Source organism: Polaribacter sp. Hel_I_88 (assembly GCF_000687935.1).
Lineage (GTDB): Bacteria > Bacteroidota > Bacteroidia > Flavobacteriales > Flavobacteriaceae > Polaribacter.
Map to the genome: position 1 here is coordinate 2,649,044 of NZ_JHZZ01000001.1, position 57,671 is coordinate 2,706,714.

Here is a 57,671-nt window from a genome sequence, read left to right on the forward strand (position 1 = left end):
GCTTTCGGAATTTCATACATGAATTTATTGTCTGTGTTGTGTACTTTAAATAAACCATCATCTGTAGATGTTTTCTTGGTTACAAAATCAGCATATTTTGGTGTTTTGCTTTTTTGAGGTTTTGCTGCAGTTTCTTCTGAATTGTTTTTCTTTGATTTTTTTCTTTGTGCATTCATTTCTGTAGGAAATGTAAACGCTAAAATCAATGAGAAAAGTAGTAATTTTTTCATATTGTGTTTAAGTTCTGAATTAAACAACTAAAGTAATAAATTTTGAAATAGATTGGTTTGTAGAATGTGTTAAAAAAGTAAATGATATCTTTATGAGATAAATTTCTATATTAGTGTCAATTTTAAAATCAGTAGCTTAAAACATCGGTTTTTGCAATTATTTTTATGAATATAAAAACAAAATTATATAAAGAGCAATTAAAAGAATGGCCAGAAATGGGGCATCATATAATGGCTCAGTTTGATGATGAAAAAGTAATTGTATATCAATCTTACAGACCAGAGATAGGAAATTTTGCTTTTCAGAATCAGTATTTTGGGGGTGCTTTTAGTGTACATAGAATGACTTGGATAAAACCAAATTTTCTTTGGATGATGTACAGAAATGGCTGGGGAACAAAAGTTGGACAAGAAATTGTTTTGGCAATTCATTTAAAGCGAGAAGCTTTTGAACGTTATTTAAATCAAGCTGTTTATTCTAGTTTTCAAAATGATATTTATGGAAGTAAAGAAGAATGGCAAGCTGCTGTAAAAAACTCAAATATCAGATTGCAATGGGATCCAGATCACGATCCTTATGGAAATAAATTAGTTAGAAGAGCTATACAAATAGGAATAAGAAATCTAGAAATAGTAAAATATGCCAAAGAAGATATTTTAGAAATTGAAGACATCTCTGAGTTTGTAAAAGAACAACATCAATTTGTTTTAAATAACGAGTTGGATGCGTTATTAACCCCAATTGAAAAGCCTTTTATTCCAAGTAATAAGCAAACATTTAAATTGTTGAAATTAAGTGGTGAATAATGTCTGTTATCCAAATTTCTTACCTCAGTTAGCGCGAGCATCTTGCTCGTGAACGAAAACAATTTCTTTATTTTGCAAATCAACAAAGTGTTATCATTTTTGAAAAAAGAAATCATTTTTTAATTAATTTTGGTTTTAATATTTTCAAGAATAAACAAACTACTATCAGTCGCGTCTTTGAATAACAAGAGGAAATAGGTTATTTTGGCTCATGAAATTGAAGGTTAATTCCTTATTTTTACTCAAAAAAAATGAGTAGAAAATATAAATTTAGAGAAAAGTCAGGTGCTTATTTTATAAGTTTTGCCACTGTAAATTGGGTAGACGTATTTACAAGAGATTTATATTATACTTGTATTACTGAGTCTTTAGATTTCTGCAGAAAAAACAAAGGAATGGAAATTTATGGATATTGTATTATGACAAATCATATTCACTTAATTTTCCGTTCTTCTTTGAATGATCCCTCAGGTTTGATAAGAGATTTTAAAGGTTTAACATCTAGAAAACTTTTGAAAATGATAGAAGAAAACGCTCAAGAAAGTAGAAGAGAATGGATGTTATGGATGTTTGAAAGAGCAGGAAAAAAGAATAGTAATGTAACTAATAGGCAGTTTTGGCAACAGCATAATCATCCCATAGAAATATGGTCTTTAAAAGTTTTTGAACAAAAATTGAATTATATACATCAAAACCCTGTAAAAGCAGGTTTTGTTACAGATCCAATAGATTGGAAATATAGTAGCGCCAGAAATTATGGAAATGATGACGCTACTATTTTGGAAATAGATTTAAATTAGATTAAAGCACGAGCAAGATGCTTGCGCTAACTTGATTTGAATTATATTAAAGCATGAGTAAGATCTTTATGCTAAGTTGATTTTACTGTTATTTAATATTCGTTAGCGCGAGTTTCAAACTCGTGCCAATAAAGTTTGGAAAGTATTTTTTAGCACAAATTTTTAAGTTAATTTTAGGCACGAGCAAGATGCTCGCGCTAACTTTGGAATGAATTAACTGTTCAATAACTTTTATAAAAATGTATAAAAAAATCCCAATCAAATTTGATTGGGATTTCAGTTTTATATCAAAAGTATTAATACAAACTCTTAAATTTCTGTGGATTGAATTCATGCATAATTCCATAAACTTTTTCAAAAATGTCTTCTGCAGAAGGTTTTGAGAAATAATCACCATCAGTTCCGTAAGCAGTTCTGTGAGATTTTGCTGTTAGAGTAGAGGGTTTACTGTCTAAATATTCATAGCCATTTTGATTTTCCAAAATCTCTTGTAAAAGATACGCAGAAGCGCCTCCAGGAACATCTTCATCAACCACTAATAATTTATTTGTTTTCATGACACTTTTTACACAATCGTGATTTGAATCAAATGGTAATAAACTTTGTGCATCAATAATTTCTACATCAATACCAACTTGCAATAAATCCTTTGCTGCTTCTTCTACAATTCTTAAGGTAGAACCGTAAGAAACAATAGTAATGTCAGTTCCTTCTTTGATGGTTTCAACAACACCAATTGGCGTTTTATATTCGCCTAAATTGGTTGGTAATTCTTCCTTTAATCTATAACCATTTAAACATTCTATCACTAAACCAGGATCGTCACCTTCTAAAAGTGTGTTGTAAAAACCTGCAGCTTTGGTCATATTTCTTGGCACTAAAACATGGATTCCTCGCAAGTTATTGATAATGCCACCCATAGGTGAACCTGCATGCCAAATACCTTCTAATCTATGTCCACGAGTTCTGATAATTAACGGCGCTTTCTGTTTTCCAAAAGTTCGGTAACGTAAAGTAGCTAAATCATCACTCATAATTTGAAGCGCGTACAACAAATAATCTAAATATTGTATTTCTGCAATGGGTCTTAAACCTCTCATTGCCATTCCAATTCCTTGCCCTAAAATGGTTGCTTCTCTAATTCCAGTGTCAAAGATTCTAATATCTCCAAATTTTTCTTGCAATCCTTCCAAACCTTGGTTTACATCCCCAATAAAACCAGCATCTTCACCAAAAATTAATACATCTTTATGTTTGTTTAAAATGGCATCAAAATTATCTCTCATGATGATTCTTGCATCTACCATGTTTTTTTCTTGAGCGTATGTTGGTTTTTTCTCTAAAACTTTTGATGTACTTAAAGCAGTTTCACTTAATAAATGTGTAGAATACCTATTTTGCGCATTCTTTTGTGTAGATTTTATAAAATTTTGAAGTTCAATTTTTTCGCTAAATTCTTCGTCCTTTAAATACCATAAACATTTTTTTACAGTTGATAAAACGTCTTTTCTTGTAGGTTCTGAAATAGTGCTTAAATCGTTGGTGTATTTATTGATAAAATTCTCATTTTTACTTTTTACAGCAACTCTTTTTAATAAATCAGTAGCTTTAATAAGTTCTGATTTTATTTCATTTAAAAAAGCATTCCAAGCATTTCTTTTTGCGTTGGTAACTTCTTTTTTAGCTTCTCTATCAATGGCTATTAAATCTTCTTCACCATCAACAAAACGTAAAATATCTCCATTTTCTGTTTCTAGTTCAAATTCTAAAATCCATTCTCTAAATTTAGTAATACAATCGTGGTCTTTTTCCCACTGTAAACGCTCTTTATCTTTATAACGTTCATGAGAACCAGAAGTTGAATGTCCTTGTGGTTGTGTTAATTCTTTAACGTGAATTAAAACTGGTACATGTTCTTCTCTTGCAATTTTAGCTGCTTTTTGATAAACGTCCATTAACTGCACGTAATCCCAACCGTTAATTACAAAAATTTCGTACCCTTTATTTTTTTCATCTCTTTGAAAACCTTTTAAAATTTCGGAAATACTTTCTTTTGTAGTTTGATGTTTTGCGTGTACAGAAATTCCATATTCATCATCCCAAACACTCATTACCATGGGTACTTGTAAAACACCAGCTGCATTTATGGTTTCAAAAAACAGACCTTCACTTGTACTTGCGTTTCCAATGGTTCCCCAAGCAACTTCGTTTCCTTTGTTAGAAAATTTGTTTTTACCTTGAACACTTTTTTCGTTTCTGTAAACTTTAGATGCTTGTGCCAAACCTAATAAACGTGGCATTTGACCAGCAGTTGGTGAAATATCTGAACTAGAATTGTATTGCTTTGTTAAATCTTTCCAGCTTCCATCATCATGTAAACTGTGTGTTGCAAAATGCCCACCCATTTGCCTACCTGCAGACATTGGGTCTGCATCAATATCTGTATGTGCATATAAACCTGCAAAAAATTGCTGTGCAGTAAGCTCGCCAATCGCCATCATAAAAGTTTGATCTCTGTAATAACCAGATCTAAAATCACCTTTATTAAAAGCTTTTGCCCAAGCTAATTGAGGAACTTCTTTTCCATCACCAAAAATACCAAACTTAGCTTTTCCAGTAAGTACTTCTCGTCTTCCAAGTAAACTACATTCTCTACTAATTCTAGCAATTCTATAATCACTTAAAACTTCTTTTTTAAAATCGTTAAAAGTAATTTCTTGCTTATTTAAAGGAATTGTTTTTTGCAACATAATTTTTTTGGTTTAATAATTACAAAGATAGTTTTTTTAGTTGATATTTAAAAATAACGTGCTTTCTTAAGAATATGTTAATAAAAGTATGTAAATAACTATTATTGTTAGGAATTACACAATCTGCTAACTTTTTGTTTTAATTTACAAAAGCCCTCTTCTAAAGAAATTATAAATGGCTCCTAAATTTCCATTAACGGTAAATCTAATTTTTTCAGCATACGCACTTTGAGATACTTCCCAGCCATTGTTGGAATATAAAGGAAAGTAAATTTCAAAAATATTGTGAATAAAATTGAGTCGAATTCCATTATTATAAGCAAAATACAAAGGTTCTTGTTTGTTTTTTAAGAAAGCAACATCATTATAAAATTCTACCCATCTCCATAAACCAATACTGGAGTTTAAAGAAACCATATATTGATTTGCAAATCTTGTAGGTAAAACAGATTTAAAACCACCTTCTGCTATAATAAATTGCTGACTAAAAATACCAGTTTCTTCAGAGCGTCCAAAATAATTGAGTTGAAATAAATAATCATTTGCTCTATCCAAACCGAAACTAAAATAATCTCCAGTAGATCTATTGCTTAAAAAAGAACCTACATAAAATCTAAAATCTAACTGTGTATCTGAAGAGGATAAAGATCTATAACGAATGTCTGCAGCAACTTTAGAAAAATTATCGGCAATTTCTAAACTATAATTTTGCCTAAATTCTTTGATGATATCTGGATTCACATAATTATAGCTTAGGCTAAATACGCTGTAATTATCTTGGGCTGTTTTTATTTGACCAAAAGGGATTTCTTTATCAATGTGTAATAATTTTGCTCTAATAGCTTCTTGAGTAGCATCTCTTAAATCTTTTCTTTTAAAAATCATATTTACAAAAGGCGAAAAAGATTTGTAAGATAAATTCGGAGCATAATCTGATGTTGCTCCAGAAACTCCATACATCATTTTATAAATGCTAGTTTTTTCGAAATATTGATTGAATAAAATAGAAAAAGATCCAACAACCGAACCACTTTTAGTGGCGTAAGAAGGTGCTACAGAAAACTCTAAGTTTCTTTTAATTAATGGTTTGTTGTGTAGGCTTACACCTAAAATTAAACCATTGTAAAAATTATAAGCAAAATTTGGTTGATAAAATATTTGATTATAGTAAGGGTCTTGAATATCTTTTATTAAACTAAATTTTAGAGGTTTGTTAAAGATTTTATCTTGTAATCTTTTCCAATTATCTAACGTGTTTAACTCTGGATATAGGTTTTCGTAGTTTAAAGTAACTTTATTAACACCCTGTTTTGGAATGCTAACAGTTGTTGTATCTGAAATACCAGTAAACCATTTTTTGTATATAATTTCTCGATTATTTAAACCATATAAAAGTACAGGTGTTGTTATATTTCTTTTATTTCTGATAGTTACTTGTAAGCTGTCTTCCTTTTCTACAAGTTCATCTATAGTGTAATCTATTTTTTTATTGGTTTTAATAAAATCGCCAAAAAACCACTTCAATTCTTTGTTGGTTTTAGATTCTAAAAGGTTTCTAAAATCGTTACTGTTTACAATTTTTGTTTGGTTTTTTTGATAAAATTCCTGAATAGTATTGTTTAAAACGCTATCTCCTATAAAACCTTTTAAATATCTAAAAGCCAAACCTGCTTTGTATTTATTGGCTATTTTTCTATTAAAGTTTGATAAAGAATCTGCAGAAGTTGCTAATGATTGATCTAAAAAACTACGTGATACAAATTGATATACTAAAGGATATTTATCGTTAAAATCGGCTTTAGATATTTCAAATGTTCTAACGAACCAAGTATCAGAAAATTTACCAATTAATTTAGCATCAGGATAAAATTGCTCTATATATTCAATCATTAAATAATTTTGCAAACCATCTAACAACCAGTAATCTTGTCTTTTATTTAAGAGCAACGTGTTTTCTATAAATCTGCTACTTAAAGCTTTAAACATGGTTAAATCATATCTAAATTCGTCTTCAAAAGGTCTTAAAAAGCTAGGCAGTTGTGTTAAGCCATATACAGGATCTTTGCTTTGTGTAGCTTTATCTACATAGATTTCTTTATGAGGATATTTGCCTAGAAACTTCTCTAAAAAGGTAAATTCTCTTGTTAAAAAAGCAATGGTTGTGCTATCGTTTAAATCTTCATCAAAAACATCTGTATAAACAGTAACCTTTTTAGTTTTAAAAGTTTTTAGTTGCTCTTTTTTGTTGATGCCTAAAATAACATCGGTTTTATTTTTGCCTACTAAATAATAGTTTGTTATGGTTTCTTTTTTTGTTTGATATTGATATAAGTTACTTTCTAAAACATAGTCTTTTGGAATGTCTATATCAATTGTAAAATCGGTTGCTTTTTCATATAAATCATCGATGTTTAAATTGCTCATTAGTTGCCAACCTTGATCGTAAACTGCTGGAGTTATATACCAAAATCGTAAATGATAACCGTCTTTAGTTTTGCCATAACCCGTAAATTTAGCATTGGGTATTTTTACTGTATAGGTTACAGATATTTTAACGCTATCATTTTTTAATAAAGGCTTTATAAGATCAATTTTAAGAATATCAGCTTGATCATCTAGCTCGCTAAACGCGTTATTTTCAAAATCTACGATTAGGTTTTTTATGGTAGTTTTTCCTAAATTCTCTGGTTTAGCAAAATATAAATCTTTTCTAAAATCTTTAATAAACCTTTTTGATAAAGGTGTTTTTCGATCTCTAAAACTGTTCGCCCAATTATGAAGGTATATTTCTGACAAAATAGAGTCTGTAGAATTTACAAAAACAATTTCTTGTTTTATAAATAACTCATTTTTCTCTACATTTAAGTTTGCTTTAATAGCAATAGAGTTCTGCTGAGCAATAGAATAACTGCTGCTAAAAAAACAGAAAAAAACAACAATGTTTATAAGCCTCTTCAAATTAGTTTTTTATCAATTTTAAAGGTTTATAAACATTGGTGCGTAAAAAGTGTAATTGTATACTAATAGTATTCAAATTCATTCTCAACTAATTTTTTTAAATAGAGTGCTTAATTTTTATCTTTTAAAAATAAAAAAAGTTTTACAATATTAGTATTTAAAAATGAATAAATGGTAATTTAAAATTTTGGTATTTTTTAAAAAAAAATAGATAAATAATTTTTAAAAGTTAGGTTTTAATTGATATTTAGCATAAAATTTATTCAAGTGTTCTACAGCTTCATCAGCAGTATCTACAATTCTAAACAAGCTTAAATCTTCTAAACCTATATTTTTTTCTGTAATTAAAACATCTTTTATCCAATCTATTAAACCTCCCCAAAATTTTGTACCTACTAATACAATAGGAAAACGTCCAATTTTTTTAGTCTGTATTAAGGTAATCGCTTCAAAAAGCTCGTCCATAGTTCCAAAACCTCCAGGCATTACAATAAAACCTTGTGAGTATTTTACAAACATAACTTTACGCACAAAAAAGTAGTCGAATTCTAAATTTTTGTCTTTGTCAATCCAAGGATTGTCATGTTGTTCAAAAGGCAATTCTATATTCAAACCAACTGAAGATCCTTTTCCTCTTCTTGCACCTTTGTTACCAGCTTCCATAATTCCTGGTCCACCACCAGTTATTACACCATACCCATTTTGAGTTAATTTATAAGCAATTTCTTCTGCCAATATATAATAAGGATGATCTGGTTTTGTTCTTGCAGATCCAAAAATAGATACAGAAGGACCAATTTTACTTAACTTTTCATATCCATCAACAAATTCGGCCATTATTTTAAAAATAGCCCAAGAGTCATTTGTTTTAATTTCGTTCCAAGTTTTTTGTCCTAATTTCTCTTTTATTTTTCTATCGTCGTTTGTCATTATATATTTTTTTGATTTTTAAACAGCTTACTAAATTAGTGCTTTTTTAAATATTGAGACTATTTTGTAATCTATTTTTAATTTAATTCTTTTTTCAAAAACTTGGCTGTATAACTTGTTTTATGTTTTGCAACTTCTTCTGGAGTGCCAGTAACTAGAATTTTTCCTCCTTTTTTGCCACCTTCCATACCAACATCAATTACATAATCTGCGAGTTTTACAACATCTAAATTATGTTCTATAATTAAAACAGTATTTCCTTTATTGGCTAACTTATTTAAAACTTCCATCAACACTCTTATATCTTCAAAATGAAGTCCTGTTGTAGGTTCGTCTAAAATGTAAAACGTATTTCCTGTATCTCTTTTAGATAATTCTGATGCCAATTTTATACGCTGAGCTTCACCACCAGAAAGTGTTGTAGATTGCTGACCAAGTGTTATATAACCCAAACCAACATCTTTAATTGTTTTTAGTTTTCTGTGGATTTTAGGAATCATTTCAAAGAAATCGGTTGCATCTTCGATTGTCATATTTAAAACATCTGAAATCGATTTTCCTTTGTAACGAATTTCCAATGTTTCTCTGTTAAAACGTTTTCCTTGGCAGGTTTCACATTCCACTTGCACATCAGGTAAAAAGTTCATTTCGATAACTCTAACGCCTCCACCTTGACAGGTTTCACAACGTCCACCTTTTACATTAAAAGAAAAACGCCCAGCTTTGTAACCACGAATGGCAGCTTCAGGAGTTTTTGCAAATAAACTTCTAATTTCATCAAACGTTTTTGTGTAAGTTGCTGGGTTAGATCTTGGTGTTCTTCCTATAGGAGATTGGTCAATATCAATTACCTTATCTAAATGTTCTAAACCTTCAATTTTTTTATATGGCATAGGAATTTTTACACCTCTATAGATATGAGCGTTTAAAATAGGATATAGAGTTTCATTAATTAAGGTAGATTTTCCACTTCCAGAAACTCCAGTAACACAAATCATTTTACCTAAAGGAAACTCAACAGAAACATTTTTTAAATTATTTCCTGAAGCGCCTTTTAGTTTGATGGTTTTTCCATTGCCTTCTCTTCGTGTTTTAGGAACTTCAATCTTTTTTCTACCCGTTAAATAATCTGTAGTTAATGTTTTTGTTTTGATGATTTCATCATACGTACCAATACTTACAATTTCTCCTCCATGTTTTCCTGCTCCTGGACCAATATCTAAAACATAGTCGGCCTTTTTCATCATGTCTTCATCATGTTCAACTACTAGAACAGAATTCCCAACATCTCGTAATTTTATCAAAGAATCTATTAATTTTTGATTATCTCTTTGATGCAAACCAATACTTGGTTCATCTAAAATATATAAAACACCTACTAATTGAGAACCAATTTGAGTTGCCAAACGAATTCGTTGAGCTTCTCCACCAGAAAGCGATTTTGAGGTTCTGTCTAACGTTAAATAATCCAAACCAACATCCAGTAGAAACTGAATTCGAGTTCGTATTTCTTTTAATATTTCTGATGCAATTGTGTTTTGTTTTTCTGATAAATCTTTTTCAATATCTGAAAATAATTTAGCCAATTCTGTCACATCCATTTGAGCTAAATCACTAATGTTTTTATCAGTAATTTTAAAATGAAGTGCTTCTTTTTTTAAACGTTTACCATCGCAAGTTTTGCAGGTAACTTCATCCATAAAACCTTTTGCCCAACGTTTTATAGAAGTACTTTCAGCATTATCAAATTGTCCTGTTATAAAAGCAACAATTCCTTCAAAATCTATTTTATAGTTTCTTGTAACACCAACTGTTTTAGATTCTATTTTAAAAGCTTCATTTCCACCATTTAAAATAATATCCAACGCTTCTTTTGGAATGTCTTTAATGGCGTCTGTTAATTTAAATTGATAACGTTCTGCTATGTTTTGAATCTGTTTAAAAATCCAACTATTTTTTTGTTCTCCTAAAGGGATAATTCCACCTTTTTTTATAGAAATAGTATTATCTGGAATTACTTTATTTAAGTTGATTTCTTGGGTAACTCCTAAGCCATTACACGTATCACAAGCACCTTTTGGCGAGTTAAAAGAAAAATTATTAGGTTCAGGATTTGGGTAGGCAATTCCTGTTGTTGGGCACATTAATTCACGGCTAAAATATCGAGGTTTTTCATCATCAATATCAATTACCATCATAATATTATTCCCAGAATATAAAGCTGTTTTTATGGTTTCTTCTAATCTTTTTTCTGATGATTCGTTTACTAAAAGTCGATCAATTACAACTTCAATATCATGCGTTTTATATCTATCTAAACGCATTCCTTTTTCTATTTCTTTGATTTCGCCATCAACTCGAACTCTTACAAAACCTTGTTTAGAAATTTGCTCAAAAAGTTCTCGATAATGTCCTTTTCTTGATTTGATTAATGGCGCTAAAACTGCAATTTTTTTATCAGCAAAATCTGTAGAAATTAATTCTTTTATTTGTTCATCAGAATAGCTGACCATTTTTTCGCCAGTATTATAAGAATACGCATCAGAAGCTCTTGCAAACAATAATCGTAAAAAATCGTAGATTTCTGTAATGGTACCAACTGTAGAACGTGGACTTTTATTCGTAGTTTTCTGTTCGATAGAAATTACTGGCGAAAGTCCGTCAATCTTATCAACATCGGGTCTTTCTAATCCTCCTAAAAACTGGCGAGCATAGGCAGAAAACGTTTCTATATAACGTCTTTGTCCTTCAGCATAAATGGTATCAAAAGCTAAAGAAGATTTTCCACTTCCACTTAAACCGGTTATAACCACTAGTTTTTCGCGAGGAATTTTTACATCAATATTTTTTAAATTGTGTGCTCTAGCTCCGTAAACTTCTATATATTCTTGATCTTTCAAATAAGGTGTTTTTTTCAAAAGTGCAAAGTTAAGGATTCCTAATCATTTTAGGTAAAAAAGTATGGAACAAATAAAGAGATTGTATTATATTGCGTTGAAAGAATTATATGGGTTTTTTAGATTTTATTTTTGGTAAAAATGAATATTTGCAAGACGCCTTTTTTGGTAAAATGCTTTTTTTAAAGGATCATAAAATACCAGATAATAGTTATTTTGAATGCAGACGTTATTTTACTCCTATTAAAAAAGACATAGAAATAGCTGTTACATCAAATAATTTATCAGTCTCAGAAGAACAAAAGGTTTTTTTTAAAAAAATAGAAAAAGATTTTGATCAATTTGTTTTAAAAATAAAACCTGTAATTGAAGATGAATTTAGGAATTGGAAAGAGGACTTTAAAATTATTGATTTCAAAAAAGAGTTTGCTGCAGATTATGTAACAATTCCTAATTTAAAAAATAAACCTATACATTGGGAAATTAGTTTTAACAGTATTCACGATTTAAATCATACTTTTACAATTATGATGATCGATTTTGAGGTTGAAGGTATTCAGATTGATGGTTAATTTATAGTACTATGAAATATATTCATTCTTTACGACATTTTTTTGAAAGGCATGGTTTTGGTTTTTTCCAAAGACTTGCAGACAGACTTGGAATGCACGCAAAAAATGTACGAATCTATTTTATTTATGTAACTTTTTTTACGGTAGGTTTGTCTTTTGGTTTTTACCTAACATTTGTATTTGCCATGAAATTAAAAGATTTAATTTACACAAAAAGAAGTTCGGTTTTCGATTTGTAGTTTATGAAAAAATTTGATTCTAAAATATATACAACCTTAATTTTAGTTGCATCAACAATTGCAGTGGGTACAATTGGGTATATGGGGTTGTCTCATTATACTTTTATAGATGCTGTTTACATGACTGTAATTACAGTTACTACAGTCGGTTTTGGAGAATTAAGACCTTTTTCGCCCGAAGAAAAAGTATTTACAATTTTTTTAATTTTAACAAGTATTACTATTTTTGGATATGCAATTTCTGCCTTTTCAGAATATTTAGTAAGCGGAAAACTCTTTGATCATTTTAAACATAGAAACGTGGAGAAACAAATTAATAGATTAACAGGACATACTATTGTTTGTGGTTATGGTAGAAATGGAAAACAAGCGATTTTAAAATTAACAAACTACAATAAAAAAATTGTGGTGATAGAAAATGATAAAGAAATTATAGATGTATTAGATGCAGAAGAAATTTTAAATGTACAAGGAGATGCTACTACAGATGAAGCTTTGTTAAGAGCAGGAATTACAAAAGCAGAAAATTTAATAACAGCTTTACCATCTGATGCAGATAATTTATTTGTGGTTTTAAGTGCAAGACAATTAAATAAAGATTTTAAAATTATAAGCAGAGCTAGTAATGAAAGTTCATATAGCAAATTAAAAATTGCGGGTGCAGATAATGTTATTATGCCAGATAAATTAGGTGGAAACCATATGGCTTCTTTGGTGACAACTCCAGATGTTATTGAGTTTGTAGATCGATTAACAATTGAAGGAGAAACAACAGCAAATTTAGAGGAAATTTCTGTGAATGATTTGCCAAGTAAATATCTAAATAAAACGATTTTAGATTTAGATTTGAGGCGTCAAACTGGTTGTACAGTTATTGGTTTTAGAAATGAATATAAAGATTATATTATAAATCCGGAAGCCAGTATTAAGCTTGTTGAAAACTCACAATTAATTGTTTTAGGAAGACCAGAACAAATTATGAAGTTAAGAGAATTGTTTTAGAAAATGACAGGAATTGTACAAGTTTGTCTAAATTTTTATGTTTAGTGAAATTTGCGGAATTAGTGAACAACAATAACTTTCATATTTTTCACAGACATCATTGAAAATTCGTGAAATCCGTGTCAAAGAGTAACATCATATATGTGCAATTCGAGAAATTAGTGTCTAACTATTTAATCTTATATTTTGCATAAACATCAGTGGAAATCCGTGAAATCCGTGTCTAAAAAATCCAAAAAATCCAAATAATATAAATGAATAAAGTAATTATAACAGGAAGTAATGGTTTGTTAGGGCAATCTTTATTAAACCTTTTATTAGAAGAAAAAGATATCTACCAGATTTATGGTTTTTCAAGAGGCGAAAATAGGAGTGGAAGAGAAGATTTTAATTATGTTTCTATTGATATTACAGAGGAAGAAAATTTAAAGAAGTGTGTTCAGGAAATTCAGCCAGATTTTATAATTAATACAGCTGCAATGACACAGGTAGATGATTGTGAAAACAACAAACAAGCTTGCAATCTTTTAAATGTTGATGTTGTAAAATGGTTATCGGAAATTGCTGATGAAGTAAATGCGCACGTAATTCATATTTCTACAGATTTCATTTTTGATGGTAAAAAAGGGAATTACAAAGAAACAGATACTCCAAATCCAATCAGTTATTATGGACTATCAAAATTAAAATCAGAAGAAGTTTTAACGAGTTCAAACATCAACTTTACAATTTTAAGAACCATTTTAGTGTATGGAAAAGTGTTTGATATGAGTAGAAGCAATATTGTACTTTGGGTAAAAGAGATGTTGGAGAAAGGTAAACAAATTACGATTGTAAACGATCAATTTAGAACACCAACCTATGTTACAGATTTAGCTTTGGCGTGTAAAATTTCTATGGATAAAAAAGCAACAGGAATCTTTAATATTTCGTCCAGCAAATTAATGAGTGTGTTTGAAATTTCTCAAGAAATTGCAGACACATTTAATTTAGATAAAAGTCTAATAAAACCAATATCTACTTCAACTTTGAACCAAACAGCGCCAAGACCTGCAAAAACTGGTTTCGATTTAAGTAAAACCAATAAAGAGTTAGGCTTTTATCCAAAAACGTTCAAAGAAGATTTACAAAAATTCAAAGAAACGTTATCATAAAATTATTTTTAACTGTTAAAAGTTGTTAAAAGCACATTTTTTTAAGATATTGCGCTACACAAAAATAAAATTAACTTAACATAATTATGAATAAAAAACTCTTATCACTGCTTTTTTTAGCGGTACCAATAGTAACATTTGCTCAAAACACAACTGATAAAATTGATGAGGTATTTAAAGATTACACAGGTTGGTTTGTAGACGCTATTTTTTACGAAATTCCATTTTCGGATACTTTTCAAATTCCTTGGGTACTTATTGTTTTAGTGGGAGGAGCACTTTTTTTTACATTTTATTTTAAATTTATAAATTTCACTGGTTTTACCACAGCTATTCAAGTTGTAAGAGGTAAATATGAAGACATTGAAAAACATGGAGTGGATAAGTTGTATGGAAATCAAACAACAAAAGGAGATGTATTAAAAACTATAAGAGATGAAAGTGTAGATGGTGAGGTTTCTCACTTTCAAGCATTAACAGCAGCTTTATCTGCAACTGTAGGTTTAGGAAATATTGCAGGAGTTGCAGTTGCATTATCAATTGGTGGGCCAGGAGCTACCTTTTGGATGATTGTTGCAGGGCTTTTAGGGATGGCATCTAAATTTGCAGAATGTACTTTAGGAGTAAAATATAGAGATGTTGGAGAAGATGGTACTGTATATGGAGGACCAATGTATTACCTATCAAAAGGACTTAAAGAAAAAGGTGCTGGAGGTTTAGGTAAAGTATTAGCAGTTTTATTTGCAATATTTGTAATCGGTGGTTCTTTTGGAGGTGGAAACATGTTTCAAGCCAATCAAGCAGCTGCTCAGTTTACAAAATTATTTGAATTAACAGGTCCAAATGCAGGATTGTACTTTGGTATAGTAATGGCTATTTTAGTAGCTGTAGTAATTATTGGAGGAATTAAAAGAATTGCTTCTGTAACAGAAAAAGTTGTGCCTTTTATGGCAGGAATTTATGTGTTAGCAGCCTTAGTAATTTTATTTGCAAACTTTAGCTTAATTGATGATGCTTTTGCTTTGATTTATGAAGGTGCATTTTCAGGATTGGGTATTGCTGGTGGTTTAATTGGTGTTATGATTCAAGGTATTCGTAGAGGAGCATTCTCTAATGAAGCTGGTGTTGGGTCTGCAGCAATTGCACACTCTGCAGTAAGAACTAAATATCCAGCAAGTGAGGGTATTGTTGCGCTTTTAGAGCCTTTTGTAGATACTGTTGTAATTTGTACAATGACAGCTTTGGTAATTATTATTACAAACTTCGATGGTCAGTTTATGGAATATGGAGTTGAAATTAAAGAAGGAGTAGAGCTAACAGCGGTTGCTTTTGATACTGTGATTCCTCATTTCTCAGTTGTGCTTACAATTGCTGTAATTTTATTCGCTTTCTCTACAATGATTTCTTGGTCTTATTATGGAATGCAAGGATGGAAATATTTATTTGGTAAAGGAAAAATTACAGATTTAGTATATAAAATTTTATTTTTAATGTTTGTAATTGTTGGAGCATCAATAAGCTTAGGTGCTGTAATCGATTTCTCTGATGCTATGATTTTTGCAATGGTTGTTCCAAATATTATTGGTGTAATTATGTTATCGCCAATCATTAAAAAAGAATTAACAAAATATACCAACGCAATTAATAAAAAAGAAGAAGCTATAGAAGATGGTGCTGTAGATATAAACGAGCACATGTAAAATCTTTAGAATGAAATTATTTAAATCCCATTTCTGGTATAACAAAAGCCAAAGAAATGGGATTTTTTTATTGGCAATACTTATCATAATTCTTCAAATATTTATTTTTGTTGATGTTTTTGCTGATGATGAAAAAATTGATACAAATAAACCAGAATTAATCGCTTTTCAAAAACAGATAGATAGCTTAAAAGCGATTGAGGTTGAAAATAGTAAATCCAAAGTATATCCTTTCAACCCAAATTATATTACAGATTATAGAGGAGCGCAGTTAGGCTTGTCTTTAGAGGAAATAGATAGGTTATTAACCTATAGAAAAACGAATAAGTTTGTTAATTCAAAAGAAGAATTTCAAAAGGTCACCAAAATTTCTGACTCTTTATTAAACAAAATTTCTCCATATTTTAAATTTCCAGATTGGGTTGTAAAACAAAATCAAAAAAGTTCTAAATATAATGTCTCTTCGAGCGCAGTCGAGAAGTCGTATAAAAAGAAGGCAGTAAAAATTTCATCAACGGATATTAATAAAGCAACTGCAGAAGATTTTCAGTCAATAAATGGAGTTGGCCCCTCATTTTCTAAAAGAATTATTAAGTATCGTTCTAAATTACAAGGTTTTTCTTTTGAAGATCAATTGTATGAAGTTTGGGGTTTAGAAAAAGAAGTTGCAGATAAGGTGTTGGCAATTTTTAAAATTGATGAAAAACCAATTATAGAAAAGGTAAATATAAACACAATAGAATTCAAGCAATTACTTAAAAATCCCTACATAGATTATGAGTTGTGTAAGAAAATTTTTGATTACAGAGATGAAGTTGCAGAACTCCAAAATTTATCACAATTAACAAATATCGAAGGTTTTCCTTTAGAATTGTATGATAGAATAGTCTTATATTTGGAGGCTAAATAAATAATTAAAATTCACTCTAAATGAATAGTATGTATTTTACGGAAGAACATGAAGCATTTCGTGCAAGTTTCAAAGATTTTTTACAAAAAGAAGTAGTTCCTCATATTGAAAAATGGGAAAAAACTGGAACTATAGAACGTTTCATCTGGAAAAAGTTTGGAGAAATGGGCTACTTTGGCTTATCAACTCCAGAAGAATTTGGAGGCATGGATTTAGATTTATTCTACACAGTGATCTTTTTAGAGGAAATGCAAAAAATAAATTCAGGAGGATTTGCAGCTGCAATGTGGGCTCATGAATATTTAGCAATGACGCATTTAAATAAAGAAGGAAATCAACAACAAAAAGAAAAATATTTAGTTCCAAGTGTAGAAGGAGATATGATTGGTTGTATGTGTATTACAGAACCTTTTGGCGGAAGTGATGTTGCAGGAATGCGTTCTACAGCCATCAAACAAGGAGATAAATACATTTTAAACGGATCTAAAACATTTATAACAAATGGAGTGTATTCAGACTATTTAATAGTTGCTGCTAAAACAGATCCAGCAGATAAATATAAAGGGATTAGCATTTTTGTAGTAGATAGAAGTGCAAAAGGAATTACAGCAACAAAATTAGATAAGCTAGGTTGGAAAGCATCTGACACAGGAGAAATCGCTTTTGATAATGTAGAAATTCCAGCAGAAAATTTATTAGGAGAAGAAGGAAAAGGTTTTCCTTATATAATGCAACATTTTGCTTTAGAGCGTTTAATTATGGGCGTTAATGCCCATGCAAGAGCAGAGTTTGCTGTAGACTATGCTATCCAATATATGAAAGAGAGAATTGCTTTTGGCAAATCTTTAGACAAATTTCAAGCATTAAGACACAAAATTGCAGAAATGGCAAGTAAGGTTGATATGTGTAGAGAATACAACTACTCAATTACTAAAAGATTAGATAAAGGTGATTATGTGGTAAAAGAAGCAAGTATGTCTAAATTATTATCTACAAAAATGGCAGACGAAGTAATTTACGACGCACTACAATTATTAGGAGGTTATGGGTATATGGAAGAATATCCAATGGCTCGTTTATTAAGAGATAGTAGATTAGGCCCAATTGGTGGAGGAACCTCAGAAATCTTGAAAGAAATCATCGCAAAAATGATTATTGACGGAAAAGAATACAAACCAGCAACATAGATATTATTTGTTGAATCTATTTTATAATATCCTGTAAGATTTTTTTAAACCTTGCAGGATTTTTCACTTTTAACCACTAACCACTAACCACTAACCACTAACCACTAACCACTAACCACTAACCACTAACCACTAACCACTAATTTTCTGGGCGTTCCCTAAAAAGGTCGGGCTTTCACTACTCGCTTTTTTTGAGAAAAACAAAAAAGAGCTCAAACAAACCGTTCAATCCCTAACGCAAATCGCTAGTTTAAAAATAAAGTTAAAAATTTAATTTGTAGTTAATATTTAATAAGTACATTTGCAAACTCAAAAAATGATAACTAGCAGTAGAGCTGCATAAAAATATAAAAGATACGATGAAGGGAGGTGCCAACATATGTTAATTATACCTATTAAAGAAGGAGAAAATATAGATAGAGCTTTAAAACGTTACAAACGAAAGTTTGACAGAACTAAAACAATGAAGAACTTACGTAACAGAAAGAACTTTACAAAGCCATCTGTAGCGAAAAGAGCTCAAAGAATTAAAGCCTCTTACGTTCAAAGATTAAGAACACAAGAAGAAGTAGGATAGTACTATCTTATTTTTGAAAACTAAACTCGCATCAATTTATTTGATGCGAGTTTTTTTATGAGCAAATTTTTGTAAATTTACTACCATCAAAAACTATCAAATTGATAAACTCATTTTTAGATTACATTTCACTTGAAAAAAAATATTCTGCAAATACTGTTACAGCATATAAAAATGATTTAATATCTTTTCGTGATTTTTTAATTGAAGAATACAATCAAGAAAATTTATTAGAGGTTCATTATCCACAAATAAGAAATTGGATAGTATCTTTAGTTGATACCAATATTTCTAACAGAACAATAAATAGAAAAGTAAGTTCTTTAAAGTCGTTTTATAAATACTTACAAAAAAGCAATCAGATTATTGTAAGTCCACTTAGTAAACATAAAGCTTTAAAAACTGCTAAAAAAGTACAAATACCTTTCACAACAAAAGAAATTAACGCAGTTATCGAAAATATAAGTAAAGAAAATGATTTTATATCTACAAGAAATAAACTAATTGTAGAGCTATTTTACTCTACAGGAATTAGAAGAACAGAGCTGATCAACATCAAGGAAAAAGATATTAGCCTTTCTAACGGAACAATTAAAGTGTTAGGAAAAAGAAATAAAGAACGCTTTGTGCCTCTTTTAAAATCAGTGGCAATATCTTTAAAAAGATATTTAGAAATAAAAAAAGAGTACTCTAAAAATTTAGAAGAACTTTTCATTACTGAAAATGGAAATAAAATTTATGAAACACTTGTCTACAGAGTTATAAATTCATATTTTAGTCAAGTCTCTTCAAAGGTAAAAAAGAGCCCTCATATTTTGAGGCATTCTTTTGCAACACACCTTTTAAATGAAGGGGCAAATTTAAACTCGGTTAAAGAATTGCTAGGGCATTCTAGTTTAGCCTCAACACAAATCTATTCTCATAATAGTCTAGATGCTATAAAAAAAGTATATAACCAAGCTCACCCTAGGAGCATTAAAAAAGATTAATTTATGAAAGTATTCACACAATCAGTTAATTTCAACGCAGACAAAGAATTAATTAACTTTGTAGAAAAGAAAGTTGGTACATTAGTAAAATTTCATGATAAAATTGTAGATGCAGAGGTTTTTTTAAAAGTTCAAAATACTAGTGATAAAGAAAACAAAATTACAGAAATTAAAATAAATATTCCAGGTAGCGAGTTGATTGTAAAAAGAGAAACAAAAACCTTCGAAGAAGGTGTTAATGCTGCTGTAGACAATTTAAAAAGACAATTAAAAAGGTCAAAAGAAAAACTTCGTGATTCTATGATTTCATAAAATCAAAAAAAAATCAAAAAAATACTACAAATAGTTTTTATATATAAAAAAACTTTATACATTTGCAATCCGTTAGAAATAGCGGATTGTTTTTTTGAAAAAAAGCCGATGTAGCTCAGCTGGCTAGAGCAGCTGATTTGTAATCAGCAGGTCGTGGGTTCGAGTCCCTCCATCGGCTCAATAAAAAAAATAAAATAGTTCATTGAAATAGTAAATTTATAGGGGAGATACTCAAGCGGCCAACGAGGACGGACTGTAACTCCGTTGACTACGTCTTCGCAGGTTCGAATCCTGCTCTCCCCACAAATTTACATTTTGCGAAAGTAGCTCAGTTGGTAGAGCGTCAGCCTTCCAAGCTGAATGTCGCCGGTTCGAACCCGGTCTTTCGCTCAAATTAAATCAACAAAGCCGGTGTAGCTCAGTTGGTAGAGCGCATCCTTGGTAGGGATGAGGTCGTGGGTTCAAGTCCCGTCGCTGGCTCATTTAATAAGTATTATTAGACACTATATATTTAAAAATAAAAATTAAAATCAATAATTATGGCAAAAGGAACTTTTGACCGTTCGAAACCACACTTAAACATCGGTACAATCGGACACGTAGATCACGGTAAAACAACTTTAACTGCGGCTATTACTAAAGTATTAGCTGATGCAGGATTCTCTGAAGCTAGGTCTTTTGATCAGATTGATAATGCACCAGAAGAAAAAGAAAGAGGTATTACAATTAATACTTCGCACGTTGAATACCAAACTGCAAACCGCCACTATGCACACGTAGATTGTCCAGGTCACGCGGATTACGTTAAGAACATGGTAACTGGTGCTGCTCAAATGGATGGTGCTATCTTGGTGGTTGCTGCTACAGATGGTCCAATGCCACAAACTAGAGAGCATATTTTATTAGGTCGTCAAGTAGGTATTCCACGTATGGTTGTTTTCTTGAACAAGGTAGATATGGTTGATGATGAAGAGCTTTTAGAGTTAGTTGACATGGAGGTTAGAGAATTATTATCTTTCTATGAATATGATGGTGATAATGGGCCTGTTGTTTCTGGATCTGCTTTAGGGGCATTGAACGGTGAGCAAAAATGGGTTGATACTGTTTTAGAATTAATGGAGCAAGTTGATGCTTGGATTGAAGAGCCTTTGAGAGAAATTGATAAGCCTTTCTTAATGCCTGTTGAAGATGTGTTTTCTATTACAGGTCGTGGTACAGTAGCAACTGGACGTATCGAAACTGGAATTGCAAATACTGGAGATGTTGTTGATATTATTGGTATGGGAGCTGAAAAAATGACTTCTACTATTACTGGTATTGAAATGTTTCGTCAAATCTTAAATAGAGGAGAAGCAGGAGATAACGCTGGTATCTTATTAAGAGGTATAGCAAAAGAAGATATTAAAAGAGGAATGGTAATTTGTAAGCCAGGTTCTGTAACTCCACATGCTAAATTTAAGGCAGAGGTTTATGTCTTGAAAAAAGAAGAAGGTGGACGTCATACTCCATTCCATAATAATTATCGTCCACAGTTCTATGTAAGAACTACAGATGTAACAGGTACAATTAATTTGCCTGATGGAGTTGAAATGGTTATGCCAGGAGATAACTTAACAATTACTGTAGACTTGATTCAGCCTATTGCTTTAAACGTAGGTTTAAGATTTGCTATTCGTGAAGGTGGTAGAACTGTAGGAGCAGGTCAGGTAACTGAATTATTAGATTAATATTAATTATTTAGTAATTGATAAATATAAAAGGTATTCCGTTTCTAACGGAATACCTTTATCAATGAATAAATATACGGGCGTAGTTCAGCGGTAGAGCACTGGTCTCCAAAACCAGCTGTCGGGAGTTCGAATCTCTCCGCCCGTGCAATAAAAACATAAACGTACGATGAATTTTATACAATATATCAAAGATTCTTTTGATGAGTTAAGTAATCACATGACTTGGATTTCAAAAGAAGATGCGCAAAAAACAACAGTAACTGTAGCTGTTTTTACAATATTGTTTGCATTAGCAGTAGCTGGTATAGATTATGTTTTTCAAACCGGATTGGATAATTTTTTCGAAATGTTTAAATCTAATTCATAATGGCAGCTGATTCAGTAATGAAATGGTATGTTGTTAGAGCCATTGGAGGACAAGAAAACAAAGTGAAAGCCTATATAGAAACTGAAATTTCTAGAGTAGGTTTATCTGATTATGTTAATCAGGTGATTGTACCTACAGAAAAAGTTATTCAAATACGTAATGGTAAGAAAGTAAATAGAGAGAGAGCTTTTTTTCCAGGATATATTATGGTTGAAGCAAATCTTTCGGGAGAAGTTCCTCACGTAATTAGGTCTATAACCGGAGTTATTGGTTTTTTAGGTGAAGTAAAAGGAGGAGACCCTGTCCCAATGCGTAAATCTGAGGTTAATAGAATGCTTGGTAAAGTTGATGAACTTTCTGTTCAAGATGAAAATATGGCTATTCCATTTAATATTGGTGAAACCGTAAAAGTTGTAGATGGACCATTTAATGGATTTGATGGTACTATTGAAAAAATAAATGAAGAAAAACGCAAGCTTGAAGTAATGGTAAAGATTTTTGGAAGAAAAACTCCATTAGAATTAAGTTACATGCAAGTAGAAAAGGTATAATTGTTACACAAATATATAGATCGATTTATTTTGATGCTTCCAAAGTTAAGATAAATCATTAAACATTTTTAAAATGGCAAAAGAAGTTAGTAAAGTAGTTAAGTTACAAGTAAGGGGAGGCGCAGCGAATCCATCGCCGCCGGTTGGACCCGCTTTAGGTGCTGCTGGTGTTAACATTATGGAGTTCTGTAAACAGTTTAATGCAAGAACGCAAGACAAACAAGGTAAAGTTTTACCTGTTGTTATTACTGTTTTCAAAGACAAATCGTTTGATTTTGTTGTAAAAACTCCTCCTGCAGCAGTTCAGTTACTAGAAGTGGCCAAAATTAAAAAAGGTTCAGGAGAACCAAACAGGAAAAAAGTAGCATCAGTTACTTGGGATCAAATTAAAGTGATTGCAGAAGACAAAATGGTAGATTTAAATGCCTTTGAGATTTCTTCAGCAATGCGTATGATTGCAGGTACAGCACGTTCTATGGGTTTAACAGTTAAAGGAAATGCACCAGCATAAACTTTATAAAAAGTAGTAAAATGGCAAAATTAACAAAAAAGCAAAAAGAAGCGCACGCGAAATTAGATCGTTCTCAATCGTATGATTTAGCAGCAGCTTCAGCGTTAGTCAAAGACATTACTAATGTAAAGTTTGATGCATCAGTAGATTTAGCAATACGTTTAGGAGTAGATCCACGTAAAGCTAATCAAATGGTTCGTGGTGTAGTAACATTACCTCATGGAACAGGAAAAGATGTAAAAGTTTTAGCATTAGTAACTCCAGATAAAGAAGCAGAGGCTAAAGAAGCAGGTGCAGATTACGTTGGATTAGATGAGTACCTTCAGAAGATTAAAGGAGGTTGGACAGATGTAGATGTAATTATCACGATGCCTGCAGTTATGGGTAAATTAGGTCCTTTAGGTAGAATATTAGGTCCTAGAGGTTTAATGCCTAACCCAAAAACAGGTACAGTAACTATGGATGTTGCTAAAGCTGTACAAGATGTAAAAGCTGGTAAAATCGATTTTAAAGTTGATAAAACTGGTATTGTACACGCTTCAATTGGAAAAGTATCTTTTGATGCTATAAAACTTCAAGAGAATGCAAACGAGCTAATACAAACTATTATTAAATTGAAACCAACAACTGCTAAAGGCGTTTATGTAAAAAGCGTTTTTATGTCTAGTACAATGAGTCCTAGTATCGCTGTTGAGGTAAAAACTGTTTAATACGTTAAAACTTATAATTATGACTAGAGAAGAGAAATCACAAGTAATACAAGATTTAACAGAAGTATTAGCAGATACTAATACGTTATATTTAGCAGATATTTCTGGATTAAATGCACAGACTACTTCTAATTTACGTAGAGCATGTTTTAAGGCAGGTATTCAGTTATCAGTTGTTAAAAATACATTACTTGCGAAAGCAATGGAAGCATCAGATAAAGATTTTGGTGATCTTCCAACAGTATTAAAAGGTAATACTTCTATGATGATTTCTGAAGCAGCTAATGCTCCAGCTAAATTAATCAAAGAATTTAGAAAAAAATCTAAGAAACCATTATTAAAAGGGGCTTTTGCAGAAGAGTCTGTTTATATTGGAGATGATCAATTAGATGCTTTAGTAGATATTAAGTCTAAAGAAGAATTAATTGGAGAAATCATTGGATTATTACAGTCACCAGCGAAGAATGTTATTGGAGCATTACAATCTGGAGGACAAAAACTTTCAGGTATTTTAAAGACATTATCTGAAAAATAAACAAGCGCACAAATAAACTATAATAAACAAAATTTTTAAAAACAATTAAAATGGCAGATTTAAAAGATTTCGCAGAGCAATTAGTTAACTTAACAGTAAAAGAAGTTAATGAATTAGCTACTATCTTAAAAGACGAGTATGGTATTGAGCCAGCAGCAGCAGCAGTTGCAGTTGCAGGACCAGCAGCAGGTGGAGAAGAAGAAGCAGATGAGCAAACTGAATTCGATGTAATTTTAACAGCAGCAGGTGGTTCTAAGCTTGCAGTAGTAAAATTAGTTAAAGAATTAACTGGTTTAGGATTAAAAGAAGCAAAAGGTATCGTAGATAGCGCTCCTGCAGCAGTAAAAGAAGGTGTATCTAAAGATGAGGCAGAAGGTCTTAAAAAATCTTTAGAAGAAGCTGGAGCTGAAGTAGAGCTTAAGTAAGCTTTAATCCTGATTTCATTTATTGGAATTAGGACAACAAATTTAGGTTTAGGTACTAAAAACACATGTTTTTAGTCCTAAACCATTTTGTGTATATATTCGTTCTTTATTTTAATTCAGATTTTAATCAAAAAAATATTCTCTTTTGGCAACGAAAAACACTACTGAAAGAATCAACTTCGCCACTTCTAAAATGATTAAGGAGTATCCAGATTTCTTGGATATTCAGGTAAAATCTTTTCAAGATTTTTTCCAACTTCAAACAAAAGCAGAAGAAAGAGGTGAAGAAGGTTTGTATAAAACCTTCATGGATAACTTTCCTATTACAGATACAAGAAATCAATTCGTTTTAGAATTTTTAGATTACTTTGTAGATCCACCTAGATATTCAATACAAGAGTGTATTGAAAGAGGTCTTACACACAGTGTTCCTTTAAAAGCACGTCTAAAACTTTACTGTACAGACCCAGAACACGAAGATTTCGAAACTATTGTTCAAGATGTTTATCTTGGTACAATTCCTTATATGACAAACTCTGGTACCTTTGTAATTAATGGTGCAGAGCGTGTGGTAGTTTCTCAATTACACAGATCACCAGGTGTATTTTTTGGACAGTCATTCCACGCAAATGGTACAAAATTATATTCAGCAAGAGTAATTCCTTTTAAAGGTTCTTGGATAGAATTTGCAACCGATATCAATCAAGTAATGTATGCTTATATTGATAGAAAGAAAAAATTACCAGTAACAACATTATTCAGAGCTATAGGTTTTGAAAGAGATAAAGATATTTTAGAGATTTTTGATCTTGCTGAAGAAGTAAAAGTTTCTAAAGCTGGTTTAAAGAAAGTATTAGGACGCAAATTAGCGGCTAGAGTTCTAAAAACTTGGCATGAAGATTTTGTGGATGAAGATACTGGAGAGGTTGTATCAATTGAAAGAAATGAAATAATTTTTGATCGTGATACAATTCTTGAAAAAGAACACATTGATGAAATAATGGAAGCAGGTGCTAAAACCGTTTTACTACATAAAGTAGACAACGATTTAGCAGATTATGCTATTATACATAATACATTACAGAAAGATCCTACGAATTCTGAAAAGGAAGCTGTAGAACATATTTATAGACAATTACGTAATGCAGAACCGCCAGATGAAGAGACTGCAAGAGGTATAATCGATAAGTTATTCTTTTCTGAACAAAGATATAATTTAGGTGAAGTAGGTCGTTTTAGAATGAACACCAAACTTCAATTAAATGAACCTATAGATCAAAAAGTATTAACGAAGTTAGATATTATTACGATTATAAAATATCTAATTGAATTGATAAACTCTAAAGCAGAAGTAGATGATATTGATCATTTATCAAACAGAAGAGTTAGAACTGTAGGAGAGCAATTAGCAGGTCAGTTTGGTGTTGGTTTAGCTAGAATGGCTAGAACAATTCGTGAACGTATGAATGTACGTGATAACGAAGTTTTTACACCTATTGATTTAATTAACGCAAAAACTTTATCATCTGTAATTAATTCTTTCTTTGGTACTAACCAGTTATCTCAGTTTATGGATCAAACAAATCCATTAGCAGAGATTACACATAAGCGTAGGTTATCTGCACTTGGACCTGGTGGTTTATCAAGAGAAAGAGCTGGTTTTGAGGTACGTGACGTTCACTATACTCATTATGGACGTTTATGTCCTATTGAAACACCTGAAGGACCAAACATTGGTTTAATTTCTTCACTTTCTGTTTTTGCAAAAGTGAACAATTTAGGATTCATTGAAACTCCATATAGAAAAGTAGACAATGGTGTAGTAGCTGGTGATGAACCAATCTATTTAAGTGCTGAAGAGGAAGAAGGAATGAAAATTGCTCAATCTAATTTAGAACTTAATGAAGATGGTACTATTGTTTTAGATAGAGTTATTGCAAGAGAAGAGGGCGATTTTCCTGTTGTTAACCCAGATGAGATTAACTATATGGATGTTGCACCAAACCAAATTGCATCAATATCTGCATCTTTAATTCCATTTTTGGAACATGATGATGCTAACCGTGCTTTGATGGGATCTAACATGATGCGTCAAGCAGTTCCTTTATTACGTCCTGAGTCTCCTATTGTTGGAACAGGTTTAGAACGTAGAGTTGCAAAAGATTCTAGAATCTTAATTAATGCAGAAGGAGCAGGAGTTGTTACTTATGTTGATGCAAATCAAATAACTATAAAGTACGACAGAACCGAAGAAGAAAAAATGGTAAGTTTTGATTCTGATGAAGTTACTTATAACTTAATCAAGTTTAGAAAAACAAACCAAGGTACTTCTATCAACCTAAAACCAATTGTAGAAAAAGGAGATAGAGTTGAAGAAGGGCAAGTTCTTTGTGAAGGTTATGCAACACAAAAAGGAGAATTAGCTTTAGGTAGAAACATGAAAGTAGCCTTTATGCCTTGGAAAGGGTATAACTTTGAGGATGCCATCGTAATTTCAGAGAAAGTTGTTCGTGAAGATATATTTACATCTATTCATATCGATGAGTATTCTTTAGATGTTAGAGATACAAAATTAGGAACTGAAGAGTTAACTAATGATATTCCTAACGTTTCTGAAGAAGCTACCAAAGATTTAGATGAAAATGGAATGATAAGAATTGGAGCAGAAGTAAATCCTGGTGATATCTTAATTGGTAAAATTACACCAAAAGGAGAATCTGATCCAACTCCAGAAGAAAAATTATTACGTGCTATTTTTGGTGATAAAGCAGGTGATGTAAAAGATGCATCATTAAAAGCTTCTCCATCTTTAAGAGGTGTAGTAATTGATAAAAAATTATTTAGAAGAGCTGTTAAAGATAAGAACAAGAGATTAAGAGATAAAGAAGCTGTTGCAACTTTAGAGCAATCTTTCGTTTCTAAGTTTGAAACTTTAAAAGATGAATTAATTGATAAATTATTCACTTTAATAAGCGGAAAAACATCTCAAGGAGTTTTTAACGATTTAGGAGAAGAAGTTTTACCAAAAGGTAAAAAATATACGCTTAAAATGTTAAATTCTGTTGATGATTATATTCACTTAACAGGTTCTTGGACAACTGATAAAGATTTAAATACTTTAGTTGGTGAATTAGTTCACAATTATAAAATTAAAGTAAATGATTTACAAGGTTCTTTAAGACGTCAAAAATTTACAATTTCTGTAGGTGATGAATTACCGGCTGGAATTTTAAAATTAGCTAAAATTTACATCGCTAAAAAACGTAAGTTAAAAGTAGGTGATAAAATGGCAGGACGTCATGGAAACAAAGGTATTGTAGCTAGAATTGTAAGAGCTGAAGATATGCCTTTCTTAGAAGATGGAACTCCAGTAGATATCGTTTTAAATCCTTTAGGTGTACCATCTCGTATGAACATTGGTCAGATTTATGAAACTGTTCTTGGTTGGGCAGGTCAAAAATTAGGAACTAAATATGCAACACCAATTTTTGATGGAGCATCTTTAGATCAGATTAATGGAATTACAGACGAAGCTGGTGTACCAAGATTTGGACATACTTATTTATATGATGGTGGAACAGGAAAACGTTTCGATCAACCAGCAACAGTTGGTATCATTTATATGATTAAGTTAGGACACATGATTGAAGATAAAATGCATGCTCGTTCTATTGGACCATATTCTTTAATTACTCAACAACCTTTAGGTGGTAAAGCACAATTTGGAGGTCAGCGTTTTGGAGAGATGGAAGTTTGGGCGCTTGAAGCATATGGAGCATCAAGTATCTTAAGAGAAATCTTAACCGTAAAATCTGATGATGTTATGGGTAGAGCTAAAACATACGAAAGTATTGTGAAAGGTGAAGCAATGCCAGAACCAGGTTTACCAGAATCTTTTAACGTATTAATGCATGAACTGAAAGGTTTAGGTTTAGACGTTAGATTAGAAGAATAATATTAGTAAACAGTTAATCAGTATTCAGTAAGCAGTCAGCTTCTGAATACTGAATACTGAATACTGCCAATTGAATACTGAATACTTATTTAAAGACATGGCAAGAAAACAAGAAAAGTACACTGTAAAAAAGTTTAATAAAATCTCTATTGGTTTATCATCACCAGAAGCAATTCTAGAAATTTCTAAAGGTGAAGTTTTAAAACCAGAAACTATAAATTATCGTACACACAAGCCAGAAAGAGATGGTTTATTTTGTGAGCGTATTTTTGGTCCTGTAAAGGATTACGAATGTGCTTGTGGAAAGTACAAAAGAATTCGCTACAAAGGTATCGTTTGTGATAGATGTGGTGTAGAAGTTACAGAAAAGAAAGTACGTAGAGATAGAGTAGGGCATATCAATTTGGTAGTGCCTGTTGCTCATATTTGGTACTTTAGATCATTACCTAACAAAATGGGTTACCTTTTAGGTTTGCCATCTAAAAAGTTAGATATGATTATTTACTACGAAAGATACGTAGTAATTCAGCCAGGTATTGCTAAAGGTCCTGAAGGAGAGCCATTACAAAAAATGGATTTCTTAACGGAAGAAGAGTATTTGGATATCGCTGATGAACTTCCACAAGATAATCAATATAAAGATGATGCTGATCCAGATAAGTTTATCGCTAAAATGGGTGCAGAGTGTTTAATTGATTTGTTAGCGCGTATCGATTTAGAATCTTTATCTTTCGAATTAAGACATAAAGCAAATACAGAAACGTCTAAACAACGTAAAACTGAAGCTTTAAAACGTTTAAATGTTGTTGAAGCATTTAGAGATTCTCAAAAGAACAGAGAAAACAATCCTGAATGGATGATTATGAAGGCTGTGCCTGTAATTCCACCAGAATTAAGACCTTTGGTTCCTTTAGATGGTGGTCGTTTTGCAACTTCAGATTTAAATGATTTATACAGAAGGGTTATTATTAGAAACAATCGTTTAAAAAGATTGGTTGAAATAAAAGCTCCAGAAGTTATTTTACGTAATGAAAAGCGTATGTTACAAGAATCTGTAGATTCTTTATTTGATAACACACGTAAATCATCAGCTGTAAAAACTGAATCTAACAGACCTTTAAAATCTTTATCAGATTCATTAAAAGGTAAACAAGGTCGTTTCCGTCAAAACTTATTAGGAAAACGTGTTGATTATTCTGCACGTTCTGTAATTGTTGTTGGACCAGAAATGAAATTGTCTGAATGTGGATTGCCAAAAGATATGGCAGCTGAACTTTACAAGCCTTTTGTAATTAGAAAATTAATTGAAAGAGGAATTGTAAAAACAGTAAAATCTGCAAAGAAAATTATAGATAGAAAAGAACCAGTTGTTTGGGATATTTTAGAAAATGTAATTAAAGGTCACCCAGTTTTATTAAACAGAGCTCCTACTTTACACAGACTTGGTATACAAGCATTCCAACCAAAATTAATTGAAGGTAAAGCAATTCAGTTACACCCATTAGCGTGTTCTGCATTTAATGCCGATTTTGATGGGGATCAAATGGCTGTGCATTTACCATTAGGACCAGAAGCTATTCTAGAAGCACAAATTTTAATGTTGGCTTCTCATAATATCTTAAATCCAGCAAATGGTGCTCCAGTTACTGTACCTTCTCAGGATATGGTTTTGGGTCTTTATTATATGACTAAAGAAAGAATCTCTACTCCAGAAGTTAAAATTAAAGGAGAAGGATTAACTTTTTATTCACCAGAAGAAGTTACGATTGCTTTTAATGAAGAGAAAGTAGACTTAAATGCTGGAATTAATGTAAGAACTTACGATGTTGATGAAAATGGTGAGCAAGTAAGAAAAATAATAAAAACTACAGTTGGTAGAGTTTTATTTAATGAAAAAGTTCCTGCTGCTGCTGGTTACATTAATGAAGTATTAACTAAAAAGAACTTACGTGGTATTATTGGTGGTATTTTAAAAGCTACTGATATTCCTACAACTGGAGAATTTTTAGACGAAATTAAAAATATGGGATATAAATTTGCCTTTCAAGGTGGTTTATCATTCTCATTAGGAGATATTATTATTCCTGCTGAAAAACAATCTATGATTGATGAAGCAAACAAGGAAGTTGATGCTATTGTAGGGAACTACAACATGGGTATGTTAACGCAAAAAGAGCGTTACAATCAGGTAATTGATGTTTGGGGTTCTACCAACAACAGATTAACTGAATTATCTATGAAAAACTTACGTGAAGACCAACAAGGTTTTAACTCGGTTTATATGATGCTTGATTCTGGTGCAAGGGGTTCTAAAGAACAAATTCGTCAGTTAACAGGTATGCGTGGATTAATGGCAAAACCTAAAAAATCGACTGCTGGTGGTGGAGAAATTATTGAAAACCCAATTTTATCTAACTTTAAGGAAGGTTTATCAATTTTAGAATACTTTATCTCAACTCACGGTGCTCGTAAAGGATTAGCAGATACCGCATTAAAAACGGCAGATGCTGGTTATTTAACACGTAGATTGGTAGATGTTTCTCAAGATGTTATTATTAACGAAGAAGATTGTGGAACTTTAAGAGGATTAGATGTTGAACCTTTAAAGAAAAATGATGAGATTGTAGAATCTTTATCAGATAGAATTGAAGGTCGTATTTCTTTACAAGATGTGTATCATCCTTTAACAGATGAACTTCTATTAGAAGCAAATCAACCAATTACATCTAAATTAGCGGATGCAGTGCAAGCTTCAGGAATTGATTCTGTTCAAGTAAGATCTGCTTTAACTTGTGAGTCTTTAAAAGGTATTTGTGCTAAATGTTATGGATTAAGTTTATCTACTCGTAACAAAGTTCAAATTGGTGAAGCAGTTGGTGTAATTGCAGCACAATCTATTGGAGAGCCAGGTACACAGTTAACATTACGTACTTTCCACGTTGGTGGGGTTGCAGGAAACATATCAGAAGAAAACAAATTAATTGCCAAATTTGATGGTAATGTTGTTATTGATGATTTAAAAACTGTAAAAGGTAAAGATAACGATGGTAAGCCAGTAGATATCGTAATTTCGAGAACTGCTGAAATTAAAATTATTGATAAGAAAACAGATATAACTCAAAGTACAAATATTCTTCCTTATGGGTCTATTATTTTTGATAAAGATAGAAAGACTATTAAAAAAGGAGATGCAATTGTTCAATGGGATCCATTTAATGGTGTAATTGTTTCTGAATTTGCTGGTAAGGTGAAGTTTGATAATTTACAACAAGGTATTAACTACTCTGTTGAAATCGATGAACAAACTGGTTTCCAAGAAAAAGTAATGACTGATTCTAAAAACAAGAAAATCATTGCTTCTTTAATCATTGAAGATAAAGACGGAAACGATTTACGTTCTTATAGTTTACCAGTAGGTGCACACTTAATGGTAGATAATGGAGAAATGGTAGAGGCTGGACATACAATTGTTAAAATTCCAAGAAAATCTGGTAAAGCAGGTGATATTACTGGAGGTTTACCAAGAGTAACAGAATTATTTGAAGCACGTAATCCTTCAAACCCTTCTGTAGTTTCTGAGATTGATGGTGTTGTTTCTTTCGGAAAAATTAAAAGAGGAAATAGAGAAATTATTGTTGAATCTAAAACTGGAGATATTAGTAAGTATTTAGTTAAACTTTCTAACCAAATTTTAGTTCAAGAAAATGACTTTATCAAAGCAGGGATGCCATTATCTGATGGAGCAACAACTCCTTCTGATATTTTAAGAATTAAAGGGCCATCTGCAGTTCAGCAATACTTAGTAAACGAAATTCAAGAAGTATATCGTTTACAAGGTGTAAAAATTAATGACAAGCATTTCGAGGTTGTAGTTCGTCAAATGATGCGTAAAGTTAAAATTATTGATTCTGGAGATACGTTATTTTTAGAAAATCAATTAGTTCATAAAATTGACTTTATACAAGATAATGATGCTATTTTTGGAATGAAAGTTGTTGAAAGTGCTGGAGATTCTGAAAACTTGAAAGAAGGTCAAATTATTTCTGCTCGTCAGTTAAGAGATGAAAATTCTTTATTGAGAAGAAATGATAAGAACTTAGTTGAAGCTAGAGATGCAAAACCAGCAACAGCTGAACAAGTTTTACAAGGTATTACAAGAGCTTCTTTACAAACAAAATCGTTTATTTCTGCTGCTTCTTTTCAAGAAACAACTAAAGTATTAAACGAAGCTGCTGTAAGTGGTAAAGTAGATACTTTAGAAGGCTTGAAAGAAAATGTAATTGTTGGTAAGAGAATTCCTGCAGGTACAGGTATGAGATCTTACGAAAACATTATTGTAGGCTCTAAAGATGAAATGGAGCAAAGTAATTTCTAAATAAAAACGTGTAAACGTTTTAAGTTTTAAAAAGTTGAATTGTTTACTGTAAGTTAATTATGGTATTCAATTCAACTTTTTTATTTTTACATGTATAAAATTTAATGATTATAAAATTTGATAAAAGTAATTATGGAAGAAAATAAAAATAAAGAAGGACAATTAAATATAGAGCTTGATCAAGAAATTGCTGAAGGTACCTATTCTAATTTAGCAATAATCAATCACTCTGTATCAGAATTTATTGTTGATTTTATAAATATTATGCCAGGAGTACCTAAAGCAAAAGTAAAATCTAGAATAATATTAACACCACAACATGCTAAAAGATTAGCAAAAGCTTTAGCAGATAATGTTCGAAAATTTGAACAACAAAATGGCGAAATAAAAGATTATGAGCAACCTCCAATTCCAATGAATTTTGGACCTACAGGTCAAGCCTAAAGAAGATAGGAGGCTGTTTAAAAAGTAAATTTCTTGTCAATTTGAATTTATTTTAGATTCTTATGTTGTTTGATTATCAGTATTTTAAGATGCTGAAACAAGTTCAGCAAGACAAGTCTAAATCTTTTTTAGACAACCTCTTTTTTGCTTAAAACTTTCTGAAGAAATGATACTAACTTTTTTAAGTATCAATTTTGATTGGTAAGAAAAATCCCATCAATTTAAAGATATATCGAGTCATAACTAGTTATATAGAGTACGCTTTTCTATATTGCAGTTTCCGTTTGTCGGTTGTTCTTTTTTAAAACATCATAATACAAAAAATCTACAATTTCTTTTCTACACTGGTTCATAGGTCTGCCAGACCAGCTATGATCTCCTTTTTTAATAGTATATAAATAAAAGGATTTATCAATTTCTTTAAGTTTATTAGCAATTGCTTTTGAACCGTATAATTTTAAATATCCAACACTATTTTTATCACAATAATGATGAGGAGCAACATTATAAGGTACTAATTTATCATTAGTTCCATGAAATAATTGAGTTGGAATTGCTGTTTTAGTAGTTATATTATCTAAAGTGATTATAGCACCAGCCATACTAATAACCCCAGCAAATTTAACTTCTTTTGATAATGTTTTACTAGTATACACATATGCTAAATTTAAAACAGCTTCTGCACCAGCACTAGTGCCCATTAAAATAATTTGATTGGGATTAATATTAAACCGTTCTTTATATTTTATAAGATAATTAGTTGCTTGAATAATATCATCTGATGCAGTGTTAAAAGCATTTATTTTATCGGATGATTTTGTATTACAGCCAAAACCTAGCTTTTTCATTGTTAATTGATAAGATATAGAAGCAACAGCATAACCACGCTCAGCCATATTATTTGCAAACGATTCTATGTTTATATCATCTCTTTTTCCACCAGAAAATCCACCTCCATGAACATATAAAATTAATGGAGTTGTAGATTTCATTCTTCTTGGTTTGTAAAAATCTAACTTTAATTTAATACTATCCAATTTTTTATAAGTTCGTGTTTTTTTAGAAACCTTTGTAACTTCATTTAAATATAAAGTTTGACAAAAACTTTTCTGTAGGATAAAACAGCATAAAAAAGTAATAAATATTTTCATAATATATAAGTCGTTATTAAGGCTACTTACCTTTCAAAGTATCAAAAATATTTCTGAAATATTTATATAAAAAAGCATTTGTTTTCACATAATAAAAAGAAATAAAACAAACGGACATTATAAATAGAGATGCTCCAAAAACAGCTTGCCAATCAGAAAGTGTTTTACCAATTAATTTTAAACCAATTCCAGTAAAACTTCCATAAATAATAATAAAATGAATTACATAAATGGATAAAGTTTTTTGTCCGATTTTTAATATTAAAGGAAATTTTAAATACTTTTCAAAAGCGTAAAAAAATGCAAAATAGATAAAAACATTTCCTAGTCTTGTAAAAAGGTAATTATAACTCGCTGAATCTAAAAATAGTTTGATGTTTGTAATTTTAGATATTTCAGATAAAATGTAGGAAGAGTAAAATATTAGAATTAAACCAATCACGAAAAAAGATACTATGGCTTTTAATTTAAACTTTTTTTTATGTAAGTTTTTATGAAAAAGTGTTGCTAAAAAGGCTCCAAAAGCTACATAACCAAACCATGGGATTATAGTAAAAATAGATCCATTACTTTTAGAAATATAATTGCTGAAAAATAATGGTAAATTTTCGAAAGATAATCCACGATAAAGGGGTTCCGTTAAGAAAATTAAAACACCTATTGAAACAGATACTATTGAAAACAGCATTGTTTTTTTACCCGATAAAAAATATAATATGATAATTAGAATTAAACTTAACCCAATACATTGTAGAACATCTATTACTAAAAAATAGGTATTAAAACTTCCAGAAAGCCATTGTAAGATTGGAGACCTTATAAGGTACCCTACAAAAACTAAAAAGAAACCTCTAATAATTCCTTTTCGCATTCGTTCTTTTTCATTTCCTTTTTCTTTTGCTTTTAAAAGTAAATAAGTAAAAATTAATCCAGAAATTGTAAAAAAAGTAGGTGCAGTTATACCTCTAAAATAAGACCAAATTGCGTATGGAACTAAATTTAAATCTCTATATTCAACAGCTAAAAGTGTGTCAATAAAATGACCTTGAAGCATCATAATAATGGCAAAAGCACGAATAATATCAATAAAATATAATCTTTTAGATTCCAATATTTAAAATTTACGCCTTAAATGTAAGGATATATTTATCATATCTTAAAAATAAAATGAGTTAGTTATTTTATGATAACTAAATTAAATTTTTCTCGTTTTATGAATTAACCAAAAATCAGCTAAAACTAATGCAGTCATCGCTTCAATAATTGGCACAGCTCTTGGAACAACACAAGGATCATGCCTTCCTTTACCAGTAATTTCTGTTATTTCATTTTCAGAATTTATGGTCTGTTGACTGCTCATAATGGTTGCTACAGGTTTAAAAGCAACTCTAAAGTAGATATCCATTCCATTGCTAATTCCACCTTGAACTCCACCAGATAAATTAGATTGTGTAGAGCCATCAGCATTAAAAATATCATTATGTTCAGAACCTTTCATTCTTGCACCACAAAAACCACTACCAAACTCAAAACCTTTTACAGCGTTAATTGAAAGCATTGCTTTGCCCAACTCTGCATGTAGTTTATTAAAAATTGGTTCACCTAAACCAACAGGCATGTTTTGTGCAACACATGTAATTGTTCCACCAATAGTATCACCTTGTTTTCTAATTTCTTTAATTTTAGCAATCATTTTTTCTGCTGATGTTCCATCTGGACAGCGAACAATATTATCTTCTGTTTTAGAAAAATCTAATTCTTGATAAGGTTTATCAATAAAAATATCTCCAACTGAAGATGTAAAAGCGTTAATCTTAATATTTGCAATTAATTGTTTTGCTAAGGCACCAGCAACTACCCAATTCGCAGTTTCACGAGCAGAACTTCTACCACCACCTCTATAATCTCTAATTCCATATTTTTGATCATATGTAAAATCTGCATGAGAAGGTCTGTAAATATTAGTATTATGATTATAATCTTTACTTTTCTGGTTGGTGTTTTTGATGATGAAGCCAATAGAAGTTCCTGTAGTTATCCCTTCAAAAATACCAGACAAAAACTCAACAGTATCAGGTTCTTTACGTTGTGTAACAATTTTAGATTGTCCAGGTTTACGCCTATCTAATTCTTTTTGAATGGCTTCAAAGTTTATTTTTAAACCTGCAGGAAAACCATCAATTATACCGCCAATTGCAGTTCCATGAGACTCTCCGTAAGTTGTAACTTTTAATAAATTTCCAAAAGAATTGAATGACATATAGCTTAAATTATAATAATCTTTGCAAATATAAGCATCTATATACCAAGAAAACATTATTTATTATATTGTAATGATTTCTAATAAAATAAATTTAACTTTAAATCTTGATATATAAGGGAATATAAAGTTAGTAAAATGATATTCAAAAAAGATAAAAATTTTTGAACTTTTTGTTTCACAAAATGAAAAAGGTTTATATATTTGCACTCGCAATTAGGAAATGCCTAATGATACGCACTGGAGAAATGGCAGAGCGGTCGAATGCGGCAGTCTTGAAAACTGTTGACTGTAACAGGTCCGGGGGTTCGAATCCCTCTTTCTCCGCTGATAGATTTTCAAAAATCATCAAAACCCTTTAAAACCTATGTTTTAAAGGGTTTTTTCATTTCCATAAAACCCATAAAATTCATTAAATCGTATATCAATCGAGACCAAATCGGTGTCACCTGCAAAATTGCAGAATTTAGTGACACCGAATTTTTATCTATCCCTTTGATAGCAAAGGTTTAAAAATTAAAATCAGACTAAAACTAGTTCAAAAAAAGTACATCTTGTTTTGAATTCGGTGTCAGTTTAAATTTAATATGAATTTTAAAGGTTACCAAAATGAAAACAAAAACAGCAATTTTATTTTATGCAAAGAAGTCAAAAGTAAACGCCAAAGGGCAATGTGTAATTTATACGCGCATTACAGTCAATGGAAAGCGTATGGAGTTTAGTACAGGTAGATTAGTAAATCCAGAAAAATGGTCCTCTGCAGGAGGTAAAGTAAAGGGACATTCTAATGAAGCTCGTTCAATAAATAGACATCTTGATATTCTGAAAACGAAAATCATTGATATTCAAATGGAATTTATTCATGCAAAAATTCCGATCACAGCAAAACTATTTAAAAGTAAAATTTTAGGAGAAGAAGTAAAACGTCGAATGTTAATTCCAATTTTTGAAGATCATAATAAGAGAATAGAAGAATTAGTTGGCAAAGAATATGCTCCAGGAACTTTAGAGAGATATAAAACATCATTAAAACACACCAAAGAATTTTTAGAATGGAAATTTAAAGAATCAGATATTGATATTCTAAAAATCAATCATGCCTTTATTACAGATTACGAATTCTATTTAAGAAGTGTAAGAAACTGCAGCAACAATACAGCAGTAAAATACATTAAGAATTTCGGTAAAATAGTTAAAATCTGTTTGGCTAATAACTGGATGGATAGAAATCCGTTTAGCAATTACAAATCTAAAGTAAGAACAGTAGAGCGTGTCTATTTAACAGAAGATGAAATTCAAAAACTAATGGATAAAGAATTCGCAACAGAACGTTTGTCTTTGGTAACAGATATATTCTTATTCAGTTGCTATACAGGTCTCGCGTATATAGATGTAAAAAACCTAACGAAGTCACATATCAGTATTGGTATTGATGGTGACAAATGGATTTTTACGCACCGTCAAAAAACAGAGTCTGCTTCTAAAATTCCAATTTTGCCAGTTACTCAAATGATCATTGATAAATATGCAGACCATCCAAAATGCATTGCCAATAACTCTTTACTTCCAATTTTTAGCAATCAAAAAATGAATGCGTATTTAAAAGAAATTGCTGTAGTTTGTGAAATCAATAAAGAGCTGACTTTTCATATTGCACGTCATACATTTGCAACAACTGTAACGCTTTCAAATGGTGTGCCAATAGAGAGTGTCAGCAAAATGCTCGGACATAAAAATCTAAGAACAACGCAACATTATGCTAAGGTGCTAGATAGAAAAGTAAGTCATGATATGAATATTTTAAAACAAAAGTTAGCCAATACATATACTTTAGGTAAAAGTCAAGGTATAGGTTAGTTTAGAGACTGTTAATAACTTTTTAAGTACTTAGATTCAGAAATTTTATACAAAATGATTTAAATTGTAGCTCTCAAAATAAATCATTTTAATTGCTATGAATTCATTTTGCACACCATTCTTTCAAGAATTGGAGCGGGATTTTGTATTACTCAAAAATTGCGAATCCAATACGATTGTTGGGTGTCAAAAAATTATTTATTTTTTAGAAAAGAAGCTGAAAAAACTTAACAAGTGGTTGAAAATTTATCGTTTTGAATCTGAAAAAGAGGAGGTTTATTTCTTCAAAGAATTAAAGCCTTCACTAATTTCTAAAATACTGTTTTATAAACATGTTTTAAAGATAGAATCTAGGTTACCTTCTAGCAAAAAAGGAAAACGAAAGCACTATCTCAAATCTTTAAACAAAGCTTCTCAAATTGCAAGAGAAGATTTTGATTTTTACGAGTACTTCAGATCCAGATCAACTTATAACGACCACCATTATTTTATAAGAAGGCCCTATAAAGATATCATTCGAGATCACTCAATGCAATTGTATTTCGATTCTAAAATATCCACATCTCATGAATATCAAGTCGCAAATTTGATCTGTTCAGACATGCTCACAAACTACTTAGAACGTAAAATAGATGAAATAGATCATAAAAGTGGAACTACAAATTTTAGGGAACCTGTAAATTATTCCTGGTCTGGAACCAAAATAGATTTAGTCGAATTAATTTACGCACTCAAACATGCCAGACTTATCAATAACGGAAATACAGATGTAAAAGAATTAGCAAAACACATAGGCGAAATTTTCAATATAGAATTAGAAGATAATATTTATAGAATTTACCAGGACATCAAATTACGTAAAACAGTCAGAACAAAATTTATAAATCGTTTAGCAGACAACCTCAATCAAAAATTAAACGAAGAAGATTTGTAAATCCCAACTTGGGTCAGCTGTGGTTTTTGGCTTAAAAAGCAGCTTTTTTTAAAAGCTCTTTTTGGTAAAGAAATCAACAGACTTTCATTTTAAAATATTTTATCAATAGTAAAAGTAGTTTACAAGCTTTTGGTAAAAAATAACACCCACCTTACGTATACCTTGTGAATAGGAAACACACAATTGGTCTTGTTTTGTAGTATAATAATTTAAAACAAATCAATATGTATCTACACTTAAAAAAACTATTTCCAGAAACCGAAAACCTCGACATCTTAAAACACCAACAAGTAACAAAGTTAGATTTACTAAACGCTCTAAACTTTTTAGTAGATGAGATAAAAACTAGTAAAAAAGAAGAACAACCTAAAAAGTGGCTAAAGTCTTCAGAAGTAAAAAGCTTATTAAGAATTTCTCCTGGAACATTACAAAATTTACGCATAAACGGAACCTTAACCTATACCAAAATAGGAGGAATCATTTTTTACTCTTATGAAGAAATTCTAAAAGTAATGGAACAAAACAAAGTAAAAGCAACATCAAATGAGTAACATGAATTATATAAAACACCTAACTGGTTTCTTTGATAAAGTCATCAACGATCATACGTTAAACCCAACACATATTAGTTTATACATAGCCTTGTTTCAATTTTGGAACTGCAATCGATTCAGAAATCCCATCAGTATTTCAAGAGACGAAGTAATGCGAATTAGTAAAATCAGTTCAAAAGCAACTTATCATAAATGCTTAAAGAATTTACACGCTTTAGGATATTTGAGGTACGAACCCTCATACAATCCCTATAAGGGAAGTATGGTGTATATGTTTAATTTCTCAGAAAACTTAAAGCCAAAAAAGAAATCATTTAATAAACAAGTAAAAGACAAGCAGGAGACAAGTAACTTACCAACTACTGAACAAGCAGCGGTATCTTATATAAACTATACAAACAGTATAAACAATATAAAAAGTTTAAAAGAAGGAGAGCAATCACGGAATTTAGAATTAGAAAATTTAGTAGAGATTTCAAAACAAAAAAAGTTGCGCAAAAAAAACAAAAGGAATGTGCCAATTTTAGAAGAGGTGATGAAATACTTTCAGGAACAAAACTTTCCAGAAATCGAAGCCAATAAATTTTTCAATTACTTTTCAAGCAACGGATGGTTAGTAGGAGGTAAGACCCCAATGAAAAATTGGAAAGCTGCAGCAAAAAATTGGATGCTCAATAGTGTAAAATATAGCAACAATGGTAACAGTTCAAAAGCAGTAATTCAACCACAAAACCTCAACACAGCAATTGATAAAAATTACTCAGAACCACTTTGATGCTAGCGTCATCCTGAACTTGTAAGTGCTGAACTCGTTTCAGTATTTCAGGATCTCATAATTGGGCGCAATCTCTCAAAATCAAGTCACAATCCAAAACCGCCATAGAATCTGGCAGGCGAGTGTCAATAGTCTGAAGTTGTCGTTAAAAAAGAAATGCTGTTTGAGCTTTTGCGAGTTCATTTCTTTTAGACAACAAAAACTTAATTGACCGCCGAAGATTCAGGGCTTGATCTTTTGTTTCGTTTTGCATCAAGGCAAAATGATATGAAGAAAAAAATAAAAACCATTTCATCATTCCAAAAAAGAAAAGCACTAACAACGACAAACGAACAACGAAAACCGAACATGTACAACTACCAAAAAACCACAAACTGGTTAGAATCCAAAGGAAAGCAATTATTTGGTGATCATTTCAAAATATACAAAGAAGACAAAACCATTATTTACAAATTGATAGCCTATAGCTTACAAGATCAAAAAATGGTAAAAAGATGCAATATCAATTTAGAAAAAGGAATATTACTTTCTGGTCCTATAGGTTGTGGTAAAACCACATTAATGACATTATTGAAATTCTTAGTACGAAAAGATCAGAAATACTATGTAAAATCTTGCAGAGAAGTAAGTTTCGAATTCATAAAAGAAGGCTATGAAGTAATACACAAATATAGCAAACCAAGACTCCATCAAAAAAAAGCAAGCATCATTTGTTTTGATGATTTGGGTACCGAAAGCAATCTAAAATACTTTGGGAATGAATGCAATGTAATGGGAGAAATCTTGCTAAGTCGTTATGATGCTTTTATACATCCAGAGCAAAGTCGAAGAACAAAAACACATCTCACTACCAATCTATCAGCCTCAGAAATAGAACAATTTTATGGTAATAGAATCAGGAGTAGATTAAGAGAATCTTTTAATTTAATAGCCTTTAATAATAATACAAAAGACAAACGAAGGTAAATTTTACCCCTGTTTTTTAAACGAGTGTAAAAAATTAAATTATTTACCCTTGTCAACGTCATTGCGTGGAGTGCACAGCTTGTATCGAGCGAAGTCGAAATGTGGCAATCTCATCAGTTTAAACCGATATCTTATTTGTTTATAAGGTCATATAAAAAGAATAAAATTATTATTTTGATTGTTATTTCAATCAATTAAACTATATTTGATTGAAATAACAATCATTTTGTTGCCATGAATAAAAAAACACAAATACTATTTCCTAAGCATAAGGACATTCTTAAGCAAATGGGAGAAAACATCAAATTAGCAAGAAAGCGACGTAAACTAACAACAACGCAAGTTGCTGAAAGAGCCGATATAGTAAGAAGTACATTATACCTGATTGAAACAGGGAGTCCTAGTGTAACATTGGGTGCCTATTTCAATGTATTAAGAGTATTAAGCTTACAAGACGATTTCTTAAAACTAGCAGCTGATGATGAATTCGGAAGAAAATTACAAGATTTAGATTTATTATAAAATAACTATCATTGCGAGAAGGCACGAAGAAGCAATTTCATAAATTAGAAGTGTAAAATGGCTACTAAAAAACTAGATATATACGTATACACGCATTGGAAACCAATGATAGAACCACAATTAATAGGCATTCTTTCAGCACTAAACGCAAAAGGAAAAAAGGCTTTTAGTTTCGAGTATGATAAAAACTGGATCAAATCTAAAAACCAAATGCTATTAGATCCAGATATTCAGTTTTATGGTGGTCCACAATATCCAAATAATAAAGAAAATTTTGGTGTCTTTTTAGACAGTATGCCAGATACTTGGGGACGTACATTAATGAAAAGAAGAGCGGCTCAAGAAGCAGCTGTAATTGGAGAGAAAGCAAAAACATTATATGAAATAGACTTTTTACTCGGTGTCTATGATGAAAGCCGAATGGGGGCATTAAGATTTAAAACAGATGTAGAAGGTCCATTTTTAGATAATAACAATCTGTCTCCAACACCACCTTGGTCATCAATACGTGAACTTCAAGATGCTGCTCAAAACTTTGAAAATGATACCGAAAATGATGAAGCAAGACAATGGTTAGCTATTTTAATGGCACCTGGTTCCTCTTTGGGTGGTGCCAGACCCAAAGCAAATATTTTAGATAACGATAAAAATTTGTGGATAGCAAAATTCCCTGCAAAAAATGATACCACAGACAAAGCTGCTTGGGAATATCTAGCTTATCAATTGGCACTAAACGCAGGTATAAACATGTCCGAATGTAAAATCCAAAAGGTTACCGGAAATTACAATACATTTTTTACAAAACGCTTCGATAGAGAAAATGGCGAAAGAATACATTTCGCTTCGGCGATGACCATGACTGGTAATAACGAGGTCAAAATTAGAGATCATCAAGCAAGTTATTTGGAATTAGCAGAATTTATTCAAAATCATGGTAGTAATGTAGAAAGTAATCTCGAGCAACTTTGGCGCCGTATTGTTTTTAATATTGCCATTTCCAATACTGATGATCATTTACGCAATCATGGGTTTATAATTACAAACAAGGGTTGGGAACTCTCTCCAGCTTACGACCTCAACCCGTCTATAGATAAAGAGGGGCTGGCCTTAAATATCGATATGGATGATAATGCCTTAAACTACGATTTAGCCAAAACCGTAGGCATATATTTCCGTTTAGATGAAAACCAAATGAATAGCATTTTAGATGAGGTATTCGCTGCGGTTACTTCCTGGAAACAATTGGCAATAAAAATAGGCATTTCAAATAAAGAAATTCAACTCATGCAAAAAGCATTTAAGGTGTAGTTTTTTATTACCACAAACCACAAACCACAAACCACAAACCACAAAACTAGAACAATTTTATGGTAATAGAATCAGAAGTCGTTTAAGAGAGTCTTTTAATTTAATTGCTTTTTCAAATCATACTGAGGACAAACGCAAATAATAAATTTTAATTTCTTTTAGTTCCTTTTGTATTATTTCAGTAAAATGCATACATTTATCTTTTAACCTTTTTAGGTGAAAATTGAAAAAAAAACTTTGCATCTTATTGCTGCTGTAAAGAGGGAATCTATTGAAAAAGATAAATGGCTAACAGCAAACATGCACATATTAGATATAATATTCTAGATTATTGTTTTCGTAATAAATCTTATAATTTTAATGATTTATTATCTTATGTAAATGATAAAATTGCAGAAATCTATCCAGGAGAAGGCATATCTACAAGAACACTAAGAGAAGATATAAAAGTTTTTAGAAATAAAGACAAAGGATTTGCGGCGCCACTTCCAGAAAATATTAGAATTTTAAGATATACTAATCTAGATTTTTCAATAGCTCAAAAACCGTTATTGGATTATGAACAATATTTAATTGATGCCTCTCAACAATTATTAGAAAGGTTCGAGAATCATCCAAAATACAACAAACTTTCAGAGGCTTTAATAAAGTTTCAAGATGGTGAAGAAGAAAATGACACTTCTAAAATTTTATTTTACGATAGTAATGAAGAGTATAAAGGTATTAGATTTTTAAAGCCATTATACCTTGCAATTAAGAAAAAACAAGTATTACAAATAACTTTTAAAGGTTTTCAAGATGAAATAGCTACTACTTTTGAATTCCATCCACATATCTTAAAGCAATACAATAATAGGTGGTTTGTTTTTGGTTTAAATAATACCAGTACAATTAAAGAATGGAGCATCCCTTTAGATGAAAGACTAATCAAATTTGATGTTCTTGAAGATGCTACTTATATAGAGAGTGAAGTAGATTGGGATACCTTCTTTAGAACAATGGTAGGTGTCGTAAGACCTAAAAATGCTAAAGTAGTAAAAGTAGTTTTACGTTTTTACAATGGTAGAGAAAACTATTTTAAAACAAAACCCTTTCATCCAGATTTTGAAGAGTTTTTTGAAGAGGATAAACAAGATCAGGTTTGGTTTGAAACAATTATCAATAAAGAGTTGGTGCAACAAATTTTGTCTTATGGACAAGATGTAGAGGTTTTAGCACCAAAAAGATTAAAAGAACAAATGTTGGAGCATGCTAACTCAATGAGTAAATATTACAATAAATAAAGATGTATTTAATACACTTAGATTTTATTTTACAGAGTAATATTTAATTGAAGTTTTCATATTTAGAAATTGATTTCAATTTTTGAAAGAATAAATCAAGTTTTATTAGTAAGCTATACTAAACTGTTAATTATCATTATAGATTAAATAATAAGATTATAATAAAAGCATGGACATCAAATATATTTGGGTTAAAAATTATAAAAATCTACAAGACATTGATTTTAATTTCAAACATGCTGGTTCTGAAGAATTTCAATTTAAAAATGGAAAGTTAAAGATTAAAAATATTCAATCTAAAAAACCAAAAGCATTCTTTAGTGAAAACATAAAAGGTCTTACAGCCATAGTTGGTAAAAATGGCTCAGGAAAAACAAATCTAATTGAATTTCTAAATTTTAATTTGGCACATGCAAGAAACGGCAGCTTATCTACCTATATGAAAGGTGAAGGAATAATTGTATTAGATAAAATAATCTTTGTTCAGGAAGAGTTAGAAATTAAAAATTTAGAATATTTAATCAAAAAAGGATATCAAATATCGAAATTTAAAAATGCTCCTTTAGATGAAGATCAAAGTAAAATGAGATCTCATGAAATGGAAAAGAATAAATATATTTATTATAATCCAAATTCAGATTTTAGGATTTTACCAATGCGCTCAAGATTTAACAATATAGTTAATATTTCTACTACTCATTTAATGAATAATGATGCTTATAATTCATTAAAATATAAAATTGGTATTTATTCGAGATGGGAAAATAAAGAAACAACCGATTTGCTTTATGCTTATTTTAGAAATGAAAAATTAAGAGAATCCGATATTATTTTAGATTATGAGCCGATCAATAATCTAATTAAATTTTTACCTTCAAAAATAAAAATATCAGTTGACCATCAAATCGAGAATCAGTTACTAGAACGTAAATATTCAAGTAAAGAAGAAGAAGATAAGGTCAAAATAAAAAAGGAGAAAAATTTCGAAGAATTAAATAGTTTCTATTTTGGTTTTGATAATTATGACTTAGAGAAATATAAGATTGAGAGCACTACTACAAATGCTTATAAAGAATACGCTGTCCCTATAAAAGATCGTCAGTATGGTTTCGAAAAAATATTCTTAATCAATTTTTTTAAGATTTTTATTTTCGTCACAGACAATACCTTTTCAGAAGGTTTTTTAAGACAGTTTATTTTTGAGGATAAATACGAGTTAAAAGATAAAAATCTATTAAAAAAAATAGAATCATTAAAAAAGTTACTTTTAAAAATCACCGCTTTAGTTCATTGGAAAGAAGAAAAAATGAACGTTGCTGATGAAGATTTTGCAAGATATAATGAAAGAGAATTAGGAATATTCAATTTATATAGGAATATAGAAATTGATATTAGTAAATCAAATAACAAAAAGAGGTTACAAAACCTTATTAAGGAGACTAAAAAACTCCTTAACAATCAACTTCATTTTCATTATCAAATAGCTCACGAACTAAGTTCTGGAGAACAAAATCTATTAAATTTTTTCGCAAGATTTTATTGGGCAAAAAATCAAATTCTTGAACAAGAAGAGGGTGATTATGGTATAAAAGGAGAAAGAGTTGTTATTTTTATTGATGAAGGAGAAATTGCGCTTCATCCTGAATGGCAAAGACAATTTTTTAAACTAGCTACAGAGTTTTTGACTCAACTTTTTAAAGATATAGAGATTCAATTAATACTAACTACACACAGTCCATTTGTTTTGTCTGATGTACCTAAAGAGAATGTTATTTTTATGAAAAGAAATGAAAAAACAGGAAATGCAGAAATTGCTGATTTAGGTAGAGAAAAAACATTTGGCGCTAATATTTATTCTTTACTTTCAGATTCATTCTTTATGGAAAATGGGACTATTGGTGAATTTGCCAAAGAAAAGATAGAATGGGTAATAGAAGCACTGGATAATACCGATAGTGATTTAACTGAAGATGATATTAAAAAAATAGATTACATCATTAGTGCAATTGGAGAACCTTTAATAAAAATGCAATTAGAATCCATGAGGAACCAAAGATTAAATTTTTCTGAAGTTTCGGTAATGAGAAAAAGAATAGAAGAGCTAGAAAGGGAAATAAATAAAAAATAATGATTAAAATCAAAACGAATAAAAAAGTTGTTAGCGATTATGCTGATTTGATTTTAAACTCTAAAGGGAATTACAAATCAGTTGACTCTAAACTAAATAGTTGGTTGTTGGCAAATCTTACTCATGAAGATAGAGCAACAATTATATATATAAAATCTAAATTAAAATCAATTATTTCATCTAATCCTAAAGGTTTAGAGTCTATAATAAAAGATTTTGAAACAAAAGGATTTCAATCTACTATTTATGATGTTGGTCAAGAAAAATTGACTTCCTTAGGAAAAGAAATAGAAAAGATATTTAACTATAAAGGTTTTAGAAAAAGTGCCAAAGCTGTTTGGTTAGCCAATCAGCTAAAAATTAAGTCATGCGCCTATTGTAACTCACAATACACATTAACAGTTAAGCATGATAGAAAAACCAAGTTATTATTTCATTTAGATCATTTCTTCCCCAAGAGTATCTATCCATATTTAAGTTTATCTTATCACAATTTAATTCCATGTTGTGCGAGTTGTAATATGAGCAAATCAGATAAACCATATAGTATTAAAGATAATATTCATCCGTATCTAGATAGTTTAGATAAGATTGCAAAATATGAAGCCACCAATAAAAGTTTAGCACTATTTCTAATAGATATAAATAAAAATGAGAATAAAATTGAATTACAGCTTAATGTAAGAACAAAATATTTAGGTAATTTAAAAACTGAAAATAAACTAAAGAATTACAAAAACGAGTTTAAAGTAGAAACACAATATCAACAATTCAAAGATGTAGTTGGTGAGACATATTTAAAAGGATTGTATTATAATAGTTACCGAAAAAAAGAACTTTCAGACTTCTTTAAAAACAGCAAAAACATTACTTTAACCCAAGAAATGATTCACCGATTTATTATTGGCAACTACACAGAAGATAAAGATTTGCTTAAAAGACCATTAGCAAAAATGATGAAAGATATTAGTGAAGATTTTAAATTGATTTAAAAGAATAAAACATAAATGAACAACCAACAATTAAAAGATTTAGAAGTCAAACTTTGGGATTCTGCCAATGCAATGCGTGCGCATGGAGGATTAAAAGCATCAGATTATGCAGTACCTGTTTTAGGTTTAATTTTCTTAAAGTTTGCCGAGAATAAATACAGCCAACACGAACCTGAAATTCTAAAAGAATATCAAAAAGACAAAGGCACTAGAATGGAGCGTACCATTCAAGAAATTGCATTAGCTAAATGTGGTTTTTACTTACCTGATAATGCGAGATATGATCATTTACTCAAATTAAAAGGAAACAAAAGAGCAGAGGCATTGCGTGATGCTATGAAAGGTATTGAGAAATATCAAGATGCAAAGTTTCAAGATGTATTGCCAACAGAAGCTTATTTTGATATAGAAAAGAAGAAGGATGATATTCTACCAGAACTATTAAAATCTTTTTCAGACATTCCAATGGATGCCTCTGGAGATATATTTGGTAAAATTTACGAATACTTCTTGGGTAAATTCGCAATGAGCGAAGGACAAAAAGGAGGCGAGTTCTTTACACCAACTTCTGTAGTCCGTTTTATTGTTGAGGTGATTGAGCCTTACAAAGGTAAAATTTACGATCCTGCTTGTGGTTCTGGTGGTATGTTTGTGCAATCTGCCGATTTTATTGCACACGAAGGGCATGACCTTAATGATATCTATGTTTACGGACAAGAATACATGGGAGAAACTGTGCGTTTGGCAAAAATGAATTTATTGGTACACAATTTAAGGGGTGAAATTATAGAAGCCAATTCGTATGACAGTGATCCTTATGATGGATTCGGAAAGTTCGATTTTGTTATGGCAAATCCACCATTTAATGTAAAGTCTGTAAAAGAAAGTACGGTTAAAAACGATGAACGGTTTTACAAATATGGTTTACCAAAAAACAAGGGCAAGAAAGACGATAAAATAAGTGATGCCAATTACTTATGGATATCCTTATTTGCAACCTCTTTAAACAAAAACGGACGAGCAGGTTTTGTAATGCCTAATTCAGCTTCTGATGCAAGAAACTCAGAATACGACATTCGTAAAAACATAGTAGATTCTGGTATTGTAGATTGTATGGTGAGTATGCCTACCAATATGTTTTTAACGGTAACTTTACCTGCAACTTTATGGTTTTTCGATAAGCAAAAAGTGAATACAGATCGTAAAGACAAAATCTTGTTTTTAGATGCACGTAACGTATATAACCAAATAGACAGAGCGCACAGAGAGTGGACTCAAGAAAACCAACAAAATTTAGCAGCTATTGTACGTTTATACCGTGGTGAAACTAACCGCTATTTAGAGTTAATTGACACCTATATAAAAGCAGCAGACCAAGCTGAAAATAAAATTGCACCTGCAAAGGAAACTTTAGTCTTACAAATTGAAAAGGTAGTTAAAAGCTTGAAAAAGCACATTGAAGAAACTAAAGAAAGCAAACGCACACCTGCTAAAGTAAAAGCCTTAAAAGAAGCTGATTTCTTTAATCTAGTAGAAAACTTTGTAAGAAGTGAACCTAAAGAAAATGAAAAAGTATTAAGCAATCTAGCACACCCAATAGAAAACACACCATTAGATAACGAAGCACAATTGGAAGTGGTAGAACATTTACAATGGAATGTTGCACAACATAAGCTTGAAAGTGATGCTTTAAAACAAGATGTAAACACCCTTTTAGAACTTTATAAAATAGCCGACAAAAACCTAAAGTTATCTTCAGATAAAATTTGGAGTAATTACGATTTGGTGAAAGCTGATAAAAATTTAGATGAAGCATTACAACTATATATAGAAGTTACAGAGTTAACGGCCTATTGGGTAACAAATATCAATTGGTTACAAACCCGTTTTCCAGAAGCAAAATATGAAGACATTGTTGGTTTATGTAAAATGGCTGATAAAACCGAATATGCAGACGAACAGGATTATTCTTTAAACGCTGGACGTTATGTTGGAGTGGAGATTGAAGATGATAATATTTCCAGAAAAGAATTTGTTGAAAAACTTACAATACAAAAAGAGTTATTAATAAAATTAACAAAAGCTCAAGAGAACAAAGTGAATAGTATTACAAATTCTATAAATGAATTAATTAATGAATAATTGGAAATCAATCCCTTTAGGAAAAATTGCTGAATTTCGTAATGGAGTAAATTTTGATAATTCATCTTTCGGAAAAGGATTAAAGGTTATTAATGTTGCCGACTTTAAAGATAGAATGTATCCTAATTATTCTGATTTAGGAGAGCTTAGCTCTGTTTCAAAATGGCATGAAGAGGCATACTTAAAAGAGGGAGATATTGTTTTTGTTCGTTCAAATGGAAATAAAAACTTAATAGGTCGATCGATTTATATTAAGGATTTACCAAATGATACTAAAGTAACATTTTCAGCTTTTTGTATAAGATTACGTTTTTTAAATGAGGTTGAAATTGATCCGTATTTTTACTTATATGTTTTTAAAAGCCCTTTGTTTAGAGCTTTACTATCGCAGTTTGGTAATGGAGCAAATATCAATAATCTAAATCAAGATATTTTAAAGAATATTAAAATTCCTGTACCAAAATTACCAACTCAAAAAAAAATAGCCTCAATCCTTTCTGCTTACGATGATTTAATAGAAAACAACAATCAACGCATACAGCTATTGGAAGAAATGGCAGCCGAAATCTACAAAGAGTGGTTTGTCCGGTTTCGTTTTCCTGGATATAAAGATGCTACCTTTTTAGATAAAGAAGGGAATAAAGTTGCTCACGGTACAAAAGGTGCTATTCCTGAGGGATGGGAGAAGAGACCAATTAAAGATATTGTTGATATTATTTCTGGATACGCTTTTAAAACAGAATCTTTTGAAGAAGATGGAGATTATGGTTTGGTAACAATTAAAAATGTTCAGAATGGTTATTTCGTAACTAAAACCACAGACTATATTAAAGAATTACCTAAGAATTTAAAGGATGATATTTTTTTAAAGGACAAAGATATTTTACTTTCTCTTACTGGGAATATTGGTAGAATTTGTTTGGTTTACGGAGATAATTATTTATTAAATCAGCGTGTTGCAAAGTTAAAACCTAAATCGGAAGATTTGTTCGAATATGTGTATTTATTTTTTAGAAGTGATTTCTTAAGAATGACGTTAGAAAATTACTCTAATGGAGCTGCACAACAAAACTTAAGTCCAGTTGATACTTCAGAATTAAAATTTATCACTCCACTAGATGGTTTACTAGAAAAGTTTTCAGATATAACTAAATCATTTTTTGATGAAATAATTATTCTTTTAAAGAAAAACAAAATCCTTCAAGAAACCAGAGATTTATTATTACCACGTTTAATAAGTGGTAAGTTGTCTGTGGAGGAGTTGGAGATAGAAGAAAGTTTAAATAGGGCTGCAGAGCCACAAGAAAAATATAGTAAGTAAATGCAAGACCTACTCATTACACATATAGATAATACCGCTATTAAAAATTTAATAAAATTAAGGCGTCAAGAATATTTACAAGCGCCTTTGCGTATTGTTGAAGATTATAATAATGAGAATAAAAATATAGATGAGTATAATGGTAGGCAACTACTAGAAATGATACAAAATGCCAATGACGAGAGTGATACGTTAAAGGCTAAGAAAGTATTTATTAAAGTAGACGAAAACAGTTTAATTATTGCCAACAATGGTAATGCCTTTTCTTTAGGCGGTGTAGAGTCGTTAATGTATAGCGATTTAAGCCCTAAAACAATGGAGGAAAACAAGGTTGGTAAAAAAGGGTTGGGTTTTAGATCTATACTTAACTGGTCTAAAGAAATTTATATTGCTAGCTACGATTTGCATTTAAAGTTTTCTGAACAACATGCTGCTAATTTTTTACAAAGCGTTTTAGAAGAGAAGCCTGAAATTAAAGAAACTTTAAAACGTAAAACTAAAAAACACATTCCAATTTCTGTTTTGAGGTGTCCATACATAGAAACCAATCCCACTAAAAAGAAATTTGCAAATTATGATACCGTTATAGAATTGTCTTTAAAAGATGATGAAACTATTTATGAGAGTATCATCAATCAAATAGATGCAGATATTGTACCCGAAGTTCTTATTTTTTTAAACAAGTTAGAAGAAGTTGAGGTACAAACACCTGAAGCTCATTTTAGTTTTTCAAAAGAGTTTGATGCAGAAGAAAATCAAATTACAATTATTAAAAAAGATTTTTTAGAGCCAGAAAATAATCAAGAATGGTTATGGAATATTTTAGAAGATAAAGGAGAAATTGAAGGTTTAGAAGAAGCTAAAAACTACGAATTAAAAATAGCTTACAATCCTAATGAAGAAGTTACTTTTCATAAACTTTTTTCTTATTTTAGAACAGAGATAGATTTCCCTTTTCCTGTAATTGCTCATGGCTCTTTTGAGTTAAAATCTGATAGAAACCATTTAACTAAAGATGAGAACGATTTCAACATTCAATTAATAAGAAAACTAGCAAAATTATTAGTGGATTGCGCTTTAAAATTAACTGAAAGTGCGGTTAGTAATTATGATGCTTTAAAACTTTTAATTCCTAACGAAAAGCAACAATCTTCTTTGTATGATGAATATTGGGGTTTTGATACTTTAATAAAAGAATACATTGATGAAGTAGCTATTTTTCCGACAATACATAATGGTTATATCACTTTAGAAGAAGCTCCTAAATTTTACGAAATAGAGATTGATCATTTAATACCTGATGCATGTGCTTTAGATTTTGAAACGCTTTTAAAATCAACACCAGATCAAAGTATTCATAATTATATGTATACAACTTATGAAGATCAATATTATGATGATGAAGTATTTACAGAAAAAATAAATAAAATTGTTAATGAAGGTCATTATTCTGATGATCAAAAAATAGCTTGGATAAACATTTTAATAGATGATACTAGTTATTTTTATTCAAAACCTAAACCTATTTTTCCAAACTTATTAATTAATAAAAATGGAGAAGTAATAAAAAACAGCTTAGAAGAAGTTATTTTACCTCCAAGTGGTAAAGAGTTTAATTTACCAGGAGATCTTAAATTACAATTTGTAAATAAAGATTTTACAGAAAAATTAAAGATAAGTATTGATGGAGACATAAGAGACGTGTCTAAACGCCTACAAAAATTTGATGTAAGCGAATATTCAATGACAGTTGTTGCTAAAAAAATTATTTCTAGTTCTCATTCTTTATTGTTAGAAGAGAACACCAATAAGACTTCGGTTATATCGGAAATGCATACATCCTTATATTATATTTTTGATAGTTTAAAAGAAGACTGGAATCGTGAAGTGTTCTTTCAGAATGTAACTTCTCCATATTTGTTTTCAAGAAATGGCGAATTAACTTCTGCAAATAAGCTTTATTTTGGAGAGGATTATGAAGAAGGGTATTTATGTGAAAAACTTTTAAATTCAATAGAGGAAGATATTTTTGTTGGAACTTTAGAAGAAAATGGTATTGAGGATTTACTCAACATTGAACAGTATTTAAAATGGATTGGTGTTGCCAGTTCACCAAGAAGAAAATTAGTAAAATATCAAAGTTTACCATTTAGTCCGTTATATGTGAACTATACTTTTGATCATTTAAGTTTTCCATACTCGCTACCAAATGATTCTAAAACTTTCCCTAATCGCAGGAGTATAGGATTAACTCGAAATCATCAGGTAGAGGTTTTATGGTTTGAATTCATGAAAGAAATTATAGATAGTGCTTCTTTTGAGGATATAATTGCTTGGTTAATCTCTGACGATGAATTAAGTAACTGTATTGTCTCAGATAAAGAACACAATTCCTGTGTCTTTAATTTGCAGTTTGATAGAGTTCACAATAATAGAAGGATAGAAACTAAAAGCATTAAGTCTTATATTTTGTTCTATCTTAAAAATAAAGTCTTTATTCCAATAGATAACGGAGAAAAATCTAAACCATCAGATTGCATATCAAATGCAGGTAATTTATCACCATTGGTGCATTCCCCTAAAGTAAATTTTGATGCGGATGTGTTTTATAGATATAATATTAAACCAGATCAAATTGAGGTTTTACTAAATAGATTAGGTGTTAAAGAAAACTTTAAAGATTTGTCAAAGGAAGTAATGTATCGTCTTTTAAATGAACACCATAAATATTTTGATGAAAATAAAAGCTCTTCAACCGCGCTTTATAACGCTATTGTAGAGGCTACCGTAAATTTACCAAAAGAATTTAATTGGGATTTTAAAGAGCGTAACGAATATTTAGAAAATGGTTTCATTTTAAGTACTGTTAATGGTAAAAATGAATATGTATCAGTAAAAGAAGCTACATATGTATTGAATCCTAATCATAGTCAAGATTTATTAGCGAAACTAAAAGTAGCCAAAGTGAAGCCAAGAGTTGGTAATTCTCGTATTTTAGAATTATTTGGAATACAGCCAGTAGATTATATAGAATTTGAAGTTAAGAAGCAAATTTTAGATAGCACGTTAAATACAGATTTTCAACATGAGTTTCACCAATTAAAACCATTATTATTTGTTTACAGACATCAAAAGAATATAACAGAAACTCAAAAAGATAAAGAGTTAGGTAGTTTAAAGCAATTAAAAATAAAACTTTGTAATAATTGTGAAGTTGAATATTATATTAATGATAAAAAGGAAAAATTAGAGCTAAAAACAAATGAATATGTATTTGAAAAAAGTTCAAAAACATATTATATTAAAGTAAAAAATATTTCAAAATCTTATTCAGATTTAAAACAAGATTATCGCTTTGTAGAAACAGTTTCAGATATTATTTGTGGTGCCTTAACAGTTACAGAAAACAGAAAAGATTTTATGTTAATTATAGGGCAAGAAGAATCTAAATGGAAAGAAATTTTGACAAGAGAATTCCCAGAATTCTCAATGATAGAGAAAGAAGTAATGCAAAACTTCGAAGGAGCCTTAACTTCAAATCAACAGTTTTGGAAGAGTGTTTTAAAGGCTACTAAATATGATTTTAAAAATAATATTTTAAATAGTGAGAAAGAAATATTCGAAAATTTAAATTGTAAGCTACCATATGATGATTTTTTTGAATTATACAGAGGTATAAATTATCATGAATTATCTTGTTACAATAACTATAAACTTGTAAAAAAGCTTTTTAAAAGTTTAAAAATAGATAGTAAACGTTTTAATGAATTTTCAAAAACAGATATAGATTTTAGAGAGTATTACCTAAACTTGCTAAAAGGTATTCATAATATAATGTCTAAAAAATATCAATCCTTATTGTTTTCTAAGGGATATTCTGAAGAATTTACAAGTGCTATAAATGAATTTGATTCTTATGATTTTCAAGAAATAGAGATTCCAAATTCATTATATTTAGATTTAGATAAATTATATCAAGAAGAATTTGAAGAAGCTCAATATTCACGTTTTTTCGAATTGAAAGATTCCGAAATAACAGATGTAGAAGGTATTTATAAGGGTAACTTAAAGAAATTCAAAAAACTACTTAAAGAAGAAAATATTTTTAATAATGATTTATTAAATACGATGTTATATGATAATGATTTTAAAAATAAGATCTATTTTGATAAGCTTAAAGAACTAGAAATAGAGTATAAAGAACAATATTTAAATGAAGACGTTAAAAGAAGTAAAGTTAAATTATCATCTTCAAGTCAGGAAATAGATATTACTGATTATGAAGCCCTATTAAATCAAATAGAAAAGAATGTAGAAGATAATAAATTGGAGATAGAAGTATATTCACCTGAAAAAGTAGAGAAAAAATTGGATACTTTAAGAGGTGTTGGTGTTAGACAATCTACAAATGGAGTTAAAACTTCAATTCCTAAATCTGAAATTGGTTTTATTGGTGAGAAATATGCTTTTGAAGTTTTAAAGAAAAAATTTGATGAAGTTATCTGGAAATCTGAATACGCAATTAGAGCTGGTTTACCAGAAGGGAAAGACGGTTATGGTTATGATTTTGAATGTACTATAGATGGTGTAACAAGATTTGTTGAGGTAAAAAGTACAACTACCAATAACAATGCTTTTTATATTAGTAAAAATGAAGTAAGAGTTGGTCATGAAAATAATAATAATTATGATATTCTATTAATCAGTAATTTATTTTCAGAAAACATTGATTTTAAATATTTAGAAAATATTTTTCAATATCAAGAAAAAGATACCTTTTTTGAAAACAGTAGTTTTTTAGTTGAAACAGATGGGTATAAAATTAAATTTAAATAAATGGCATTTTTAAACGAATCACACATAGAAGAAGCAGATATTCAGTTTTTCGAATTAATTCTTGGATATGCTCATAAAGATGCCTGGGAGAAAAAACTAATTGGTAGGGATAGTCTAAAAGATGTAGTTTTAAAAGAAGATTTAAGAACTGCTTTAATAAGACTAAATGATAGACTACCAAAAGAATGTATAGAATTTGCTATAGATGAACTATCTAAAAGTAGAGTTAGTTTAACGCCGGTAATTGCAAATAAAGAAGTTTATCAATTAATAAAAAATGGAGTACCAGTTTCTTATCAAAATAACGAAGGTAGAGAAGAAAATGGATATGTAAAAGTATTAGATTTTGATGATGAAACGAACAACGATTTTTTAGTAGTATCTCAACTAAGTATAGAATATTTACAAACAGCAAATATTACCAGAAGACCAGATTTAATGTTATATGTTAATGGTTTGCCTTTGGTAATGATTGAGTTAAAAAATGCTACTGAAAAGGTAAAAGGAGGTTATGACACCAACTTAAAACGTTATAAGAGAGATATACCACAGTTATTTTGGTATAATATGTTTGTATGTATTTCTAACGGTATAGAAACACGTGTGGGTTCTTTTAATGCACCTTGGGAGCATTTCTTTTCTTGGGTAAAACTAGAAGACACATCAGTTTCAAACACTCAATTAACACGTTTAGAAGTTGAAGCTGAAAGTAAAACTACTTCAAAAAGATTAAGTTTAAAATTATTTGGAGAGGGTTTATGTAATAAGAAAAACCTCCTAGATTATTTGGAGAACTTTGTTTTGTATCACAAAAATAAAGTGAAGATTATTGCTAAAAATCATCAATTTCTAGGTGTGAATAATGCAATAGAATCACTTAAAAATAAAGAAGGTAAAAAAGGAAAATTAGGTGTGTTCTGGCATACACAGGGTTCAGGAAAATCATATTCTATGATTTTCTTTTCTCAAAAAATTGAGCGTAAAGTAGAAGGGAATTGGTCATTTTTAATTGTTACAGATAGAAC

The 57,671-nt window shown here is 30.3% G+C and carries 44 protein-coding genes and 6 tRNA genes (2 of these 50 running past the window's edge); 42 read left to right on the forward strand and 8 right to left on the reverse strand.

Annotation, left to right across the window (positions count from 1 at the left end):
- Positions 1-230, reverse strand: the start of a protein-coding gene (locus P161_RS0111930) for a zinc-dependent metalloprotease (protein WP_026777211.1). It extends 2,194 nt beyond the left edge of the window; the window shows 230 of its 2,424 coding nt (coding positions 1-230); it begins with the start codon at positions 228-230; the stop codon falls past the left edge of the window.
- Between the two features lie 165 nt (positions 231-395).
- On the opposite strand from P161_RS0111930, the gene P161_RS0111935 reads away from it, so the two are divergent.
- A complete protein-coding gene (locus P161_RS0111935; RefSeq protein WP_026777212.1) occupies positions 396-1,037 on the forward strand; it encodes a DUF4291 domain-containing protein in 642 nt (213 codons plus the stop codon).
- A 251-nt stretch (positions 1,038-1,288) separates the two neighbouring features.
- Positions 1,289-1,837: a transposase gene (locus P161_RS0111940; protein WP_026777213.1), complete on the forward strand. Its 549-nt coding sequence runs from the start codon at positions 1,289-1,291 to the stop codon at positions 1,835-1,837.
- Between the two features lie 296 nt (positions 1,838-2,133).
- Here P161_RS0111940 and P161_RS0111945 read toward each other — a convergent pair whose 3' ends face one another.
- The 4 genes from P161_RS0111945 to uvrA all read right to left on the reverse strand — a co-directional run bounded on the left by P161_RS0111945 (position 2,134) and on the right by uvrA (position 11,375).
- Positions 2,134-4,587, reverse strand: a complete 2,454-nt coding sequence (locus P161_RS0111945; RefSeq protein ID WP_026777214.1) for a thiamine pyrophosphate-dependent enzyme — start codon at positions 4,585-4,587, stop codon at positions 2,134-2,136.
- Positions 4,588-4,731: 144 nt separating this feature from the next.
- Entirely contained in the window at positions 4,732-7,545 is a 2,814-nt protein-coding gene (locus P161_RS0111950; protein ID WP_197026346.1) for an aminopeptidase, read from the reverse strand.
- 222 nt (positions 7,546-7,767) lie between these two features.
- Entirely contained in the window at positions 7,768-8,475 is a 708-nt protein-coding gene (locus P161_RS0111955; RefSeq protein WP_026777216.1) for a TIGR00730 family Rossman fold protein, read from the reverse strand.
- Positions 8,476-8,552: 77 nt separating this feature from the next.
- The gene (gene uvrA, locus P161_RS0111960) at positions 8,553-11,375 is read right to left on the reverse strand and encodes an excinuclease ABC subunit UvrA (protein WP_026777217.1); all 2,823 of its coding nucleotides are present in this window, start codon (positions 11,373-11,375) and stop codon (positions 8,553-8,555) included.
- Positions 11,376-11,482: 107 nt separating this feature from the next.
- On the opposite strand from uvrA, the gene P161_RS0111965 reads away from it, so the two are divergent.
- The 25 genes from P161_RS0111965 (at position 11,483) to P161_RS0112085 (ending at position 33,617) form a co-directional block, all read left to right on the forward strand.
- A complete protein-coding gene (locus P161_RS0111965; protein WP_026777218.1) occupies positions 11,483-11,944 on the forward strand; it encodes a hypothetical protein in 462 nt (153 codons plus the stop codon).
- An 11-nt stretch (positions 11,945-11,955) separates the two neighbouring features.
- Positions 11,956-12,183, forward strand: a complete 228-nt coding sequence (locus P161_RS0111970; RefSeq protein ID WP_026777219.1) for a PspC family transcriptional regulator — start codon at positions 11,956-11,958, stop codon at positions 12,181-12,183.
- Positions 12,184-12,186: 3 nt separating this feature from the next.
- Positions 12,187-13,185: a TrkA family potassium uptake protein gene (locus tag P161_RS0111975; protein WP_026777220.1), complete on the forward strand. Its 999-nt coding sequence runs from the start codon at positions 12,187-12,189 to the stop codon at positions 13,183-13,185.
- Between the two features lie 254 nt (positions 13,186-13,439).
- A complete protein-coding gene (locus tag P161_RS0111980; protein WP_026777221.1) occupies positions 13,440-14,339 on the forward strand; it encodes an SDR family oxidoreductase in 900 nt (299 codons plus the stop codon).
- An 86-nt stretch (positions 14,340-14,425) separates the two neighbouring features.
- On the forward strand, positions 14,426-16,039 hold the full coding sequence (locus P161_RS0111985) for a sodium:alanine symporter family protein (RefSeq protein WP_026777222.1): 1,614 nt from the start codon (positions 14,426-14,428) through the stop codon (positions 16,037-16,039).
- 10 nt (positions 16,040-16,049) lie between these two features.
- Positions 16,050-16,949: a helix-hairpin-helix domain-containing protein gene (locus P161_RS0111990; RefSeq protein WP_026777223.1), complete on the forward strand. Its 900-nt coding sequence runs from the start codon at positions 16,050-16,052 to the stop codon at positions 16,947-16,949.
- Between the two features lie 20 nt (positions 16,950-16,969).
- Positions 16,970-18,136, forward strand: a complete 1,167-nt coding sequence (locus P161_RS0111995; protein WP_026777224.1) for an acyl-CoA dehydrogenase family protein — start codon at positions 16,970-16,972, stop codon at positions 18,134-18,136.
- A gap of 379 nt (positions 18,137-18,515) precedes the next feature.
- Positions 18,516-18,713, forward strand: coding sequence for a 30S ribosomal protein S21 (gene rpsU / locus P161_RS0112000; protein WP_026777225.1), 198 nt, complete (start codon positions 18,516-18,518; stop codon positions 18,711-18,713).
- A gap of 101 nt (positions 18,714-18,814) precedes the next feature.
- Positions 18,815-19,702 (forward strand): tyrosine-type recombinase/integrase, encoded by an 888-nt coding sequence (locus P161_RS0112005; RefSeq protein ID WP_026777226.1) that lies wholly within the window; start codon positions 18,815-18,817, stop codon positions 19,700-19,702.
- A gap of 3 nt (positions 19,703-19,705) precedes the next feature.
- Entirely contained in the window at positions 19,706-20,014 is a 309-nt protein-coding gene (gene raiA, locus P161_RS0112010; protein WP_026777227.1) for a ribosome-associated translation inhibitor RaiA, read from the forward strand.
- 104 nt (positions 20,015-20,118) lie between these two features.
- Positions 20,119-20,192: transfer RNA gene (locus P161_RS0112015), tRNA-Thr, on the forward strand.
- Between the two features lie 43 nt (positions 20,193-20,235).
- A tRNA-Tyr gene (locus P161_RS0112020) sits at positions 20,236-20,317 on the forward strand.
- 14 nt (positions 20,318-20,331) lie between these two features.
- Positions 20,332-20,404: transfer RNA gene (locus P161_RS0112025), tRNA-Gly, on the forward strand.
- 17 nt (positions 20,405-20,421) lie between these two features.
- Positions 20,422-20,494, forward strand: a tRNA-Thr gene (locus tag P161_RS0112030).
- Positions 20,495-20,553: 59 nt separating this feature from the next.
- On the forward strand, positions 20,554-21,741 hold the full coding sequence (tuf, locus tag P161_RS0112035) for an elongation factor Tu (RefSeq protein ID WP_026777228.1): 1,188 nt from the start codon (positions 20,554-20,556) through the stop codon (positions 21,739-21,741).
- 76 nt (positions 21,742-21,817) lie between these two features.
- A tRNA-Trp gene (locus P161_RS0112040) sits at positions 21,818-21,889 on the forward strand.
- Positions 21,890-21,910: 21 nt separating this feature from the next.
- Positions 21,911-22,111 (forward strand): preprotein translocase subunit SecE, encoded by a 201-nt coding sequence (gene secE / locus P161_RS0112045; protein ID WP_026777229.1) that lies wholly within the window; start codon positions 21,911-21,913, stop codon positions 22,109-22,111.
- Positions 22,111-22,662: a transcription termination/antitermination protein NusG gene (gene nusG, locus P161_RS0112050; RefSeq protein WP_026777230.1), complete on the forward strand. Its 552-nt coding sequence runs from the start codon at positions 22,111-22,113 to the stop codon at positions 22,660-22,662. Before secE ends, nusG begins: the two co-directional genes overlap by 1 nt.
- A 73-nt stretch (positions 22,663-22,735) precedes the next feature.
- Positions 22,736-23,173 (forward strand): 50S ribosomal protein L11, encoded by a 438-nt coding sequence (gene rplK, locus P161_RS0112055; RefSeq protein ID WP_026777231.1) that lies wholly within the window; start codon positions 22,736-22,738, stop codon positions 23,171-23,173.
- 20 nt (positions 23,174-23,193) lie between these two features.
- Positions 23,194-23,883: a 50S ribosomal protein L1 gene (gene rplA / locus P161_RS0112060; RefSeq protein WP_026777232.1), complete on the forward strand. Its 690-nt coding sequence runs from the start codon at positions 23,194-23,196 to the stop codon at positions 23,881-23,883.
- A gap of 19 nt (positions 23,884-23,902) precedes the next feature.
- Positions 23,903-24,418 (forward strand): 50S ribosomal protein L10, encoded by a 516-nt coding sequence (rplJ, locus tag P161_RS0112065; RefSeq protein WP_026777233.1) that lies wholly within the window; start codon positions 23,903-23,905, stop codon positions 24,416-24,418.
- A gap of 50 nt (positions 24,419-24,468) precedes the next feature.
- Positions 24,469-24,843: a 50S ribosomal protein L7/L12 gene (rplL, locus tag P161_RS0112070; protein WP_026777234.1), complete on the forward strand. Its 375-nt coding sequence runs from the start codon at positions 24,469-24,471 to the stop codon at positions 24,841-24,843.
- A 145-nt stretch (positions 24,844-24,988) separates the two neighbouring features.
- Positions 24,989-28,798, forward strand: coding sequence for a DNA-directed RNA polymerase subunit beta (gene rpoB, locus P161_RS0112075; protein WP_026777235.1), 3,810 nt, complete (start codon positions 24,989-24,991; stop codon positions 28,796-28,798).
- A gap of 97 nt (positions 28,799-28,895) precedes the next feature.
- Positions 28,896-33,173: a DNA-directed RNA polymerase subunit beta' gene (rpoC, locus tag P161_RS0112080; protein ID WP_026777236.1), complete on the forward strand. Its 4,278-nt coding sequence runs from the start codon at positions 28,896-28,898 to the stop codon at positions 33,171-33,173.
- Positions 33,174-33,305: 132 nt separating this feature from the next.
- On the forward strand, positions 33,306-33,617 hold the full coding sequence (locus P161_RS0112085; protein WP_026777237.1) for a DUF3467 domain-containing protein: 312 nt from the start codon (positions 33,306-33,308) through the stop codon (positions 33,615-33,617).
- Positions 33,618-33,883: 266 nt separating this feature from the next.
- Here the strand turns inward: P161_RS0112085 and P161_RS0112090 are convergent, their stop codons facing one another.
- The 3 genes from P161_RS0112090 to aroC all read right to left on the reverse strand — a co-directional run bounded on the left by P161_RS0112090 (position 33,884) and on the right by aroC (position 37,028).
- Positions 33,884-34,654, reverse strand: coding sequence for an alpha/beta hydrolase (locus tag P161_RS0112090; RefSeq protein WP_368086207.1), 771 nt, complete (start codon positions 34,652-34,654; stop codon positions 33,884-33,886).
- Positions 34,655-34,790: 136 nt separating this feature from the next.
- Entirely contained in the window at positions 34,791-35,879 is a 1,089-nt protein-coding gene (locus P161_RS0112095) for a heparan-alpha-glucosaminide N-acetyltransferase domain-containing protein (RefSeq protein ID WP_081817026.1), read from the reverse strand.
- 84 nt (positions 35,880-35,963) lie between these two features.
- Positions 35,964-37,028 carry a chorismate synthase gene (gene aroC / locus P161_RS0112100; RefSeq protein WP_026777240.1) on the reverse strand — a complete coding sequence of 355 codons (1,065 nt, stop codon included), beginning with the start codon at positions 37,026-37,028 and terminating at the stop codon, positions 35,964-35,966.
- A gap of 242 nt (positions 37,029-37,270) precedes the next feature.
- On the opposite strand from aroC, the gene P161_RS0112105 reads away from it, so the two are divergent.
- The 15 genes from P161_RS0112105 to P161_RS0112175 all read left to right on the forward strand — a co-directional run.
- Positions 37,271-37,355 (forward strand) — tRNA-Ser (locus tag P161_RS0112105).
- Positions 37,356-37,637: 282 nt separating this feature from the next.
- Entirely contained in the window at positions 37,638-38,885 is a 1,248-nt protein-coding gene (locus tag P161_RS0112110) for a site-specific integrase (RefSeq protein ID WP_026777241.1), read from the forward strand.
- A gap of 238 nt (positions 38,886-39,123) precedes the next feature.
- The gene (locus P161_RS0112115; protein WP_051605732.1) at positions 39,124-39,819 is read left to right on the forward strand and encodes an RteC domain-containing protein; all 696 of its coding nucleotides are present in this window, start codon (positions 39,124-39,126) and stop codon (positions 39,817-39,819) included.
- A 224-nt stretch (positions 39,820-40,043) separates the two neighbouring features.
- Positions 40,044-40,370, forward strand: coding sequence for a helix-turn-helix domain-containing protein (locus P161_RS0112120; protein ID WP_081817027.1), 327 nt, complete (start codon positions 40,044-40,046; stop codon positions 40,368-40,370).
- A complete protein-coding gene (locus tag P161_RS0112125; RefSeq protein WP_368086208.1) occupies positions 40,363-41,148 on the forward strand; it encodes a transcriptional regulator in 786 nt (261 codons plus the stop codon). Before P161_RS0112120 ends, P161_RS0112125 begins: the two co-directional genes overlap by 8 nt.
- Before the next feature lie 267 nt (positions 41,149-41,415).
- Positions 41,416-42,114, forward strand: coding sequence for an AAA family ATPase (locus P161_RS0112130; protein ID WP_368086209.1), 699 nt, complete (start codon positions 41,416-41,418; stop codon positions 42,112-42,114).
- Between the two features lie 288 nt (positions 42,115-42,402).
- Positions 42,403-42,636 (forward strand): helix-turn-helix transcriptional regulator, encoded by a 234-nt coding sequence (locus P161_RS0112135; RefSeq protein ID WP_231494741.1) that lies wholly within the window; start codon positions 42,403-42,405, stop codon positions 42,634-42,636.
- Positions 42,637-42,693: 57 nt separating this feature from the next.
- Complete coding sequence (locus tag P161_RS0112140) at positions 42,694-43,944, forward strand: type II toxin-antitoxin system HipA family toxin (RefSeq protein WP_026777247.1); 1,251 nt, start codon at positions 42,694-42,696, stop codon at positions 43,942-43,944.
- Positions 43,945-44,228: 284 nt separating this feature from the next.
- Positions 44,229-45,227, forward strand: a complete 999-nt coding sequence (locus tag P161_RS0112145; RefSeq protein WP_026777248.1) for a YafY family protein — start codon at positions 44,229-44,231, stop codon at positions 45,225-45,227.
- A gap of 169 nt (positions 45,228-45,396) precedes the next feature.
- The gene (locus P161_RS0112150) at positions 45,397-47,355 is read left to right on the forward strand and encodes an AAA family ATPase (protein ID WP_026777249.1); all 1,959 of its coding nucleotides are present in this window, start codon (positions 45,397-45,399) and stop codon (positions 47,353-47,355) included.
- Entirely contained in the window at positions 47,355-48,347 is a 993-nt protein-coding gene (locus P161_RS18460) for an HNH endonuclease domain-containing protein (protein ID WP_036841453.1), read from the forward strand. The genes P161_RS0112150 and P161_RS18460 overlap by 1 nt, the downstream gene beginning before the upstream one ends.
- A 15-nt stretch (positions 48,348-48,362) precedes the next feature.
- Entirely contained in the window at positions 48,363-50,489 is a 2,127-nt protein-coding gene (locus P161_RS0112160; protein ID WP_026777250.1) for a type I restriction-modification system subunit M, read from the forward strand.
- On the forward strand, positions 50,482-51,810 hold the full coding sequence (locus P161_RS19125; protein ID WP_051605733.1) for a restriction endonuclease subunit S: 1,329 nt from the start codon (positions 50,482-50,484) through the stop codon (positions 51,808-51,810). Before P161_RS0112160 ends, P161_RS19125 begins: the two co-directional genes overlap by 8 nt.
- Complete coding sequence (locus P161_RS0112170) at positions 51,811-56,646, forward strand: DUF3883 domain-containing protein (protein WP_026777251.1); 4,836 nt, start codon at positions 51,811-51,813, stop codon at positions 56,644-56,646.
- Positions 56,647-57,671 carry the 5' end (the start) of a type I restriction endonuclease subunit R gene (locus P161_RS0112175; protein WP_026777252.1) on the forward strand. The gene runs 2,263 nt beyond the window's last position, so the window shows 1,025 of its 3,288 coding nt (coding positions 1-1,025); its start codon is at positions 56,647-56,649; the stop codon falls past the right edge of the window.

Coding starts and splice junctions, on each gene's coding strand:
- P161_RS0111935 (WP_026777212.1), top strand. CDS start 396: ATGAATATAAAAACAAAATTATATAAAGAGCAATTAAAAGAATGGCCA.
- P161_RS0111940 (WP_026777213.1), top strand. CDS start 1,289: ATGAGTAGAAAATATAAATTTAGAGAAAAGTCAGGTGCTTATTTTATA.
- P161_RS0111945 (WP_026777214.1), bottom strand. CDS start 4,587: ATGTTGCAAAAAACAATTCCTTTAAATAAGCAAGAAATTACTTTTAAC.
- P161_RS0111955 (WP_026777216.1), bottom strand. CDS start 8,475: ATGACAAACGACGATAGAAAAATAAAAGAGAAATTAGGACAAAAAACT.
- P161_RS0111965 (WP_026777218.1), top strand. CDS start 11,483: ATGGGTTTTTTAGATTTTATTTTTGGTAAAAATGAATATTTGCAAGAC.
- P161_RS0111970 (WP_026777219.1), top strand. CDS start 11,956: ATGAAATATATTCATTCTTTACGACATTTTTTTGAAAGGCATGGTTTT.
- P161_RS0111975 (WP_026777220.1), top strand. CDS start 12,187: ATGAAAAAATTTGATTCTAAAATATATACAACCTTAATTTTAGTTGCA.
- P161_RS0111980 (WP_026777221.1), top strand. CDS start 13,440: ATGAATAAAGTAATTATAACAGGAAGTAATGGTTTGTTAGGGCAATCT.
- P161_RS0111985 (WP_026777222.1), top strand. CDS start 14,426: ATGAATAAAAAACTCTTATCACTGCTTTTTTTAGCGGTACCAATAGTA.
- P161_RS0111990 (WP_026777223.1), top strand. CDS start 16,050: ATGAAATTATTTAAATCCCATTTCTGGTATAACAAAAGCCAAAGAAAT.
- P161_RS0111995 (WP_026777224.1), top strand. CDS start 16,970: ATGAATAGTATGTATTTTACGGAAGAACATGAAGCATTTCGTGCAAGT.
- rpsU (WP_026777225.1), top strand. CDS start 18,516: ATGTTAATTATACCTATTAAAGAAGGAGAAAATATAGATAGAGCTTTA.
- raiA (WP_026777227.1), top strand. CDS start 19,706: ATGAAAGTATTCACACAATCAGTTAATTTCAACGCAGACAAAGAATTA.
- tuf (WP_026777228.1), top strand. CDS start 20,554: ATGGCAAAAGGAACTTTTGACCGTTCGAAACCACACTTAAACATCGGT.
- secE (WP_026777229.1), top strand. CDS start 21,911: ATGAATTTTATACAATATATCAAAGATTCTTTTGATGAGTTAAGTAAT.
- nusG (WP_026777230.1), top strand. CDS start 22,111: ATGGCAGCTGATTCAGTAATGAAATGGTATGTTGTTAGAGCCATTGGA.
- rplK (WP_026777231.1), top strand. CDS start 22,736: ATGGCAAAAGAAGTTAGTAAAGTAGTTAAGTTACAAGTAAGGGGAGGC.
- rplA (WP_026777232.1), top strand. CDS start 23,194: ATGGCAAAATTAACAAAAAAGCAAAAAGAAGCGCACGCGAAATTAGAT.
- rplJ (WP_026777233.1), top strand. CDS start 23,903: ATGACTAGAGAAGAGAAATCACAAGTAATACAAGATTTAACAGAAGTA.
- rplL (WP_026777234.1), top strand. CDS start 24,469: ATGGCAGATTTAAAAGATTTCGCAGAGCAATTAGTTAACTTAACAGTA.
- rpoC (WP_026777236.1), top strand. CDS start 28,896: ATGGCAAGAAAACAAGAAAAGTACACTGTAAAAAAGTTTAATAAAATC.
- P161_RS0112085 (WP_026777237.1), top strand. CDS start 33,306: ATGGAAGAAAATAAAAATAAAGAAGGACAATTAAATATAGAGCTTGAT.
- aroC (WP_026777240.1), bottom strand. CDS start 37,028: ATGTCATTCAATTCTTTTGGAAATTTATTAAAAGTTACAACTTACGGA.
- P161_RS0112110 (WP_026777241.1), top strand. CDS start 37,638: ATGAAAACAAAAACAGCAATTTTATTTTATGCAAAGAAGTCAAAAGTA.
- P161_RS0112120 (WP_081817027.1), top strand. CDS start 40,044: ATGTATCTACACTTAAAAAAACTATTTCCAGAAACCGAAAACCTCGAC.
- P161_RS0112125 (WP_368086208.1), top strand. CDS start 40,363: ATGAGTAACATGAATTATATAAAACACCTAACTGGTTTCTTTGATAAA.
- P161_RS0112130 (WP_368086209.1), top strand. CDS start 41,416: ATGAAGAAAAAAATAAAAACCATTTCATCATTCCAAAAAAGAAAAGCA.
- P161_RS0112135 (WP_231494741.1), top strand. CDS start 42,403: ATGGGAGAAAACATCAAATTAGCAAGAAAGCGACGTAAACTAACAACA.
- P161_RS0112140 (WP_026777247.1), top strand. CDS start 42,694: ATGGCTACTAAAAAACTAGATATATACGTATACACGCATTGGAAACCA.
- P161_RS0112145 (WP_026777248.1), top strand. CDS start 44,229: ATGGCTAACAGCAAACATGCACATATTAGATATAATATTCTAGATTAT.
- P161_RS0112150 (WP_026777249.1), top strand. CDS start 45,397: ATGGACATCAAATATATTTGGGTTAAAAATTATAAAAATCTACAAGAC.
- P161_RS18460 (WP_036841453.1), top strand. CDS start 47,355: ATGATTAAAATCAAAACGAATAAAAAAGTTGTTAGCGATTATGCTGAT.
- P161_RS0112160 (WP_026777250.1), top strand. CDS start 48,363: ATGAACAACCAACAATTAAAAGATTTAGAAGTCAAACTTTGGGATTCT.
- P161_RS19125 (WP_051605733.1), top strand. CDS start 50,482: ATGAATAATTGGAAATCAATCCCTTTAGGAAAAATTGCTGAATTTCGT.
- P161_RS0112170 (WP_026777251.1), top strand. CDS start 51,811: ATGCAAGACCTACTCATTACACATATAGATAATACCGCTATTAAAAAT.